This window comes from Roseinatronobacter domitianus, assembly GCF_023336755.1.
GTDB lineage: Bacteria > Pseudomonadota > Alphaproteobacteria > Rhodobacterales > Rhodobacteraceae > Roseinatronobacter > Roseinatronobacter domitianus.
In genome coordinates, this window is the sequence record NZ_JALZWP010000004.1 from 55,995 (window position 1) to 111,190 (window position 55,196).

The 55,196-nt window shown below is 62.1% G+C and carries 62 protein-coding genes (2 of these 62 cut by a window edge); 21 read left to right on the forward strand and 41 right to left on the reverse strand.

The features are described from left to right. From M3N55_RS05670 to iscR, 9 genes are all read right to left on the reverse strand, one after another. Positions 1–1,204, reverse strand: the 5' portion of a protein-coding gene (locus M3N55_RS05670; protein ID WP_249057263.1) for a cysteine desulfurase. 17 nt of this gene lie to the left of the window's left edge; 1,204 of the gene's 1,221 nt are visible here — the first part of the coding sequence; the start codon lies at positions 1,202–1,204; its stop codon lies beyond the left edge, outside the window. 2 nt (positions 1,205–1,206) lie between these two features. Next, positions 1,207–1,779 carry a YIP1 family protein gene (locus M3N55_RS05675; protein ID WP_249057265.1) on the reverse strand — a complete coding sequence of 191 codons (573 nt, stop codon included), beginning with the start codon at positions 1,777–1,779 and terminating at the stop codon, positions 1,207–1,209. Between the two features lie 9 nt (positions 1,780–1,788). Then, positions 1,789–2,286: a YIP1 family protein gene (locus tag M3N55_RS05680; RefSeq protein WP_249057268.1), complete on the reverse strand. Its 498-nt coding sequence runs from the start codon at positions 2,284–2,286 to the stop codon at positions 1,789–1,791. 90 nt (positions 2,287–2,376) lie between these two features. After that, positions 2,377–3,666, reverse strand: a complete 1,290-nt coding sequence (locus tag M3N55_RS05685) for a SufB/SufD family protein (protein WP_249057577.1) — start codon at positions 3,664–3,666, stop codon at positions 2,377–2,379. Continuing rightward, positions 3,666–4,427: a Fe-S cluster assembly ATPase SufC gene (gene sufC, locus M3N55_RS05690; protein WP_249057270.1), complete on the reverse strand. Its 762-nt coding sequence runs from the start codon at positions 4,425–4,427 to the stop codon at positions 3,666–3,668. Before sufC ends, M3N55_RS05685 begins: the two co-directional genes overlap by 1 nt. A gap of 34 nt (positions 4,428–4,461) precedes the next feature. Then, positions 4,462–5,232, reverse strand: a complete 771-nt coding sequence (locus M3N55_RS05695) for an LEM-3-like GIY-YIG domain-containing protein (RefSeq protein WP_249057272.1) — start codon at positions 5,230–5,232, stop codon at positions 4,462–4,464. Between the two features lie 2 nt (positions 5,233–5,234). After that, on the reverse strand, positions 5,235–6,743 hold the full coding sequence (gene sufB / locus M3N55_RS05700; protein WP_249057273.1) for a Fe-S cluster assembly protein SufB: 1,509 nt from the start codon (positions 6,741–6,743) through the stop codon (positions 5,235–5,237). A 26-nt stretch (positions 6,744–6,769) separates the two neighbouring features. Next, positions 6,770–7,816 (reverse strand): cysteine desulfurase family protein, encoded by a 1,047-nt coding sequence (locus tag M3N55_RS05705; protein ID WP_249057276.1) that lies wholly within the window; start codon positions 7,814–7,816, stop codon positions 6,770–6,772. Positions 7,817–7,889: 73 nt separating this feature from the next. After that, positions 7,890–8,348, reverse strand: a complete 459-nt coding sequence (gene iscR / locus M3N55_RS05710; protein WP_249057277.1) for a Fe-S cluster assembly transcriptional regulator IscR — start codon at positions 8,346–8,348, stop codon at positions 7,890–7,892. A 270-nt stretch (positions 8,349–8,618) separates the two neighbouring features. Between iscR and M3N55_RS05715 the strand changes: the two genes are divergently transcribed. The 4 genes from M3N55_RS05715 (at position 8,619) to typA (ending at position 12,110) form a co-directional block, all read left to right on the forward strand. After that, positions 8,619–9,278 carry an alpha/beta hydrolase gene (locus M3N55_RS05715; RefSeq protein WP_249057278.1) on the forward strand — a complete coding sequence of 220 codons (660 nt, stop codon included), beginning with the start codon at positions 8,619–8,621 and terminating at the stop codon, positions 9,276–9,278. Between the two features lie 6 nt (positions 9,279–9,284). Beyond that, positions 9,285–9,608, forward strand: coding sequence for a DMT family transporter (locus M3N55_RS05720; RefSeq protein WP_249057280.1), 324 nt, complete (start codon positions 9,285–9,287; stop codon positions 9,606–9,608). Positions 9,609–9,611: 3 nt separating this feature from the next. Further along, positions 9,612–10,214 (forward strand): YitT family protein, encoded by a 603-nt coding sequence (locus M3N55_RS05725; RefSeq protein ID WP_249057281.1) that lies wholly within the window; start codon positions 9,612–9,614, stop codon positions 10,212–10,214. Positions 10,215–10,289: 75 nt separating this feature from the next. Continuing rightward, positions 10,290–12,110 (forward strand): translational GTPase TypA, encoded by a 1,821-nt coding sequence (gene typA, locus M3N55_RS05730; protein WP_249057283.1) that lies wholly within the window; start codon positions 10,290–10,292, stop codon positions 12,108–12,110. Between the two features lie 181 nt (positions 12,111–12,291). Here typA and M3N55_RS05735 read toward each other — a convergent pair whose 3' ends face one another. From M3N55_RS05735 to M3N55_RS05750, 4 genes are read right to left on the reverse strand one after another with little or no spacing between them, the layout of a single operon-like run. Beyond that, complete coding sequence (locus tag M3N55_RS05735) at positions 12,292–13,131, reverse strand: RibD family protein (RefSeq protein ID WP_249057285.1); 840 nt, start codon at positions 13,129–13,131, stop codon at positions 12,292–12,294. Next, complete coding sequence (locus M3N55_RS05740) at positions 13,124–13,897, reverse strand: class I SAM-dependent methyltransferase (RefSeq protein ID WP_249057287.1); 774 nt, start codon at positions 13,895–13,897, stop codon at positions 13,124–13,126. The genes M3N55_RS05735 and M3N55_RS05740 overlap by 8 nt, the downstream gene beginning before the upstream one ends. A 3-nt stretch (positions 13,898–13,900) precedes the next feature. Further along, positions 13,901–14,296: a 6-pyruvoyl trahydropterin synthase family protein gene (locus tag M3N55_RS05745; RefSeq protein ID WP_249057289.1), complete on the reverse strand. Its 396-nt coding sequence runs from the start codon at positions 14,294–14,296 to the stop codon at positions 13,901–13,903. Positions 14,297–14,315: 19 nt separating this feature from the next. Beyond that, on the reverse strand, positions 14,316–15,287 hold the full coding sequence (locus M3N55_RS05750; RefSeq protein WP_249057291.1) for a zinc-dependent alcohol dehydrogenase: 972 nt from the start codon (positions 15,285–15,287) through the stop codon (positions 14,316–14,318). A 142-nt stretch (positions 15,288–15,429) separates the two neighbouring features. Between M3N55_RS05750 and M3N55_RS05755 the strand changes: the two genes are divergently transcribed. Beyond that, complete coding sequence (locus tag M3N55_RS05755; RefSeq protein WP_249057292.1) at positions 15,430–16,167, forward strand: FkbM family methyltransferase; 738 nt, start codon at positions 15,430–15,432, stop codon at positions 16,165–16,167. Between the two features lie 4 nt (positions 16,168–16,171). Here M3N55_RS05755 and M3N55_RS05760 read toward each other — a convergent pair whose 3' ends face one another. From M3N55_RS05760 to M3N55_RS05775, 4 genes are read right to left on the reverse strand one after another with little or no spacing between them, the layout of a single operon-like run. Further along, the gene (locus M3N55_RS05760) at positions 16,172–16,966 is read right to left on the reverse strand and encodes an inositol monophosphatase family protein (RefSeq protein ID WP_249057294.1); all 795 of its coding nucleotides are present in this window, start codon (positions 16,964–16,966) and stop codon (positions 16,172–16,174) included. Beyond that, a complete protein-coding gene (locus tag M3N55_RS05765) occupies positions 16,963–17,841 on the reverse strand; it encodes a lysylphosphatidylglycerol synthase transmembrane domain-containing protein (RefSeq protein ID WP_249057296.1) in 879 nt (292 codons plus the stop codon). The genes M3N55_RS05760 and M3N55_RS05765 overlap by 4 nt, the downstream gene beginning before the upstream one ends. Then, positions 17,838–19,445, reverse strand: a complete 1,608-nt coding sequence (locus M3N55_RS05770) for a sulfatase-like hydrolase/transferase (protein WP_249057297.1) — start codon at positions 19,443–19,445, stop codon at positions 17,838–17,840. Before M3N55_RS05770 ends, M3N55_RS05765 begins: the two co-directional genes overlap by 4 nt. After that, positions 19,442–20,272: a CDP-alcohol phosphatidyltransferase family protein gene (locus tag M3N55_RS05775; protein WP_249057299.1), complete on the reverse strand. Its 831-nt coding sequence runs from the start codon at positions 20,270–20,272 to the stop codon at positions 19,442–19,444. Before M3N55_RS05775 ends, M3N55_RS05770 begins: the two co-directional genes overlap by 4 nt. A gap of 75 nt (positions 20,273–20,347) precedes the next feature. Between M3N55_RS05775 and M3N55_RS05780 the strand changes: the two genes are divergently transcribed. From M3N55_RS05780 to M3N55_RS05795, 4 genes are read left to right on the forward strand one after another with little or no spacing between them, the layout of a single operon-like run. Continuing rightward, complete coding sequence (locus M3N55_RS05780) at positions 20,348–20,911, forward strand: cytochrome b (RefSeq protein WP_249057300.1); 564 nt, start codon at positions 20,348–20,350, stop codon at positions 20,909–20,911. Next, a complete protein-coding gene (mdoH, locus tag M3N55_RS05785) occupies positions 20,908–23,322 on the forward strand; it encodes a glucans biosynthesis glucosyltransferase MdoH (RefSeq protein WP_249057301.1) in 2,415 nt (804 codons plus the stop codon). The genes M3N55_RS05780 and mdoH overlap by 4 nt, the downstream gene beginning before the upstream one ends. Beyond that, positions 23,319–24,845 carry a glucan biosynthesis protein gene (locus tag M3N55_RS05790; RefSeq protein WP_249057303.1) on the forward strand — a complete coding sequence of 509 codons (1,527 nt, stop codon included), beginning with the start codon at positions 23,319–23,321 and terminating at the stop codon, positions 24,843–24,845. Before mdoH ends, M3N55_RS05790 begins: the two co-directional genes overlap by 4 nt. Next, a complete protein-coding gene (locus tag M3N55_RS05795; protein WP_249057306.1) occupies positions 24,845–25,888 on the forward strand; it encodes a glycosyltransferase family 4 protein in 1,044 nt (347 codons plus the stop codon). The genes M3N55_RS05790 and M3N55_RS05795 overlap by 1 nt, the downstream gene beginning before the upstream one ends. On the opposite strand, the gene M3N55_RS05800 is transcribed toward M3N55_RS05795, so the two are convergent. Beyond that, the gene (locus tag M3N55_RS05800; RefSeq protein ID WP_249057308.1) at positions 25,845–26,810 is read right to left on the reverse strand and encodes a hypothetical protein; all 966 of its coding nucleotides are present in this window, start codon (positions 26,808–26,810) and stop codon (positions 25,845–25,847) included. The two genes, M3N55_RS05795 and M3N55_RS05800, sit on opposite strands and share 44 nt — an antisense overlap. A gap of 131 nt (positions 26,811–26,941) precedes the next feature. Continuing rightward, positions 26,942–27,976 (reverse strand): NAD(P)/FAD-dependent oxidoreductase, encoded by a 1,035-nt coding sequence (locus tag M3N55_RS05805; protein ID WP_249057310.1) that lies wholly within the window; start codon positions 27,974–27,976, stop codon positions 26,942–26,944. Between the two features lie 53 nt (positions 27,977–28,029). Here M3N55_RS05805 and mnmC2 point away from each other — a divergent pair, with 53 nt between their 5' ends. Next, positions 28,030–28,683, forward strand: coding sequence for a tRNA (5-methylaminomethyl-2-thiouridine)(34)-methyltransferase MnmC2 (gene mnmC2, locus M3N55_RS05810; protein ID WP_249057312.1), 654 nt, complete (start codon positions 28,030–28,032; stop codon positions 28,681–28,683). Then, entirely contained in the window at positions 28,680–29,552 is an 873-nt protein-coding gene (locus M3N55_RS05815) for a DMT family transporter (RefSeq protein WP_249057314.1), read from the forward strand. Before mnmC2 ends, M3N55_RS05815 begins: the two co-directional genes overlap by 4 nt. A gap of 154 nt (positions 29,553–29,706) precedes the next feature. Here M3N55_RS05815 and msrB read toward each other — a convergent pair whose 3' ends face one another. Next, positions 29,707–30,150 (reverse strand): peptide-methionine (R)-S-oxide reductase MsrB, encoded by a 444-nt coding sequence (gene msrB / locus M3N55_RS05820; protein ID WP_249057316.1) that lies wholly within the window; start codon positions 30,148–30,150, stop codon positions 29,707–29,709. A gap of 114 nt (positions 30,151–30,264) precedes the next feature. Here msrB and M3N55_RS05825 point away from each other — a divergent pair, with 114 nt between their 5' ends. Next, positions 30,265–30,639: an NADH:ubiquinone oxidoreductase subunit NDUFA12 gene (locus M3N55_RS05825; protein ID WP_249057319.1), complete on the forward strand. Its 375-nt coding sequence runs from the start codon at positions 30,265–30,267 to the stop codon at positions 30,637–30,639. Between the two features lie 5 nt (positions 30,640–30,644). Further along, on the forward strand, positions 30,645–31,031 hold the full coding sequence (locus tag M3N55_RS05830) for a DUF2155 domain-containing protein (RefSeq protein WP_249057320.1): 387 nt from the start codon (positions 30,645–30,647) through the stop codon (positions 31,029–31,031). Here the strand turns inward: M3N55_RS05830 and aat are convergent. Genes aat through ribB form a run of 4 tightly spaced genes read right to left on the reverse strand, consistent with a single transcriptional unit; the run spans position 30,995 to position 33,776 of the window. Beyond that, positions 30,995–31,633 carry a leucyl/phenylalanyl-tRNA--protein transferase gene (aat, locus tag M3N55_RS05835; RefSeq protein ID WP_249057322.1) on the reverse strand — a complete coding sequence of 213 codons (639 nt, stop codon included), beginning with the start codon at positions 31,631–31,633 and terminating at the stop codon, positions 30,995–30,997. The two genes, M3N55_RS05830 and aat, sit on opposite strands and share 37 nt — an antisense overlap. A gap of 7 nt (positions 31,634–31,640) precedes the next feature. Beyond that, positions 31,641–32,108, reverse strand: a complete 468-nt coding sequence (gene nusB, locus M3N55_RS05840) for a transcription antitermination factor NusB (protein WP_249057324.1) — start codon at positions 32,106–32,108, stop codon at positions 31,641–31,643. Next, positions 32,105–32,647, reverse strand: a complete 543-nt coding sequence (locus M3N55_RS05845) for a 6,7-dimethyl-8-ribityllumazine synthase (RefSeq protein WP_249057326.1) — start codon at positions 32,645–32,647, stop codon at positions 32,105–32,107. The genes nusB and M3N55_RS05845 overlap by 4 nt, the downstream gene beginning before the upstream one ends. 1 nt (position 32,648) lies before the next feature. Beyond that, the gene (gene ribB, locus M3N55_RS05850; RefSeq protein WP_249057328.1) at positions 32,649–33,776 is read right to left on the reverse strand and encodes a 3,4-dihydroxy-2-butanone-4-phosphate synthase; all 1,128 of its coding nucleotides are present in this window, start codon (positions 33,774–33,776) and stop codon (positions 32,649–32,651) included. Positions 33,777–33,959: 183 nt separating this feature from the next. On the opposite strand from ribB, the gene M3N55_RS05855 reads away from it, so the two are divergent. Beyond that, a complete protein-coding gene (locus tag M3N55_RS05855) occupies positions 33,960–34,559 on the forward strand; it encodes a holin-associated N-acetylmuramidase (protein ID WP_249057331.1) in 600 nt (199 codons plus the stop codon). Further along, the gene (locus M3N55_RS05860; protein ID WP_428982616.1) at positions 34,559–35,053 is read left to right on the forward strand and encodes a holin family protein; all 495 of its coding nucleotides are present in this window, start codon (positions 34,559–34,561) and stop codon (positions 35,051–35,053) included. Before M3N55_RS05855 ends, M3N55_RS05860 begins: the two co-directional genes overlap by 1 nt. Here the strand turns inward: M3N55_RS05860 and M3N55_RS05865 are convergent. Beyond that, positions 35,041–35,370 carry a DUF3775 domain-containing protein gene (locus M3N55_RS05865; RefSeq protein WP_249057335.1) on the reverse strand — a complete coding sequence of 110 codons (330 nt, stop codon included), beginning with the start codon at positions 35,368–35,370 and terminating at the stop codon, positions 35,041–35,043. The two genes, M3N55_RS05860 and M3N55_RS05865, sit on opposite strands and share 13 nt — an antisense overlap. A gap of 194 nt (positions 35,371–35,564) precedes the next feature. Here M3N55_RS05865 and M3N55_RS05870 point away from each other — a divergent pair, with 194 nt between their 5' ends. Next, positions 35,565–35,738 (forward strand): hypothetical protein, encoded by a 174-nt coding sequence (locus tag M3N55_RS05870; protein WP_249057337.1) that lies wholly within the window; start codon positions 35,565–35,567, stop codon positions 35,736–35,738. An 80-nt stretch (positions 35,739–35,818) separates the two neighbouring features. Here the strand turns inward: M3N55_RS05870 and acpS are convergent, their stop codons facing one another. The 6 genes from acpS to folK all read right to left on the reverse strand — a co-directional run bounded on the left by acpS (position 35,819) and on the right by folK (position 40,918). Next, entirely contained in the window at positions 35,819–36,217 is a 399-nt protein-coding gene (gene acpS / locus M3N55_RS05875; protein WP_249057339.1) for a holo-ACP synthase, read from the reverse strand. A 7-nt stretch (positions 36,218–36,224) separates the two neighbouring features. Next, positions 36,225–36,983: a pyridoxine 5'-phosphate synthase gene (locus M3N55_RS05880; protein WP_249057341.1), complete on the reverse strand. Its 759-nt coding sequence runs from the start codon at positions 36,981–36,983 to the stop codon at positions 36,225–36,227. Between the two features lie 63 nt (positions 36,984–37,046). Then, positions 37,047–37,688, reverse strand: a complete 642-nt coding sequence (locus tag M3N55_RS05885) for a DUF2062 domain-containing protein (RefSeq protein WP_249057343.1) — start codon at positions 37,686–37,688, stop codon at positions 37,047–37,049. A 37-nt stretch (positions 37,689–37,725) separates the two neighbouring features. Beyond that, positions 37,726–39,843 (reverse strand): RelA/SpoT family protein, encoded by a 2,118-nt coding sequence (locus tag M3N55_RS05890; RefSeq protein ID WP_249057345.1) that lies wholly within the window; start codon positions 39,841–39,843, stop codon positions 37,726–37,728. 58 nt (positions 39,844–39,901) lie between these two features. Beyond that, the gene (gene rpoZ / locus M3N55_RS05895) at positions 39,902–40,264 is read right to left on the reverse strand and encodes a DNA-directed RNA polymerase subunit omega (protein ID WP_249057347.1); all 363 of its coding nucleotides are present in this window, start codon (positions 40,262–40,264) and stop codon (positions 39,902–39,904) included. A 72-nt stretch (positions 40,265–40,336) separates the two neighbouring features. After that, positions 40,337–40,918, reverse strand: coding sequence for a 2-amino-4-hydroxy-6-hydroxymethyldihydropteridine diphosphokinase (folK, locus tag M3N55_RS05900; protein ID WP_249057349.1), 582 nt, complete (start codon positions 40,916–40,918; stop codon positions 40,337–40,339). Positions 40,919–41,025: 107 nt separating this feature from the next. Between folK and M3N55_RS05905 the strand changes: the two genes are divergently transcribed. Beyond that, on the forward strand, positions 41,026–41,598 hold the full coding sequence (locus M3N55_RS05905; RefSeq protein ID WP_249057352.1) for a LabA-like NYN domain-containing protein: 573 nt from the start codon (positions 41,026–41,028) through the stop codon (positions 41,596–41,598). A gap of 115 nt (positions 41,599–41,713) precedes the next feature. Here the strand turns inward: M3N55_RS05905 and M3N55_RS05910 are convergent, their stop codons facing one another. Continuing rightward, positions 41,714–42,487 carry a sulfite exporter TauE/SafE family protein gene (locus tag M3N55_RS05910; RefSeq protein ID WP_249057355.1) on the reverse strand — a complete coding sequence of 258 codons (774 nt, stop codon included), beginning with the start codon at positions 42,485–42,487 and terminating at the stop codon, positions 41,714–41,716. 186 nt (positions 42,488–42,673) lie between these two features. Between M3N55_RS05910 and M3N55_RS05915 the strand changes: the two genes are divergently transcribed. After that, positions 42,674–44,350, forward strand: coding sequence for an acyl-CoA dehydrogenase family protein (locus tag M3N55_RS05915; protein WP_249057357.1), 1,677 nt, complete (start codon positions 42,674–42,676; stop codon positions 44,348–44,350). Between the two features lie 80 nt (positions 44,351–44,430). On the opposite strand, the gene M3N55_RS05920 is transcribed toward M3N55_RS05915, so the two are convergent. The 4 genes from M3N55_RS05920 to M3N55_RS05935 are packed head-to-tail and all read right to left on the reverse strand — an operon-like array spanning position 44,431 to position 48,356. Next, the gene (locus M3N55_RS05920) at positions 44,431–45,150 is read right to left on the reverse strand and encodes a proteasome-type protease (protein ID WP_249057579.1); all 720 of its coding nucleotides are present in this window, start codon (positions 45,148–45,150) and stop codon (positions 44,431–44,433) included. Between the two features lie 33 nt (positions 45,151–45,183). Continuing rightward, entirely contained in the window at positions 45,184–45,981 is a 798-nt protein-coding gene (locus M3N55_RS05925) for a transglutaminase family protein (RefSeq protein WP_249057359.1), read from the reverse strand. A gap of 4 nt (positions 45,982–45,985) precedes the next feature. After that, the gene (locus M3N55_RS05930; protein ID WP_249057361.1) at positions 45,986–46,927 is read right to left on the reverse strand and encodes an alpha-E domain-containing protein; all 942 of its coding nucleotides are present in this window, start codon (positions 46,925–46,927) and stop codon (positions 45,986–45,988) included. Positions 46,928–46,931: 4 nt separating this feature from the next. Further along, entirely contained in the window at positions 46,932–48,356 is a 1,425-nt protein-coding gene (locus M3N55_RS05935) for a circularly permuted type 2 ATP-grasp protein (RefSeq protein WP_249057363.1), read from the reverse strand. Positions 48,357–48,738: 382 nt separating this feature from the next. On the opposite strand from M3N55_RS05935, the gene M3N55_RS05940 reads away from it, so the two are divergent. The 3 genes from M3N55_RS05940 to phoB all read left to right on the forward strand — a co-directional run bounded on the left by M3N55_RS05940 (position 48,739) and on the right by phoB (position 51,238). Then, positions 48,739–49,770, forward strand: a complete 1,032-nt coding sequence (locus M3N55_RS05940; RefSeq protein ID WP_249057365.1) for an ATP-binding protein — start codon at positions 48,739–48,741, stop codon at positions 49,768–49,770. A 62-nt stretch (positions 49,771–49,832) separates the two neighbouring features. Continuing rightward, the gene (gene phoU, locus M3N55_RS05945; RefSeq protein WP_249057367.1) at positions 49,833–50,540 is read left to right on the forward strand and encodes a phosphate signaling complex protein PhoU; all 708 of its coding nucleotides are present in this window, start codon (positions 49,833–49,835) and stop codon (positions 50,538–50,540) included. A gap of 5 nt (positions 50,541–50,545) precedes the next feature. Beyond that, complete coding sequence (phoB, locus tag M3N55_RS05950) at positions 50,546–51,238, forward strand: phosphate regulon transcriptional regulator PhoB (RefSeq protein ID WP_249057370.1); 693 nt, start codon at positions 50,546–50,548, stop codon at positions 51,236–51,238. Between the two features lie 26 nt (positions 51,239–51,264). Here phoB and M3N55_RS05955 read toward each other — a convergent pair whose 3' ends face one another. The 5 genes from M3N55_RS05955 to M3N55_RS05975 all read right to left on the reverse strand — a co-directional run. Beyond that, the gene (locus M3N55_RS05955) at positions 51,265–51,867 is read right to left on the reverse strand and encodes a DedA family protein (RefSeq protein WP_249057372.1); all 603 of its coding nucleotides are present in this window, start codon (positions 51,865–51,867) and stop codon (positions 51,265–51,267) included. After that, the gene (locus tag M3N55_RS05960) at positions 51,864–52,238 is read right to left on the reverse strand and encodes a hypothetical protein (protein ID WP_249057373.1); all 375 of its coding nucleotides are present in this window, start codon (positions 52,236–52,238) and stop codon (positions 51,864–51,866) included. Before M3N55_RS05960 ends, M3N55_RS05955 begins: the two co-directional genes overlap by 4 nt. Continuing rightward, complete coding sequence (gene selD, locus M3N55_RS05965) at positions 52,235–54,385, reverse strand: selenide, water dikinase SelD (RefSeq protein ID WP_249057375.1); 2,151 nt, start codon at positions 54,383–54,385, stop codon at positions 52,235–52,237. Before selD ends, M3N55_RS05960 begins: the two co-directional genes overlap by 4 nt. Before the next feature lie 173 nt (positions 54,386–54,558). Beyond that, a complete protein-coding gene (locus M3N55_RS05970; protein WP_249057377.1) occupies positions 54,559–55,098 on the reverse strand; it encodes a hypothetical protein in 540 nt (179 codons plus the stop codon). Then, a protein-coding gene (locus tag M3N55_RS05975; RefSeq protein WP_249057379.1) for a DUF4062 domain-containing protein crosses the window boundary here: on the reverse strand, positions 55,071–55,196 show its 3' end. The gene runs 228 nt beyond the window's last position; 126 of the gene's 354 nt are visible here — the last part of the coding sequence; its start codon lies beyond the right edge, outside the window; it ends in the stop codon at positions 55,071–55,073. The genes M3N55_RS05970 and M3N55_RS05975 overlap by 28 nt, the downstream gene beginning before the upstream one ends.

Below are 55,196 nucleotides of genomic sequence, written 5' to 3' on the forward strand. Positions count from 1 at the left end.
GACACAGTTCCAGCCCGTCGATCAGCGCATCCACTTCCTCGTGGGTGTTGTACATGGCAAAGGACGCGCGGCAGGTCGCGGTCAGGTCCAGATGCTCCATCAACGGGCCGCAGCAATGTTGCCCGGCGCGCACGGCGATGCCTTTCTGGTCCAGCACGGTAGAGATGTCATGCGCATGGGCCGCGCCGTCCAGCACAAAGCTGAAAATAGCGCCCTTGCCCGGCGCGTGGCCCTGCACACTGATCCAGTTCAGCCCCGCCAGCCGGGTTTGCGCATAATCGCGCAACGCGGCTTCATGCGCTGCAATATTATCCAGCCCGATGCCCATCATATAGTCGATCGCCACGCCCAGCCCGATCTGCTGGACAATGCCAGGAGTGCCGGCCTCGAACTTGTGGGGCGGGTCGTTATAGACAACGCCCTCGCGCGTGACCTCACGGATCATGTCACCGCCGCCCATGAAGGGGCGCATCTCGGCCTGTCGGTCGCGGCTGATATAGATTGCCCCCGATGCCGACGGTCCATACAGCTTATGCCCCGTCACAGCGTAGAAATCGCAGCCTATCGCCTGAACATCGACCGGCATATGCACGGCGGCTTGTGAGCCATCCACAAGCACCGGCACGCCCTTGGCGCGCGCGCCTGTGCAGATAGCAGACACATCTACCACGGTGCCCAACACGTTCGACATATGGGTGACCGCAACCAGTTTGGTGCGCGGGCCGATTGCGTCGATCACCGCTTGCGGGTCCAGGCTGCCATCGGCCTCGGTGTCGACCCATTTGATGACCACGCCCTGCCGCTCGCGCAGGAAATGCCACGGCACGATATTGGCGTGATGCTCCATGATCGACAGCACGATCTCATCGCCCGACTCTAGCTGCGGCATGCCCCAGCCATAGGCCACAAGGTTAATCCCCATGGTCGTGCCGGTGGTATAAAGGATCTCATCCTCATGCGCCGCATTCAGGAACCGTTGCAGCTTGCCGCGCACGCCCTCGTATTTGTCGGTCGCAAGGTTCGACAGATAATGCAGCCCACGGTGCACATTGGCGTATTCTTCGGCATAGCCACGCGTGACCGCGTCAATTACCGCACGCGGTTTCTGTGCCGACGCACCATTGTCCAGATAGACCAACGGCTTGCCGTTCACCTCGCGCGACAGGATCGGGAAATCGGCGCGTATCTTGCCTACGTCCAGCATTGTCACACTCCTTGCGGGCCAAGGCCCAAGATAGCCAGCACGATAGCCAACACCACGGCCAGGCCAAAAAACGCGAACACAATCCCCACCGTGACCTTCAACGCCGACGTAAACCCGTGCAGCGCCATGGTAAAGTTAACCAGCAACCACATGAAAATCGCCAGCGACGCCATGGTGACAAAACCGAATAGCGGCGGAACCAGAAGCAGAACCAGAATCTGCACGATCTGGACCGCGATCATCACGAATTGCAACCACGCCAGCAGCAGCAGCGTGTCAGGAAAGGTGCCACTGCCTCCGGCAAGCCGGCCTATGCCCTGCACCGCCACGACCAAGCCCAACAAGACCATGGTCTGGAACACAGCCATAAAGATCAGGCTGCCACCGAAAGCACTTTCGCCCAGCACCAGAATAGAGGCCTGCCCCACCAGCACCGACAGAACCACAACAATGACAAAGCCAAGCCAGCGCGCATCATCGGGCGGGTCCAACGCCAGCAACCGTGCCGCAGTTTCGCGCGGTGCAGTTAGTGTGGAGCGCAGCAGAGCCGCGACAGTCGCAAGTGTCAAATCCATACTCGTCTCCTAGCCCGGCGCCTGCGCGACCGCGCGCACCGCAGATACGCTTTTGACCAATATGTAAAGGAACACCAGCAACACCACAAACCCCAAGCCCTGCGACACCGGTCCTGACCCAAGAAATGCAGACACTCCGCCCTGAAACAACATCAGCGGCGTGACCACCAACAGCGACCAGAACAGCGCCAGCCGCGTCAAGATGCCGGGCACCACATGGCCTGCCACCCGCAAACCCAGTTTCAACAGCGCCGCGCAGCCATACAAGATCAAGGGTAGCAGGAACATGATCCCAAACATTGCGCCGCCCATGCGTTGCTCGAACGTGACCGATGGGTCAATGGTTGCCGCCCGCGACAGTCCGGGCCATTGCGCCACAAAAATCAGCGCGCAGGCCAAAAGCGCAAAAAACATCACTTGCGGTTCGCGCAAGTCGCCTTGCGCCAACCCCCGGACAACCCGGTCCGGCTCGCGGTAGCTGCGCAATATGTTCAGCGTCAAGGACATTGCGCCGCGCACTCCTGCTTCATCTTGCCAAAAATACTCCGGGGGAGTCCGGCCATAGGCCGGGCGGGGCAGCGCCCCCCTTTCCCTGTGTCACTTATGGCGCTGAAGCCACGCTTCAAGACGGTCGCGAAGATCGCCTGCAAGTTCGGTATCTGCAATCTCGTCCAATGCTTCCGCCAGAAACGCCAGAACCAGCAACATCTTGGCTTCGGCGTCCGGGATACCCCGCGCGCGCAGATAGTAAAGCTGCGTCGAGTCAATCTCGCCAGAGGTTGACCCGTGACTGCATTTCACGTCATCGGCATAGATTTCCAGTTCCGGCTTGGCCAGAAACTGCGCATCTTCGTCCAGCAAAAGCGCCTGACTGATCTGGTAGCCATCGGTTTTCTGGGCCAGCCGATCGACCAGAATTTTCCCCTGGAACACCCCGACCGCGCCGTGGCGCAGCACTTTCTTATAGACCTGACGGCTTTCGCAACCCGGCGCGTTATGCGCGACAAACACCGTGTCATCCGCATGGAAGGCACCATCGCCCACGCTGGCCCCGGCCAGATGCGCCGAGCCATCGGCCCCGTCCAGCCAAACCTGCGCCTCGTTACGGGTCAATGCACCGTTCACCGTCAGTGTAAAGCTTTTCAACTGCGCGCCTGCGCTCAGCCGCACGAAAATATGGGCCGCACTCAACCGTGCGTGATCGCGCCCCTGGCTGCGAATATGGTGCAGCGTCGCGCCCTCGCCGATCTCGGCTTCGATCACCGTATTAGAGCGTGCGGCCAGCGGGCCGTTTTCCAACAGCGTCACCTCTGCCCCGGCTTCGACCCGGATGACATGGTGCAACATCGCATCCGCATCTTCGGCGCTGCGGCGGTAGATCAGCGAGATGGGCTTGGCGGGCGTGCCCGTGACCCGGATCAACACACCTTGCGTGGCATAAGCGGTGTTGAAGCTGGCAAGTGGCCGCTCCACCGGGCTTTGCGCCCGCGCTTCCAATGTGCCGAACACCTCGCGCGCCCAGTGCAGGTCGGCCTTGGTGGCGTCAGCCAACAGTTCAAGCTCTACCCCGTCCAGCGCCAGCGCGTCAGAGGCCGCTGCGTCGAACACGCCATCGACAAAGACCAGCTTCACCCGGTCGAACGCGTCGAACACAGGGGCTTCGCTGCCGGTATCCAGCAGGTCCGCTTGCAGGCTCTCCTCTGCGATCAAGGCGCGCGGATCGGTGTATTTCCAGTATTCATCGCGCTTCAACGGCGCGCCCATATCGGACCAGCGCGCCAAGGCGGCGTCCCGCGCGCGTGTGACCCACGCCCCACCCTCTGGCAGTGGCTGGACAAGCTCTGCCGCGCGCGTCTGTTTTTGCGCTTTCAGCTTCGCTTTGGGCATCATGCGTTTGCCTCCGCCAGCAGGTCGGCATAGCCGTTATGTTCGACTTCCAGCGCCAGTTCGGGGCCGCCCGTCTTGATGATCCGGCCTTCGGACATGATATGCACGACATCGGGTTTGATATGGTCCAGCAAGCGTTGGTAATGCGTGATGACCAAGAAAGACCGGCCCGCATCGCGCAGCGCGTTCACACCGTCGCTCACCAGTTTCATCGCATCCACGTCCAGACCAGAGTCGGTTTCGTCCAAGATGCACATCTTTGGTTCCAGCATCGCCATTTGCAGGATCTCGTTGCGCTTCTTCTCACCGCCCGAAAAGCCCACATTGACCGGGCGTTTCAGCATGTCGGCGTCAATCTGCAAGTCCTTGGCCTTGGCGCGAATGATCTTCAGGAACTCACCTGCCGACAATTCCTCTTCGCCACGCGCCTTGCGCTGTGCGTTCACCGCGGTGCGCAGGAAGGTCATATTGCCCACGCCCGGAATTTCGACCGGATACTGGAATGCCAGAAACAGGCCCGCCGCCGCGCGCTCTTCGGGGTCCATGTCCAGCAGGTCCGCACCTTCCAGCGTCGCGCTGCCTTCGGTCACCTCATACCCATCGCGGCCCGACAGCACATAAGACAGGGTGGATTTGCCCGACCCGTTCGGCCCCATGATGGCATGCACCTCGCCGGGGTTGATGGTCAGCGAAAGACCCTTGAGGATTTTCACCTCTGAGTCGTCTTCAAGTTCGGCGTGCAGGTTTTCGATCTTCAGCATGTTTGTTCCTCGTTCTTATATCGGCGTTTTGGGACTAAACAGACGCTTTAGGATAATACCAACGCACCGGCGCTTGGGCGCCCCGTTGGTAAACGTCATTTACATGAGTCCCTTTATAATGGCTCAATTCATCAGCAACTGCGCCAGTAAATGCCACTCTCTTGTTCTTGTCAGGCTCACTCCAGCTTTCGATCCTGTAAACTTCGCGTATCAATCCAAAAGCTACAGCGGCGATATATTTCACCCGAGTGTGCCGTTTTGGGTTAACGACCCAATGACCACGAACCATTTCGTACATTTGGTCAAGGCTGGGCTGTTTCCCATTATTAGTTTCGTTTTTATGATGCTCGACCCACTTCCGGTTTATCTTAATCAAGGCTATCGGGCGATCCAGTTCAGCAGCCAGAGCAGCATACTGATGATTAATTGCTTCAACAGACTTTTTACCGAGTTCGCGTGCTTTATATCCTTTGATCTTATTTGTTTTTTCTTCTGCATCGACTTTTGCGTCATCATTGATGAAGTCAATAAGCGACGACTCTACCAATGATGCCTCAGCCTCAGTCAGCCCATGCCTATGGACTATCAACGAAACATCATTTCCACTCGCCCAGATTGCACGAATTTTGTTTGTTTTCCTGGATTCCGTACTGGTTTCAGCCTCGCTCAAATGCTCGAAGATTCTGTTGCCTACACCCCTGCCCACATAAAATGTATTACCTGAAACAGGATCAACCAAGCGATAGACATAACAACCTAACTCACCATGGACGCCTGCTCGAAAAGCACGTGTCAGATTTCGCATAACTACCCCACCGACCCCTCAAGCGAAATCGCCACCAGTGCCTGCGCTTCCATGGCGAATTCCATCGGCAGTTCTTGCAGCACTTCCTTGCAGAACCCGTTTACCACAAGCGCAACCGCCTCTTCCTCGTCCATACCGCGCTGGCGGCAGTAGAAAAGTTGGTCGTCATCCACCTTGGACGTGGTCGCCTCATGCTCCACGCGGGATGAGGCATTCTTCACCTCGATATACGGCACCGTATGCGCGCCGCACAAATCGCCGATCAGCAAGCTGTCGCATTGCGTATAGTTGCGGCTGTCGCGCGCCTTGGGGTGCATCGACACCAGCCCGCGATAGGTGTTCTGTGCGTGCCCTGCCGAAATGCCCTTGGACACAATGCGCGACTTCGTGCGCTTGCCCAGATGCACCATCTTGGTGCCCGTGTCGGCCTGCTGCCAATTGTTGGCGATAGCGATGGAGTAGAACTCGCCCTGCGTGTCGTCGCCGCGCAGAATGCAGGACGGGTATTTCCATGTAATCGCGGACCCGGTTTCAACCTGTGTCCACATCACCTTGGCGCGGTCCTCGCGACAATCGGCGCGCTTGGTCACGAAGTTGTAAATGCCGCCCTTGCCGTCCTCATCACCGGGGAACCAGTTCTGCACGGTGGAATATTTCACCTCGGCATCTTCCAGCACGACAATTTCCACCACCGCCGCATGCAACTGCGCGGTGTCACGCTTGGGCGCGGTGCAGCCTTCCAGATAGCTGACATGGCTGCCCTTTTCGGCCACGATCAACGTGCGCTCGAACTGGCCGGTGTTTTCGGCATTGATGCGGAAATAGGTCGAAAGCTCCATCGGGCATTTCACGCCTGCGGGGATGTAGACGAAGCTGCCATCGCTGAACACGGCGGAATTGAGTGCTGCGAAATAGTTGTCATTCTGCGGCACAACGCTTCCCAGATATTTCTTCACCAGTTCGGGATGGTCCTGCACCGCTTCCGAGATCGAGCAAAAGATCACGCCCGCCGCCGCCAGTTCCTTCTTGAAAGTCGTCCCGACGCTGACGGAATCAAACACCGCATCCACGGCCACCTTGCGCGGCTCATCCGCACCTTCGACGCCGGCCAGAAGCATCTGTTCTTTCAGCGGGATACCCAGCTTGGCGTAGGTTTCCAACAGCTTGGGGTCCACCTCGTCCAAGGATTTCGGCTTGTCGATCATCGACTTGGGCTTGGCGTAATAATACTGCTCCTGGTAGTCGATCCCCGGCACATTCAGCATCGCCCAATCGGGGCTTTCCATGGTCAGCCAGCGGCGATACGCCTCCAGCCGCCAGTCCAGCAGCCATTCGGGCTCACCGTTCTTCTCGGAAATCAGCCGCACGATGTCTTCATTCAGACCCTTCGGCGCGAATTCCATCTCAATATCGGTATTCCAGCCGTGCTTATAGGTGCCGGCCATGGATTGCACAGTCTCGACCGTCTCGCGGTCCACGCCATCACGCACTTCGGTATCCAATGCAGCCATGTCTTTCCCCTTTTCCTTTCGCGCTGTCAGGCCGCGCGCGCCTTGAACCGCCGATAATCTTTCAGCCACGCCTCGGCAAAACGCAGCACATGGTCTTCTGTTACACCCGGCCCAAGCGAGACGCGGATCGCGCCCTGTGCCGTGGCGATGTCGAACCCCATCGCGCCCAATACGTCCGACCGCTTGGCCTTGCCCGACGAGCAGGCCGAGCCGGCCGAAATCGCAAAGCCTGCAAGGTCCATCTGCATGACCTGCGTCTCGCCCTTCCAGCCCGGCGTTGCCAAGCACAGCGTGTTGGGCAGGCGCGCAACACCTTTCCCGACAGAAATAGTCATATCAGCGGCAGCGTCCAGAGTTTTTTCTAGAATATTTCTAATTTCAGAAACCTGCTCCCAGACACCAGCGGTCAAATCGCGCTGCGCGGCCTCTGCCGCAGCACCGAATCCGGCAATCCCGATCAGGTTTTCGGTGCCGGCACGGCGACCCATTTCCTGCCCGCCACCCCGAATTTGAGCGGCAAGCTCGGTGCCGCGCCGCAGGATCAGCGCCCCGATGCCCTTCGGCCCGCCCAGCTTATGGGCAGACACAAACCCCATCTCGACCCCCAACCAGTTAAACGCGAAGGGGATCTTGCCGAAACCCTGCGTCAGATCGCTGACCGCCAGCCCCTCTGGCAAATCCTGCACAATGCCGGTTTCGGAATTGGCCAGTTGCAGCGTGCTCTGGCCCGGGTCCGGGACCATCACGCGGCCCGCGCCGTCCACCGCCAACGCCCCGTCAGTCCAGGCACGCACGGCGTCATGCTCCACCAGCGCACCCGACAACCCGCGCCCTGCCAATGCCAGCGCGGCCGCTTCGGTCGCCCCAGAGGTAAAGACAATATCTGCGCCTTCGGCCCCCAAAGCCGCGGCCAGTTGCGCGCGCGCCCGCTCCACCAGCGCCCGCGCCGCGCGCCCCTCGGCATGCACCGAAGACGGGTTGCCAACCACATCCATCGCCGCGGCCATCGCCGCCCGCGCCTCGGCGCGTAAGGGAGTCGTCGCATTCCAATCCAGATAGACGCGTTCTCTCAAACCCTCGTCTCCATTCATCCTTGCCCAAATATCCCGGGGGAGTCGCGCGTCAGCGCGGCGGGGGCAGCGCCCCCTATTCGTCCACCACCTGGAACAGGTTGGGCACCGCCGGGCATGGCGTCATCGCGTTGCCTGCCACATCCGACAGCCGCGCCTGATGCAGGAACACATAGACATGCGCCGACAACCCCTCCCAAAGCCGGTTGGTCAGCGATTGCGCGCGCGAACCGGTCACGGCGCCCCTTGCACCCGCGCCCTTGTCCATCGCACTCACGGTTTCCTCTACGGCTTCCAGAATATCGGATACGCGGATCGAATCTGCCCCACGCGCAAGACGATACCCGCCGCCCGGACCGCGGACAGAGGCCACAAGCCCCGCGCGCCGCAATTTCACAAAAAGCTGTTCCAGATAGGCCAGAGACACGTTTTGCCGCTCTGCAATCTCACCCAGCGACACAAGCCGTCCTTCGGGGGCCAGTGCAAGGTCGACCAGCGCGATCATTGCATAACGGCCTTTTGTCGAGAGTTTCATCGCAAATATCTCCGTGACGCGCCGAAAACCCTGCGCGAATGCCAATCCGGTTGACCTTTGACACCCCCCGCCCTAAAGCTGCAAGCTGCCGCAGTCCTGCCTGTCAGGCCAAAATACGGCCAGCGTCAGTTTAGAATGGCTCTAAAATACCTGAATATGAAAGTCAAGAATACCCCTGCATGGTTCATCCGCTGTCCCGGTGCCGTTTTTGACCCGGCCCTGACCGGCCCTGTCCTGCAAAATCCCGTTATCCTCGCATAAGGCTTCCCCATGCCAGAGATCATCTTCGCCGGCCCCGAAGGCCGCCTGGAAGGCCGCTTCCATCCGCAACGCAAGGTCGATGCACCTATTGCCATCGTGCTCCATCCGCACCCGCAGTTCGGCGGCACCATGAACAACAAGGTGGTCTACAACCTGCATTACGCGTTCTACAAAATGGGCTTTTCGGTGTTGCGCTTCAATTTCCGGGGTGTTGGCCGCAGCCAGGGCGAATACGATCAGGGCGTGGGCGAATTGTCCGATGCGGCTGCCGCACTCGACTATGTGCAGGCACAAAGCCAGAACGCCCGGCATTGCTGGGTTGCAGGGTTCAGCTTTGGCGCGTGGATCGGGATGCAGTTGCTGATGCGTCGCCCCGACATCACCGGTTTTGTGTCGGTCGCGCCGCCGGCCAACCTTTATGATTTCAGCTTCCTTGCGCCCTGCCCTGCATCGGGTCTTATTATCAATGGCACCGCCGACCGTGTGGCACCTCCGCGCGATACGCGGACGCTGGTGGGCAAGCTCAAAGAGCAGCGCGGCATCACCATCACGCATGAAGAAGTCGAGGGCGCGGATCATTTCTTCCAGAATGAAGACCAGCATATGCAGCCCATGCTCACGACGGTGACGGATTATGTCACGCGTCGCCTGACCGAAGGCACCCGGTAGGCGCGCATGCACTGGGTGTTCCTGGGCATTGCCATCTTCTTCGAGACCTTGGGCACCACGCTTCTCAAGGCCAGCGACGGGATGACGCGCGCGGCCCCCGGCATCGCGGCCTTTGCCGCCTATGCGCTGTCCTTTTGGCTGCTGTCGCTGGCGTTGCGCATCATCCCGGTGGGCGTAGCCTATGCCATCTGGGCGGGGCTTGGAATTTGCCTGATCGCGGCGATTGGCTGGGTGTTGTTCGGCCAGAAGCTGGATTGGGCCGCGCTGCTGGGCATGGCGCTGATCCTGTCGGGTATCTTGGTCATCAATCTGTTCAGCGCCAAGGTCTGACCCGTGCATGATCGCCCCACCCATACGCTGTTTGAAGACGCGCAAGGCTTGCTGGTCGGAACCGGCCTATGCGGCTTTGGCCTGTCGATGCTGACCAGCGCAGGGCTTGTGACCGGGCAGACCGCAGGGCTGGCTGTGCTGTTATCCTATGTCACCGGCTTTGGCTTCGGGGTGTTGTTCTTTGTCATCAACCTGCCCTTCTACTGGCTGGCCCATCGCCATTTGGGACGCGATTTCACGCTCAAGACCTTTATCGCCGTTGCACTTGTCTCTGCCTTTGCGGAACTCGCCGACCGGTTGGTGAACACGCAAGCCGCGCACCCGGCTGTTGCGGCGGTTCTCTTCGGTATGATCGCGGGTGCCGGGCTGCTGGCGATTTTCCGCCACCGCGCCAGCTTGGGTGGCGTGGGTATCCTGGCCTATTACCTGCAAGAGCGGATGGGCTGGCGCGCAGGCTGGGTGCAACTGGGCTTTGATCTGGCTCTGTTTGGTGCCGCACTTCTGGTCATGGCCCCCGATCTGGTGCTCTGGTCGTTGCTGGGCGCGGCCATTCTGAACGTGATTATCGGGGTCAATCATCGGCGCGATCGCTACATCGCGACCTGATACGACATTACAGGGCTGGCCAGACGCCCTTCAATCGGCTAATGCGGCGGCGCAGCACAAAAAGGCACTTCTGTTATGGACCTTCGCAATATTGCGATTATCGCACATGTTGACCACGGCAAGACGACGTTGGTGGACGAACTTCTGAAGCAATCGGGCACCTATCGTGACAATCAGGCCACGACGGAACGCGCGATGGACAGCAACGATCTGGAACGCGAACGCGGGATCACCATCCTTGCGAAAGCCACCTCGGTCGAGTGGAAGGACATGCGCATCAACATCGTGGACACGCCCGGCCACGCCGATTTCGGCGGCGAGGTCGAGCGCATCCTGTCGATGGTCGATGGCGTGGTGCTGTTGGTGGATGCCGCCGAAGGTCCGATGCCGCAAACCAAATTCGTGACCTCGAAAGCGCTGGCGCTGGGGCTGCGCCCCATCGTGCTGCTCAACAAGGTCGATAAGCCCGCCGCCGATGCCGACAACGCACTGGACCTTGTGTTCGACCTGTTCGCCAATCTGGGCGCGAGTGACGAACAGCTTGATTTCCCTGTGCTTTACGCATCTGGTATCAATGGTTGGGCCGATGCAGAACTGGACGGGCCGCGCAAAGATATGTCGGCTTTGTTCGATCTGGTCGTCAAGCATGTGCCCGCACCCAAGCAGGTCGAAGATCGTGCTGCATCATTCCGGATGCTGGCGACCACACTGTCGGCCGACCCCTATCTGGGCCGGATCCTGACCGGGCGCGTCGAAGCAGGCACGCTGAAACCGGGAGAGACGATCAAGGCGCTGTCGCGCGACGGCACCAAGATCGAGCAGTTCCGCTGCACCAAGGTTCTGGCGTTTCGCGGGCTTGGCCAGCAGCCGATTGACGCCGCTGAAGCGGGCGATATCGTCACCATCGCGGGCATGACCAAGGCCACCGTGGCCGATACGCTCTGCGCGCTGGACGTGGATACCGCGCTTCCGGCACAACCCATCGACCCGCCGACCATCTCTGTCACGTTCGGGATCAATGATTCGCCGCTGGCGGGTCGTGACGGGTCCAAGGTGCAATCGCGCGTGATCCGCGAACGCCTGATGCGCGAAGCCGAAGTCAACGTGGCCATCAAAGTCAGCGACACGCCGGGCGGCGACGCCTTCGACGTGGCGGGCCGTGGCGAATTGCAGATGGGCGTGCTGATCGAGAACATGCGCCGCGAGGGGTTCGAGCTGTCCATCTCGCGCCCGCGCGTTCTGATGCGCGACGAGGGAGGGCAGCGCCTTGAACCGGTCGAGGAAGTCACCATCGATGTGGATGACGAATATACCGGCACCGTGATCGAGAAACTGACCGGCACACGCCGCGGCGATCTGGCTGAAATGAAACCTGCTGGCGCTGGCAAAACGCGGATCATCGCGCATGTGCCGTCACGCGGGCTGATCGGCTACCACGGCGAGTTCCTGACCGATACGCGCGGCACCGGGGTTCTGAACCGTGTGTTCCACGAATGGGCCCCCTACAAGGGTCCGATTCCGGGCCGCCGTCAGGGTGTGCTGATTTCGATGGAAGATGGCACCGCCGTTGCTTTTGCGCTGTGGAATCTGGAAGATCGCGGCAAGATGTTCATCAACCCGCAAGACCCGGTCTATCAGGGCATGGTCATTGGCGAACATAGCCGCGACAACGATCTGGAAGTAAACCCGCTGAAGGGCAAGAAGCTGACCAACGTGCGGGCCTCTGGCACCGATGACGCGGTCAAGCTGACCCCGCCGACCATCATGTCGCTGGAACAGGCGATTGCCTATATCGACGACGATGAGCTGGTCGAAGTGACGCCCAACGCAATCCGCCTGCGCAAGCGTTTCCTTGACCCGCATGAGCGCAAACGCCAATCACGCGCCAGCGCTTAAGCGCCAGAGGTCTGACCCAAGAAAATTGCCCGCGTGCGCCCGTTTCCGGGGCCACGCGGGCTTTTTTGTAGTCGAAGGGATGTTCTGTGCGTTGCGGGCATTCGCAGTCGCCAGCCCCACATTTACTGTTTTTTGTAAGTCATAACGCTCGCAAACGGCGCCCACGGCCAAGCGACATGTTCTAGGACTGCCTGAATGCCCACTCAGCGCCAGCGGTGGAATGCCAGTTCTCAGAACGGTGACGGGCGGCTTCGGTCAGCGTGCAGTTGAACAGAATATCCGACCCAATGTCGCAGACCTGCGTTTCAGGGCGGGGCGCATCGGCAAGGCTGCCGATCTGCGTGATCCGGTTAAACCCTTGCGGTCCACCACCGATCAGCAACGGGGCCACCGCGACATGCAGGTGCGACAGCAGCCCCGCCTCAAAAAAGCGCGACACCGTAATCCCCCCACCCTCGACCAGAATATTGTGCAGGCCAAGCTCGTGCAGGCCAGCAAGAATCTGGCGCGGCGCAAGCGTGCCATCTGTCAGGCTGGGCAGGCGCACCACTTCTACGCCAGCGGGGCGGTCGCGCGCCACGGTTTGCACCACAATCCTGCGGGTGCCATCATCGCGCAGCGCCGGAGCATCGTCGGTCAGGCGACCACGCGGGTCAATGATAACCCGCGCCGGGTTCTGACCCGCACACAACCGCACGGTCAGGCGGGGGGTATCATGAAGCGCTGTGCGCACTCCAATGACCACGGCATCTGCAATTGCGCGCAGCCGATGCAAATGGCGCAACCCATCCGGCCCGGAAATATCGCGCGCGTCGCCGGACGCGGTGGCCACACGCCCATCCAGCGATTGGCCGATCTGCCCGATCGCCATCGGCCCCATATCGCGCCGCGCCAACGGGGCGTAGATGTTCAGCGCCGACCGCTCGCCCGCTGTCCAGTCACCGCAACAGGGGCAGCCCTGCCCCGCGCGAATGTCGAGAATACGCTGCCAGACTCGCGGCGTGACATCGGCCTTATCCATGCGCTCTCCTTTCCGGTGGCACAGCCAGCAAATCCTTGTGCCCGATCCGCACTTCAGCATGATCCAGCGCCGCACGCCGCGTGGCCAGCCAAAGCTCTGTTCCGTTGTGCCCGGCGCGCGCGGCAGCCGTGGCAATACCATCCAGCAATTCCGCCTGAAGGGTCTGATCGGTCGGCCCAAGACGCCACGGACTATCGGCCAGTTCAACCGTGTAGCCGGCGTTCCTGAACAGCGTGGCAGCCCGCGTGGCACTTTCTGCCCCCAGCGCGGGACCGAACCCTTTGTCGCTGCGCTGATCGGCATTGAACGCGCGTGTCACGGCCGCATCTTCGTCATGTTCTGGGGTCCACGACATTTCCCCATCATAGCTGAGCGCAGCGTAAAACGGTAGCCCGGCCCGGACCAGCCGCGCCACCAACCCTTCAAGCCATGCCTCTGACACAAGGTCCAGCAGCGCCGAGGCGGTGACAAGCGTCGCGCCGTCAAGCGGCAGCGCATCCAGTTCGGTCAGGTCAGCCTGAACCCCTGTCACCCGCCCCCCAAGGCGCGGGGCCAGCGCCAGCAAGCCGGGGTCATTGTCGACCAATGTCCAGCGCATGCCTGTCGGCACCACGTCAGACATTGCCCGCACGGTCGCGCCGGTGCCTGCGCCCAGATCGACGATCCGTTCCCCTGCACGTGCCCCGGCCATTGCCAGCAAGCGCGCGTCGCGCGCAGCGCGGTCGGCAGGCGCGCGCAGGCTCAACCAATCGGGCGCAAATCCCATTGGCTACACCTGCCCTTCATACCAAGCGCGGGCCATGTGGCTTTCATGCAGCAGAATGCGCAGCTTTTTCACCCGGCCATCGTCTTTCAGATCACCCGCCGCAATCCGCGCTTTCATGGTATCGAAGATATGCTTGCACAGGAATTCGGTGGTGGTGAATTTGCCTTCAAATTCAGGCACCTCGTCTAGGTTCTTGTAGCGCAGCGGGGCCAGCGTATCGGCCAGGGCCTCTGTCGCAAGGCCGATATCCACGACCAAGCCATGCGCGTCGATATCCTCGGTGTAAAAGGCGGCATCGACGGTAAAGGTGGCCCCGTGCATACCCTGCGCCGGTCCGAAAACCGGTGATGGCAGCGAATGGGCGACCATGATGTGATCGCGAACTTCGACAGCGAACATGATATGTCCTTTCAAAGGGTCAGGTGTAACGGATGCGGTGGCACAGCGTGGCCGGGTCCGCAAGAATGGTCGCGTAGTCACGCGGCATATCGGCGAAATCGCTTTCGCCAGAGATCAGCACATCCAAGCGTGGGTCGGTCAACATACCCAGCGCCTTGGCCAGACGGCGGCGATAATCCCAGCGCGGCAGACGCTCTGGCGGCAAGGCGCCAACCTGCGAACTTATCAGCCGCAAACGCTGGCTGTGGAACCGCCCGCCCAAAGGCAAGGCAACGGGCGTGGTGCCGTGCCAGCTGGCCTCTACCACGGTGGCGCCCGGCCCGGCATGCTCCAGCGCAAGCGCCAGACCGGCAGCGGATGCCGAAGCATTCACAATAACGTCATAGTCGCCGGAGAGCCCGTCGGGGGCCGCAAAATCGCATCCCAGACGCGCGGCCAAAGCACCGCGCGCCGGGTCCAGATCGCAGAGCGTGACCTCTGTTCCCGGCATTGCAGCGGCCAGATATCCGACCAATGCCCCGACAACCCCCGCGCCGACAACCGCCACGCGGTCGCCTGCGGAAACGGCACTGTCCCAGACCACGTTCAGCGCGGTTTCCATATTGGCGGCCAGAACCGCGCGCGCGGGCGGCACACCCGGCGGCAGCGGAATGGGGGTGTCGGGGGGCAAGCGAAACATGTCCTGATGCGGGTAAAGGGCAAAGACCATTTCCCCGACATTTGGCCCTTCTGCACGCTCTGCAACGGCACAATAACCGTATTTCACGGGAAAGCTGAACGCGCCTTCCTGAAAGGGCGCACGCATGTTGTCCTGTTCACGGGTCGGCACGTTGCCCGACAGCACCAACCGCTCCGTTCCGCGGCTGATGGCGCTGTAGCGCATCTGCAAAAGTTCGCCCGACCCGATATCTGCGGGCAACAGGCGTGCCTCTCCGGGCGCGCATATCCAGAGGGCGCGGGGGGTCACGGTGTCTTGCGTCTTATGCGGCATGGCGATCTCTTGTTTCGTTGCAGAAGGTAGCGCATGACCCTGCCCTGCCAAGGCAAGAGGGCGCGCAAAAAACAACGGTATGTTGGCTGGACATATGCGCGGCTGACCTAGTTAACCCATATATTGCAGAAGGAAACGCGTTTTGCGGCTGGGCAGTATTCTGGGCGTTTTGCGGTCGGTGATGATCTATTACAACCCGGCGCTGATGCGGCGGAACCGGCAGCTATATCAGACATTGATCGTGCCGGGCGACCTGACATTCGACATAGGCGCGCATGTGGGCACACGCGCGCGCGCGCTGCGGCATTGCGGGGCGCGGGTGGTCGCGTTTGAACCGCAACCGGTTTTCGCCAGTTTCCTGCGGTGGACCTTGCCGCGTGATATCATTTTGGTCGCAGCCGCGCTTGGCAAAACAGAGACACGCGCGCAGATGGCCGTATCGCAGCGTCATCCGACAGTGTCATCGCTGCGCGACAGCCTGCCGGACGAAGCACGCACCATGCCCGGTTTCGAACATGTGCGCTGGGACAGCCGCGCCGAAGTGACGGTAACGACACTTGATGCCATGATCGCGGCGCACGGCGTTCCCCGCTACATCAAGATCGACGTGGAAGGCTATGAGGCCGAAGTGCTGGCGGGCCTGAGCCGCCCTGTTAGTCTGGTGTCCTTCGAATACCTGCCGGGCCTGCCGCAAGCCAGCGCAGGAGTGTTGGCGCGCCTGGCAGAGCTTGGCAGTTACGAATTCAACGTCGTGCGCGGTGAGAATGCCGGGTTCGACTGGCCCGACTGGCGCGACATGGCAAGCCTGCGCAACTGGCTGGGCCAGCAGGCGCCTGATAGCGGGTCTGGCGACATTTATGCGCGGCTGATCGCTGCCTAGTTCCTTAGGCGGCGCGCAGCACCTGCGCAAATTGCGCAAAAACAGAGGGCGTTGCCGTTAGCACCGTGCCGCTGATTTCTGGTGGCAAACCGGGGGTCAGCCCGTTCACCTCTGCCCCTGCCTCGCGCAGCAGGACCAGCCCGGCGGCAATGTCCCAAGGCTGCAAGCGGCGCTCCCAGAACCCGTCCAGCCGACCGCAGGCCACATAAGCAAGGTCCAGCGCCGCAGCCCCCATACGCCTTACCCCGGCACAATGCGGGGCAAGTCGGGCGATATCGGCAGCGTGGTCGTCGATATGATCCATGCTGCCAAAGGGAATGCCGGTGCCAAACAGCGCGGCGCTCAGGCTATCCGTATCTGCCACGCGCATCGGTGCACCATTCAGCCACGCGCCCTGACCTTTGACCGCCGCAAAGATTTCGTCGCGCAGCGGGTCATAGATAACCCCAAGCGTTCGACTGCCCTTCACCTCCAGCGCGATCGACACCGCCCAATGCCCTATGCCGCGCAAATAATTGGTCGTGCCATCCAGCGGGTCCACGATCCAGACATTGGACGCGTCCTGCGGCGGCGTGCCGGTTTCCTCACCCAGCCAATGATCCTGCGGCCCGCAAAGACGCGCACGCAACAGCGCCTCGGCGCGCAAGTCGGCCTCGGAGACGAAATCTCCGGCCCGCTTCGAACGTGGTGCAAGCCTCTCTTGCCCCTGCCGCAGTTTGACCAACACTCCACCGGCCTCGCGGGCGGCGGCAATGGCTGTGTCAAGCGCAGGGTGCTTGGGAAAGGCGGCTGCGGTCATGGCTGCACCCGATCGCGCCGCGCGCCCATCAGGCGCAGCGCCAGAGGCACAAGGCCGCTCAGGGCCGCGACAATGGCGGACAGACCGAATGCGACACTTGCCGCCACAGCTTCTGTCGCGGTTACACCGACGAGCGGCCACACTCCGGCAGCCAGCCCTTCGCGCACCCCCCAGCCATTGACTGTCAGGGGCACCAGCATGGCCAGCAAGGTCAGCGGAATGACGAAAAGCGCATCCACAGGGTCAAGCACCACGCCGACCGCCCGCGCCGCGGCCCAAACGCCCAGCAGGTTACAGGCCAGCACCGCCGCGCTTAGCCCGACTTGCACCGTCATCTGCGCGCCCCATGCCCGATAGGCCAGCGCACGCCAGCGCCGGGGCGTGAACCGCACCAGCATGACAGAACATGCCGCGCTGCCAAAGCCGATGGCCAGGCCCACGGGCATGCCATGACGCACGCCAAGCCACCAGCACAGCCCCGCAAGCCCGGCCAGCAGCAGGGCGATCTGCCCGGCCAGCCGTTCCAGAACCACTGATGCTGCCGCAGGCCGCCAACCGCCCATCGCCCCACGCGCCCGCGCGGCACGGCCAAGATCGCCCAGCACGCCGCCCGGCAACAGCGTGTTGCCCAAAACCGACAGGTGGTATTCGGCCACGGCCCAACCAAGCGGGACGGGCGTTCCCAGCGCCTGCGCCGTCACCTGCCACCGCAGCGCCGACAGCCATATCTGCAAGACAAGCAGCAGCCCGGCCAGCGCGATCCACCCGATCTGGGCGGTGGCCAGCCGTTCCAGCAACAGCGTTGGGCCAGCCAGCCAGATAACCGCTGTCAGCACAGCGAGCGTGGCAATCATACGCCAGAGCCATGCTCTCATGGGGCTGCATCCGTGCTCAGGCGAGTCAGCAGCAGGTCGCGCAGCGCGTCCATTGCCAAGCTGGGCGTGGCCGGATCGGGCAACATGCCTTGGACCCAGCCCAACCCGTCGAACAGTGCCAGCAAATCGGGCGGGCCAATGACATGCAAGGGCACGTCAAACCCGTCCACGCCGGACACAAAGCGCGCCGGTTCATGATCGCCCATGACCACGATCAGGGGCGCTGTATCACCCTGTCGCGCGGCCCAGTCCCCAACCGTTTCAAGGCTGTAGTCGGTGGCCTGCCGGAACTGGTCGCGCACCCGGTCATGATCGCGCCAGACCACCTCTGGCGGGTCGCCCGACAAGGCCCATGGGTCAAAGATGCGCCCGTCGCCAAGTGCATCCCACGGCAAAAGCTGCGGCACCGGCACCCAAGGCGCATGGGACGACACAAGCGCGATCTGCGCGACCAGCGGCGCACGGTCCGGGCGTGATTGCTCCAGCCGCTCGAATGCGGTCAGTGTAAACTGATCCGGCATCGTCACCCAGTTGAACGGTTGCCCCCGATAGCCCAGATCATCGGCGTTATAGATCGCATCGAACCCGAAATAGCGTCCTTCCGGCCACGGCAGCACATGCGCCGGCATGATTGCCACGGTGCGGCGCCCGGCCTGCGCGGCAAAGTGAAACAAGGTGCGGCGCGGGCTGGCCAAAAGCGCGCGGTAGCGCGATTGCGTGTCCAGCCACAGGCCCGACGCGACGGACCCATGCGTCAGCCAGCTTTGCCCGCCCACCATGGGCGCGCGCGCCCAGCCAGAGCGGATGGCCAACCCGGCTTGGCCGATCTTGGCTTCGGCGCGGCGCAGGGTCGCGCGATGGGTCGGGGCATAGAGCGGGTTCTCATGGCTGGAACGGCCGTAACTCTCGACAAAAATCAGGACCATGTCGCGCGTGCCAAGGCGTTCTAGGCCTGGCTCAATCTGCACCATCGGATCGTTTTGCGAGGCGGTCACAAAACGCGCAAGATCGCGCCGCGCGACAATGGCGTGCTCGACACGTTCCAGACCGACCCGCGCGGTAAAGGCGGCACCCGGCGGGCGCAGCTCTTGGGGCAAGGTCCATGCGCCGCGCGCGGCGCCGATCTCTGCGACAGCAACAATAGCGGTCACGGGCACCAGGGCACCGGCCAGCACGCGCGCAGGCTTGGGCATTTGCACGCGGGCCAGCACACCCGTCGCCCACCACAACAGCCAGCCCAGCGCGCCCAGGCCCAGCACAATCGCCACAAGAGCCAGCCATGACAGAAAACCCCCAAGGCTGCCTTGGGCCAACATCCATGCGGCAGGCAGCAGGTGGTAATCGACCACCAGATTGAAGCCCCTGTTGAACGCCGTAAAGGTCGCAAAATCGGCCAGTTTCAGCACCGCGATTGTCCAGATCGCGGCAACCAACAGGATGCGCAGCGCAATCCCTGCCCTACCCGGACCAAAGGCCAGTAGCGCCGCCACGATCACCGGTAATTCCAAAGGGAAAACCGCCAAAGCGCCCCATGTCATCGCTTGCGGATGGTTGGGCTGGATCAGAACCAAAAACAGGATGGCCAGGGCGGCAACGCGTGTCATCCCGGCGCATCCGCCTGCGCGCGAAGTGCCCGGATGTCATACAGGAACGAGGCCAGCACGACACACAAGATCGTCAAGCCCACGCCCTGCGCCAAAGCGCCTTCCAGCATTGGCATAAGCAGACAGACCTGCCCCCCCATCTGAACCCCGGCCACCACGCGGCGGCGCTGCGAGGGGCCCAATGGGGCGTGCATCCACGGCCAGATATGCCCGGCCAACAGGAATGCCGGGCGCATCAGGCCCAACACCAGAAACCACGGGCCGACCTTGCCCAATGCAACCGCCAGCGCCGCCATCACAAGCGCAAAGGCCACATCGGTTTCCACATCCAGCCGCGCCCCGAAGCGCGATGAAAGCCCGGCGCGGCGCGCGGCCCATCCGTCGACCCCGTCAAGTGCAAGGACACAGGCCGCCAGTCCGGCCAGCAGGTATCCCAGCACGGTCAGCGTTTCGGGGACAATCAGCAACCCGGCCAGCGCCGCAATCGCCGCGCCGCGCAGCAGCGTGACGATATTGCACAAACCCAGGCGAGAATGCGGGTAGGACAGCCGCCGCAAGCCGTGCAGCGCCAACCCGCCCGCAAGCACCATCATAAAGCCCGCCAGCAACGCCGCCGCCATGGCGTGTTCTGCACCGGCATGGCTGGCAAGCCCGAAGGCGCCGACACCGGCAAGCGGCAAGCTTGCGCCAACCACAACCCACGCCTGCCGCATGGCTTGCGGGGCAACGGGCGGTGCTAATGGTGTGTCGCTGTGCATCATGTCCCCAAGAGTTAGCACGCCATCGCAAGGTTCAATCCCGATCTTGCGTGGTTTTTGCCTGCTCACGCGAGTTTGCTTTTACCGGGTGCGCTCTAACTTCTACCGTTAGCTGCGTCCAACCCGGCATTGCAAAGGGCATGTATGACCTCTTCAACCACCAAACCGACCCGATATGCCGCCACAACCCGCGCCTTGCATTGGATCGTGGCGCTGATGGTGCTGGCCACCATTCCGGTCGGGGTTATCATGCTGCAAGACGGCCTGTCGCGCGATCTGCGCAACACGCTGTTCATCCTGCATAAAAATGGTGGGGTCATTATATTGCTGCTGGTGGTCCTGCGGCTGGGTTGGCGCGCGCGCAACCCCGCGCCGCCCTTGCCCGACAGCGTGCCGCCGCTGCAAGCGCGCATCGCCCATCTGGCGCATGGCGCGCTTTATGCGCTGCTGCTGGTTATGGCACTCAGTGGGTATGTCCGCGTCCGTGCTGGGGGCTTTCCGGTTGAAATGCTCGATGCTATCGGAATGCCGGGCTTGGTGCCGCGCTCGGATTCCTTGGCGGAAACGGCGAAATGGGTTCACGCCACGGCGCGCTTTGCGCTGGTGGCGCTGATCCTGGCGCATATCGCGGCAGGGCTGAACCATCTGCGCAAACGGGATGGCGTTTTCGAGCGGATCTGGCCACCTTTCGGGCGTGGCCGGGTATGAGCCGCACCTTCTGGCCGGTTGCCATTGCGTTGGCCCTCGCCTCTGGCCTGTCTGCACTGTTCTGGACGGGAATCGACCATCCCACCACAGCGCCCGCGCTGGCCGCAGCGGTGCTGGTCCTGTTCTCTGTCAACGCGCTTGCGCTTGCTGCGGCGGCGGTGACAGCCGTTATGGGCGTGCCTCGACCTGCCGCGCCGACAGGGCATAGCGCCATCCCAAGGGACCGCTGCGCTATTCTTTGGCTGATATGCGGCGAACCCCCAGAGCCTTTGGCAGTGCGCGCCAGAGAATTGGTAAAAGCCTTGAAAGACCGCCCCGAAGGCGCGAACACGCAGGTTTTCATCCTGTCAGACACGACCGATGCCGACGCAGTCGCCAACGAGCAGGCGCTATTCGCCGCATTACCGGGCGTTATCTACCGCAACCGCACTGCGCCCGACGGTCGCAAACCGGGCAATCTGCGCAACTGGCTGGAGCATTACGGCGCAGAGTTCGACACGATGCTGGTGCTGGACGCCGATAGCAGCTTTACCGCCGAGCGCTTGGCCCAGATGCGCCAGACCATGGCGCAAGAGCCGCGCTTGGCGCTGCTGCAAGCCGGTATCGCGCTGCGCCCCGGTTCCAGCCGACTTGCGCGGTTGCAACGTCTGTCGGTGCGGATGACGGGACCGGTCTTTACCAGCGGGCTGGCACGGCTCAGCGGAGCCTGCGGCAATTATTGGGGGCATAACGCGCTGCTGAGGGTAGAGGCCTTTCGCGCTGTGGCCGACCTGCCCGCCTTGCCGGGACGTCCCCCATTCGGCGGGCCGATCCTGAGCCATGACTTCATCGAAGCCGCCTATCTGCGTGCCGCTGGCTGGGACTTGCGCATCTGCCCCGCCATGCTTGGCAGTGCCGAAGATGCGCCGACGACCACAGCCGCCTATACCCGTCGCGACCGCCGCTGGGCGCAAGGCAACCTGCAACATCTGCGATTGATCGGCGCGCGGGGGCTGCATCCGGGAAGTCGCCTGCATCTGTTGGCCGGAATTCAATCCTACATCTCTGCCCCGATCTGGCTGGCTTTGGTGCTGTTGCTTGGGTCCGGCGCGGTCCATGCACGGCCCGAGGCCTGGGTCGCATTGGCCGCAACGCTCACTGTGTTGCTGGTGCCAAAACTGGCCGGGCTGGCGCGGTTGCGCCGCCAGATCGCGCGCCGCCCCGGCCCGGTGTTGCGGGGCTTTGGGGCAGAACTGGTGCTTTCCACCGTCATCGCCCCCATCTGGATGCTGCGGCGCGCCGGTCATGTGCTGTCGGTGCTGGCCGGGCGCGATGGCGGTTGGCAACCCTCTGGGGCGGCACTTGCGCCCAGTGGCAAGGCCGGTCGCGGCGCGCAAATTGCAGGGCTGGCAATTCTGCTCGCGGTGATCTTTCCGCAAGCGCTGCTGGCATCTGCCGCCAGTGCGGTCTTGTCGGCGGCGATGGTGCTGCCCGTGGTAGGACCGCTGCTTGCCGCGCCATGGCTTCTGGCGTGGCTCGATGATCTGGCACGACCCAACCATGTCGCAGCCTATTACGATGCCAGCACGAAGCGCTTTCTGGCCGTGGGTGGCAGCGGCGGGGCGCTGGCCATTCATCGCCCGCTTTGGGCAGATGGAGTGGGCACCTCGGAACAGGCTGCGGCCCATGTCAACACGCTGATCGCCGAGGCCACAGAGCGGATGCTGGGGCACCCGCCGGAACACTTGTGCGACCTTGGCTGCGGCGTGGGCGGCACCGTGTTCCACCTGGCGCACCTGTGGCCAGAGGCGCGGTTCTCTGGCCTGACGCTAAGTGCGGAACAGGTGCGGCTGGCCCGAAGCCATGCCCGCGCACAGGGGCTGTCCGATCGCTGCCATTTCCTGCAAGCCGATTTCACACTTCATGCCAGCCTGCACAAGGCAGAGGTGGCCATCGCCGTCGAAAGCCATGTCCACGCGCCCAGCGCAAAAGCCTTTTTAACCGCCGCGCTTGACCATCTGGCGCCCGGTGGCGTGCTGGTGCTGGTTGACGATATGCTGGCCGAAGAGCGCACCTTGCCGCCCCGCCACGCGCGGCTGATCGACAGCTTTCGCAAGGGCTGGCGCTTGGGCCATGTCAGCGCGCGCGGTCAGATCGCCGCGCAAGCCGAAGCGCTGGGCTATGCCGTGCTTGCCGAGCGCGATCTGAGTGCATTTCTGCATTTGACACGCTGGCGGGACCGCGCCTTGCGCGTGGTCGGGCCGATGGCAGAGCGGTTCGGGCTGCACCATCGACCGCTTTTCGCCAATATGATCGGTGGCAATGCGCTGACCGAAGCCTATCGCCACGGGCTGATGCGCTACACGCTGCTGGTGCTGCGCGCCCCACACGCCGCGCGCCTGCCGGATGATCGTTCGGAAACTGCGGCATGAAGCGGCGCGGCTTCCTCTGGGGGGGTGCAGCCTGCCTTGCGCTGCCCCCACATCTGGCCCTTGGACAGGGCCAAGACCCGGAACGCAGCCTGATAGAGACCGCACGCAAGGCCGCGACGCGGCCCTACCGCCCTGACAGGACGCCCCTCTCCGCGCCCTTCGACGGGGCCAGCTATGACAGTTATCGCGGCATTCGCACGCGACCGGGCCTGAGTGGCGATCTGGCGCTCGGACCCGAGTTTCGCGCCGATATGCTGCCGCAGGGCTGGTTGTTTCGCGAACCCGTGACGATAGACTTGCCGGGCCATGACACGCGTTTTTCGCCCTCGCTGTATGATTTTGACAACCGGTATTTCGGTGCGGATGCCGCTGGGCAAGATGCCGGCTCAATGGGCTTTTCCGGCCTGCGCCTGCGGCACCGGCTGAACGCGCCCGATACGTGGGACGACGTGCTGGTTCTGCAAGGCGCAAGCTATTTCCGCGCCCTGGCCAAAGATACCGTCTACGGGTTATCGGCCCGCGCTTTGTCGCTGGGAACAGGTGGCCCGACCCCGGAAGAATTTCCGCGCTTCACCCGGATCGTCGTATTCGGCACGCAAGACGGGCTGCGCTTTGGCTGCCTTGTGGACAGCCCGCGCGCCAGCGCCGCACTGATCGCCACGCTGCACCCCGGCCCGCGCACGGTGCTGGACTGCGCGTTGCATCTGTTCCCGCGCGTGCCGCTGGAGGATGTGGGAATCGCGCCGCTGACCTCTATGTTCCAGCACAATGACATCGGCCCGGCCCGGATAGATGATTTTCGCCCTGCGGTGCATGACAGCGATGTTCTGGTGGTCGATAATGGCGCGGGAGAACGGCTGTGGCGCCCGCTCGCGAACCCCGCCAACGTGCAAATGTCGGCCTTTGCGGATCGCGGCCCGCGCGGCTTCGGGCTGGTGCAAACCCCGACCGATTTCGCCCGGTTCCGCGATCAGGAAGGCGCCTACCACCGCCGCCCTTCGGCTTGGGTTGCGCCCAAGGGCGATTGGGGCGCAGGCGCGGTCATGTTGCTGGAAATCCCCACCGAAAACGAATTCGCCGATAATATCGTGGCCTTCTGGCGACCGCGTGACAGGCTGGAGCCCGGCGCGCATCGCTTCGACTACAGGCTGGACGTGACAGCCCCCGGCCCCGACCCTCTGCCGCCCCGGCCCGAACCCTTCTGGCCTGCCCGGTCGGCATCTGGGGTTGAGCCGAACACAGGCAACGCGCGGCTATTCGTCATAGACTTTCACACAAGCGGCCCCTTGCCTGATATGATCGGCGCAGATCTGGATATTGGTGCGTCGCAGGGCACGGTCAGCGGGCAAGCGCTTTACCCGTTGGAGGCGCGACCGGGCACATGGCGGGCCAGCTTCCTCTTCACGCCCAAGGCCGGGCAAGAGGTCGCGGAATTGCGCTTGCGCCTGCGCGGTCAGGATGGCACGCCGCTGGCTCCGGTCTGGCTGCATCGCTGGACCCGAACGGCGCAAGGAGGTGTCTGATGCAACTGGTTTTTGCCATTCCCGGCGACCTTGACGCACGCACGGGCGGCACGCTCTATGATCGCAAGGTGGTCGATGCGTTGCGCCGCGCCGGGCATGATGTGACGCTGCTGGCCCTGCCGGGCGACTGGCCCGACCAAAGCCATGCGCAAGAAACCGAAGCCTTGGCGCGTCTGAACGCTTTGCCCGATAACTGCCCCGTCGTTATTGACGGGCTGGCCTATGGCGCGCTCTCTGCGGCGGTCATTCGCAATCCCTTGGTCGCGATGGTGCATCACCCGCTCGCGCTGGAACCGGGCCTGACACCGGACGCCGCCGCGCGGCTGCATGCGCGCGAACAGGCGAACTTGGCCAAAGCCGCACAAGTCGTCGTGCCCTCGGCGCATGTGGGCGGACTGTTAAGCACACATTTCGACATGGACGCCGCGCGCGTCCATGTCGCGCATCCCGGTTTCGACGCGGCACACCCCGCGCCCGGAACCGTAACTGAGGGTCCGCCCCTTATCTTGTCGGTCGGGCTGGTCTGCCACCGCAAAGGCCATGATGTGCTGTTGCGCGCTTTGGGCGCAATCACCGATCTGGACTGGCGCGCGGTCATTGTCGGGCGGCTTCATGAACCCGGTCATGTCGCCGAGTTGCACAAACTGCATGACATACTTGGGCTTGCGGAACGGGTGACATTGGCCGGAGAATTGGACGCCGCGGAGCTGTCGGCACTTTATGCACAAGCCAGCCTGTTTGCGCTTGCCACACGCTATGAGGGCTACGGCATGGTCCTGTCCGAAGCGCAGCAACACGGCCTGCCAGTTATCTCTTGCGACACAGGCGCGGTGCCGGAAGCGTTGGACGGCAGCGGCCTGCTGGCCCCGCCCGATGACGCGCCCGCATTTGCCGCGCATCTGCGCGCGGTGCTGCGCGACGCGGACCTGCGCGCGCGCCTGCGCGCCCAAAGCCGGGCGCGCGCGGCCCGTCTGCCAACATGGGACGATGCGGCACGGGTCATGGCGCAGGCGGTGGCGGCTGCACAGCCTGTCCAGGGGTAACGTCAAACCCGTGCGCGTCAGGCACCCGGAACCGCTTCAGCAGCGCAACCGCGCCCAAAACCAGAAAAACCGGAAGCACGACCATTCGTAAAATGAAGACCCCGATAATGGTCATAGACGCGCTCAGGATGGTATCGGCCTGATCAAGAATGCTCCATCCGGCGGTCAAATACTTGGCGCTGTCGGCAAATACAGAGCCTGCACCATCGCGCGCCTCACCGAGCCATGTCCGCACGCCTAAAAAGAAGCCAGAGTTCTCTGCCTCATCGCTCTTGTTATCCAAATTTTGCGGATCATCCGAGACAACAGAGGCTTCGGCTTGTTGCGCCACAGCTCTTAATTGCGCCGTTGCTTCATCCATTCGGTCTTGGGTGGCACGCTCACCAACCCAGACACCGACTGAAAAAAACAGCGGAATGAGGAATGCGACCACGATTCCGAAAGACACCCCGGTGCTGCAAGCCGGGCCCGCAATCAGGGCGAACCGAACACTATGTGCGCTAATCGACATACCGATTAGCCCAAGCCCAAGCACGACCAACCCGATGGACACGACTGGCCCCATCGCAACAGCCGCCAGTGCACTGGCCGCCGCCACCAGAAAAATGGCATCAGCCACGCGTTCGATTGTATCATCGACGGGTTCCAGCACCTTCAGAGGCTGGATGCTGGCCTGACCGACCATAGACGCGCCAAGCTCGACCTCTTGGGCCGTGGACAGAAACGCATTGATAACCCTGAGCGACACATAGACACCTGTCGAAGCGACGGCGATCTGTTCGGCGGCACGTTCAGCCGTCGAAACCACAGGGTTCGCGTCTTGTTTTACAAACACACCCGCCACAAGACACAGCAGGCCCGCGATGAGGACCAGCCATGATCTGGAGCGGCGTTTCTGGGGCATGTCGGGCGCATGGGTCATTTACAAATTATCCTGTTTCAAAACTGGCACGCAAATGAACCCTACATGCCGCATCCTGTATTGCACGCGGTAATTGCCAACGACCGGAATGTGCAAAGCGCCCTGTGTCCCGGATTGCCGCCCGCCAACGGCTAGGGTGTCAGCGCAAACCCTTCTGGCACATGGTCGCGCCCTTCCAGCACAAGGTCGGCCATGATCTGCGCCAGCGCAGGTGCCATGGCAAAGCCGATCTTGAAGCCGCCGTTGAACACGAAATGCCCGGCGCGATCTGGCCACGCGCCCATCAGCGGTGCACGGGATTGCGCGCGCGGGCGCACCCCGGCCCAACGCGCTATGACCGGCGCATTGGCCAGTTGCGGGCAGGCCGCAATCGCGCTTGCATGAAGTGCGTCGCAGAGTGCATCGGTCGTGTCGGGCGCGTCGAATTCGCGCTCGCTGGTCGATCCGATGGCGATGGTCCCATCGGCATGCGGCACAATATGCAGCCCATCGGCAAAGACCTGCGGGCAGTCCGGCGCGGCATGGGCCAGAAGCAGGGATTGCCCCTTCACGCCTCCGCCCATCTTGCGGCCCAGCGCCTGTGACAGCTCCGCCAGCCCTTCATAACCCGTGGCCCAGATGACCCTGCCGCCCTCTGGCTGATCTCCCTGTTCTACCGTCACCCCCTGCGCCGCCAGCGCCGCGACCAAGGCCGCCCCGGCGCGGCGCGGGTGCAGGCGTGCGGTCAGCGTGTCATGGACCACAAAGCCCGAAGGCGCGTCCACCGCCAGCCCCGGCGCGTCGGCCACGGGCAGCACGCGCCATTCGGCAAAGCCCTGCCACAACTCGCGGGCTTGGCGCTCACGCGTCCGGGCGAGCGCTACCGCCGCTTCGGCCAAGGGCTGCACCCGGCCCGTGCGCGCATAGCCCGGATCAACCCCGCCGCGCGCCGCCACATCCGCCCAGTAGCGTTCGGCCATGCGCAGCGCGTCGAATTGCATGGCTTTCTTGGGGTTCCAGTTTTCCGGCACATGCGGGGCCAGCGCGCCGACAATGCCACCGCTCGACCCGGCACCGGGATGGCGCTTCTCGAATACCCGCACCTTTGCGCCCCGGTCGGCGCAGGCCAGCGCCACGGTCAGGCCAAACACGCCCGCCCCCATGATCGTCACATCGGCCATTGTCATTTCTTCCGGTCCCCGCCATGACTTGCTGAACATGTGACATAAAGCAGACACCGATGCAGGACCAGACCGCAGAGCTGGATTGGCGGGACGGACAAATCCCCGTGGCACGCCGGTTCAATGACCCGTATTTTTCCCTGGCCGATGGGCTGGCGGAAACCCGGCACGTGTTCTTGGCGGGCAATGAGTTGCCAGCCTGCGCCCGGCCCGGTTTTTCCATTGCGGAACTGGGCTTCGGGACCGGGTTGAACCTGCTGGCGACGATCACGGCGATGCCCGGCATCCCAATCCGCTACACCAGTTTCGAAGCCTTCCCCATGACCGCGCCCGATATGGCGCGCGCCTTGGCGGCATTCCCGGAACTGGACGCGCGCGGCTTGCTGGACGTCTGGGCAAGCGGCGCGCGGGCCTTCACCTTGGGCGCGGCACAGGTCGAGGTCATCATCGGTGACATCGCCACCACCCTGCCCAGATGGCAAGACCGCGCCGATGCGTGGTATCTGGACGGGTTCGCCCCCGCCAAGAACCCCGACATGTGGGCACCAGAGGTCATGGCAGAGGTCGCGCGCCACACAAACCCCGGCGGCACATTTGCCACCTACACGGCAGCCGGAGCGGTTCGGCGCGCCTTGGCAGAGGGCGGCTTTGACGTGCAGCGCGTTCCGGGCCACGGACGCAAGCGACATATGAGCATCGGGCGCATGCCATGACCGAGCAGGATACCACCAAGGGCATCTGGCTGATGGTCGCCGTCGCGCTGATCTTCGCGCTGCAAGACGCGTTCTCGCGGCATCTGGCGGGCGAATACAACGTGCTGATGATTATCATGATCCGCTACTGGTTCTTCGGGGCCTTCGTGATCGCGGTTGCTGCGCGCAAGGCTGGCGGGCTGCGCAAGGCAGCGGCCACGAAACAACCCTTTGTCCAGGCGTTGCGTGGGCTGATCTTGGCCGCAGAAGTCTGCGTCATGGTCACGGCCTTCGTGCTTTTGGGCCTGACAGAGGCCCATGCCGTCTTTGCCGTCTACCCCTTGCTGATTGCCGCGCTCTCCGGCCCGATTCTTGGCGAAAAGGTCGGCTGGCGGCGTTGGGCCGCGATCGGCATCGGGTTCGTGGGCGTGCTGATTATTCTGCAACCGGGCTATGGCGTGTTCCAGATCGAAGCGCTGGTGCCGCTTCTGGCCGCAACCATGTTCGCGCTTTACGGGTTGCTGACGCGCTATGTCGGGCGGCAAGACCCGGCGGCGGTCAGCTTCTTCTGGACCGGCACGGGGGGCGCGGTGGCCATGACGGTGGTCGGTATCTGGTTCTGGGAACCCATGGCGCCGGCCGACTGGGTCTGGATGGGCGCGCTGTGTGTCAGTTCCGCCTTCAGCCATTTCCTGCTGATCCGCGCCTATGAAATAGCCGAAGCCAGCGCGGTGCAGCCTTTCGCCTATTTGCAACTGCCTTTTGCGACGGGGCTGGGGATTATGCTGTTCAACGAGTCCTTGCGGCTGAACGTGGCGCTGGGCGCAGCGGTGGTGGTCAGTGCGGGGCTGTTTACATTGTGGCGGGCGCGGCAGGTGGGCAAAGCGTAGCGCCATCGGTGGGCCGGGGACTGCCGATACAGCCGCCAATTCTATCGTGGTTTATGGTAGCGCAATCCGAATGATGCCGGAACGATGCTCTGCACCAACCAATCGGCAGGCCGCGGGACGGCCCGCCGATGGCGCGGCGGCGCGTGCCGCGCCCTTACCCTTCGACCTGATCCAGATAAGCGCCGTAACCTTCGGCCTCCATATCCTCTTGTGGAATGAACCGCAGCGAGGCCGAGTTGATGCAATACCGCAAGCCCCCCCGGTCGCGCGGCCCGTCGTTGAACACATGGCCCAGATGGCTGTCGCCGTGCTTGGAGCGCACCTCGACCCGGCGCATTCCAAGGCTGTCATCGGCCAGCTCGGTGACATGGTCATGCACCAAGGGCTTGGTGAAGCTGGGCCAGCCGCACCCCGATTCGAATTTATCGGAGGATGCGAATAAAGGTTCCCCCGACACGATATCGACATAAATGCCGACGCGTTTTTCGTCGTTATAGACCCCGGTCCAAGGGCGTTCCGTGCCGTTTTCCTGCGTGATGTGATATTGCTCGGGCGTCAAAGCGTCGATCACTTCGGGGCGGCGTTCGTATTTGGGCATAGCTCTCTCCATGTGTTACCCAAGATTTAGCCTCAACCTGCCCGCGCGCAAGGGTCTGGATTTCCGCTTCCCGCTGGTGCATAAGCGGGCAAACTTGACCTGAACAGGTGGCTCATGAAATTCCTGCTGCGCTTGCTGACATGGTGGAACACCTCCACGCTGAACACCGCGTTTTTCACATGGCGCAAGGGCGTGAAAGTGGGCGAGGATGACCAGGGCAACATCTTCTATCAGAACCGTGAGAAGACAAAGCGCTGGGTCATCTATAACGGCGAATCCGAAGCAAGCCGCGTCTCGCCGGATTGGCATGGCTGGCTGCACCACACATGGGATGAGCCGCCGACCGACAAGCCCCTGCCCCGCAAGGCTTGGGAAAAACCGCATCAGGAAAACCTGACCGGCACCGTGCTGGCCTATGCGCCCGCCGGGTCCATTCGGCGCGCGCAACCCACCGAACGGCGCGACTACGAGGCCTGGAGCCCGGAATAACCGCCATGCGCGTTATGTCACTTATATTGGCCTGCATCATCGGCCCTGCCATCGTGAATGCACAGGACATCGCCATTCCCGGCCAGCCAGAGCAAGTGCTCTCGGCCGATGGTGCAGTGCTGCGGGGCTTGGACAAGGTCGCGGGCACAAGCCGCGATATTCGTCTGATGAGCGGCGAAAGCGACATGATCGGGCATTTGCAGGTCACGATGTCGGACTGCCGTTACCCCGAAGACAACCCGATGGGCGAGGCCTATGCGTGGATTGAGGTGCAGGACACGCGGGCAAATGCGCAGTTATTCGCGGGTTGGATGATTGCGTCCAGCCCGGCACTCAGCGCGCTGGACCATGCGCGCTACGATCTTTGGGTTCTAAGCTGCATCACCTCTTGAACGCTGGGCAGCTTTAGGGCGGTGATATCGGCCTTGACCTTCAAAGCGTCTGCCAGCCGTTTGCGATAATCCATACGCGGAATTTCGACCCCACCAAGCCGAGCCAGATGGTCGTTCAAATATTGCGTGTCGAACAGGGTAAAACCGCTACGCCGCAGATGCGTGACAAGCCACGCCATCGCCACCTTAGAGGCATTGGTGCGCTGCGAGAACATACTCTCACCGCAGAACACCCCGCCAATCGCCAGACCGTAAATGCCGCCGATCAGGTCATCCCCGTCCCAGACTTCCAGTGAATGAGCGTGCCCTGCCCGATGCAGCGCGGTAAACAGATCGGTAATCTCGGCATTGATCCATGTGGTGTCGCGCGCGGCGCAGCCTTCGATCACGCCATCAAAATCGGTGTTCAACGTCACACGCCACGACATGTCGCGGATATGTCGCGCCAGCGAGCGTGACAGGTGGAACCCATCCAGCGGGATGATGCCACGCTGCACCGGGTCGAACCAATAGAGTGTCCGACCCTCCCGGCTTTCGGCCATGGGGAACGTGCCCAACCGATACGCTTCCAGCAAAATCCGGGGGGTTAGCCGCAGGTCCATGGGCCGCCTAGAACTCGTCCGGGCGCAACTCATGCGCCATATGGTCCAGCACGGCATTGACGAATTTCTGCTCGCGCGAGTCGGGGAAGAAATCTCCCGCCAGACCGACATATTCGCTGAGGATGATGCGCGCGTCGCGCTCTGTCGTCAGCAGTTCCGCGCCCGCCGCGCGAAACAGCGCGCGCAAGGTCGGATCAATCCGGGCGATGGGCCATTTTGCAACCAAGGCACGGTCGGTGACCTGGTCAATGGCGGCCTGCCGGTCGACTGCGGCTTCCACCACACGGCGAAAGAAGTTGATGTCGGCTTCAGCCCATGCTTCGCCCTCGACCTCTATTCCGATGCGGTGATCCTCGAACTCACGCAACACAGTGCCGATGGGGCTGTCAGAGGCTTCCATCTGAAACAGCGCCTGCACGGCGTAGAAACGCGCAGCACTGCGCAGGGCCCGTCTGGCTTTGGAATCTAGCTTCATGCTTTGGTCCCGCCCGTGGCGATCTGGAATTCATCAGCTTTGGGCATGAAGCCCACGCTGCGCTTGACCCCGCCCCAACGCCGCGAGAGCGCAATCAGATGCAAAGCCGCCGCCGCGGCCCCGCCGCCCTTGTTCTGCCCCGCCGCTTCGGCACGCACATCGGCCTGCGCCCGGTTTTCCACGGTCAGGATACCATTGCCGATACACGCCCCTTGCAACCCCAGTAGCGTGATCGCGCGCGAGCTGTCATTGCAGACCGTGTCGTAATGCGTCGTCTCGCCTCGGATAACGCAGCCAAGCGCCACAAAGCCGTCGAAATCGGACATGCGGAACGCTTGCCCGATGGCGGTCGGCACTTCCAACGCACCGGGCACTTCGATCAGGTCATGGCTGCCGCCAACGGCCTCTATCTCGGCCCGCGCGCCAGCCACCAACTGATCGGCGATATCCTTGTAATAAGGCGCAACCACGATCAGCAGTTTCGGCGCACGGTCAAAGGAAGGGCGCGGCAAGCTGTAATGGGATTCGTTCGCGGCCATATCAGGCGCCTTTCCGGGATGGGATCTTGCGGGTGCCAACGATCGACAGCCCATAGCCTTCCAGCCCCACAACGCGCGGGGTCTTGGAATTGGTCAGAAGCACCAGTTCGTGCAGCCCCAAAGATGAGAGGATCTGCGCGCCCAAACCATATTGCCGCAAGGTCTGCGGCGAGGCGTCGGACATGGCCATCTTCATATGCGTGTCACGCAACAGCACCAGCACGCCACGCCCTTCATCAGCGATCAGCGCCATCGCGTCGGAAAACTCGTTCGCGCGGCCCGGACCGCCGGTGCCAACCATGTCCAGCAGCGGGTCGAATGCATGCATCCGCACCAGCACCGGGTCAGCCGTGGAGATATTGCCCTTTATAAGCACGACATGCTCTGCACCTTGGGTCGTGTCGGAATAGACCCGCATCTGCCATTCGCCGCCAAATTCCGACGTGATGATCTGTTCGGACATGCTGCGCACAAGATTGTCATGACGGCGGCGATAGGCGATCAGGTCGGCAATCGTGCCGATCTTGATGCCATGCTTTTGCGCGAAGGCCACAAGGTCGGGAAGACGGGCCATGTCGCCATCTTCTTTCATGATCTCGCAGATCACGCCGGACGGGTTCAGCCCCGCCAGCCGCGAAATATCGACCGCCGCTTCGGTATGGCCTGCGCGCACCAGCACACCGCCGTCGCGCGCACGCAACGGAAAGACATGCCCCGGTGTGGCGATATCTGCGGCCCCTTTGGACCCGTCAATCGCCACCGCCACGGTGCGTGCGCGGTCATAGGCCGAAATGCCGGTAGACACGCCTTCGCGCGCCTCTATCGACACGGTGAAGGCCGTTTCATGGCGCGAAGAATTACTGGACGCCATAAGTGGCAGGCCCAGTTGGTCGATGCGCTCTCCCGGCAGGGTCAGGCAGATCAGACCTTTGCCATGCGTGGCCATGAAGTTGATCGCTTCCGGCGTTGCCATCTGCGCGGGGATGACAAGGTCGCCCTCATTCTCGCGGTCCTCATGGTCCACAAGAATGAACATGCGGCCCTTGCGCGCTTCCTCGATGATCTCTTCGGTGGAAGAAATGGCATCGCGCCAGCTTTCTTCGACTTCGCCGGGCTTTTCATACTGCATCTTGCGCGCTTCCTTATCTGTCTTGCCTGCCAGATAGCCCAAAGCCCGGCTTTGGAAAAGGGGCCAATCCGGGCAATTCGGCACAGACAATGTGCGGAGTTAACCGCGCGTGCGGCCAGTTCAGCCGGCATTTGCCCGATACTGGCACAAATGGGCCACGCCGCCATGCAGGAGCCCGCCATCATGAACCATGTCGAACAGCTTGCCACCCAGATCGTCGCCCGCGAGGGTGGCTTCGTCAATGACCCGGATGATCCCGGCGGGGCGACCAATTTCGGCGTCACCATCCACACCCTGCGCCGCTTGCGCCCCGGCGCGCGCATAGATGTCGAGGATGTCCACGCCCTGACCCGCACAGACGCGGTGAATATCTACCTCGAACACTACTTTCAGCGACCACGCATTGGCGAGTTGCCGCAGCCGCTTTGGGCGACAGTGTTCGACATGTATGTGAACGCGGGAGCTAATGCCGTGCGCATCCTGCAACGGCTGCTGAATGAGATGGGGCAGGATGTGGCGGTGGACGGGGCCATCGGACCGCAAACAATTGCCGCCACGCACCGCGCCTATGGCATGGCCCCGAACCATATGGTCGACGCTTACGGCATCGCCCGGCGCGATTTTTACTACCGACTGGCCGACCAACGCCCCGCAAGCCGCAAATTCGCGCGCCGGCGCGATGGCGGCAAAGGCGGCTGGATCAGCCGCGCAGAGGAATTCATCAGCCCGCGCTACCACCTGACCGACGCGCAACACCGCGCCCGCACCGGGGCCTGGGCATGATCCGCGCCTTGGGACGGGCTTTGTTCGGCGGCGGCGCGCGCGCTTTGGGCGACAGCGTCACCAAGGTGGCCGAAGTGTTTACGCCCAACGCCACGCGCGCGCTGGAACTGGGCGCGGACGCCTATGCCGCCGCACATGCCAGCCATCTGGCGGAATTCCAGCATGCGCGCCCCGGCAGGTTCGATGCCTTCGTCAACGGGCTGAACCGACTGCCGCGGCCCATGCTGGCCTTGGGCACGCTGGCGCTGTTCGTTTATGCCATGGCCGACCCGGTGGAATTCGCGCGCCGTATGCAGGCGCTGGCCACGGTGCCCGAACCCTTGTGGTGGCTTCTGGGCGCGGTGGTCGCGTTCTATTTCGGTGCCCGAGAGGCGCATCATTCGCGTCTGGGCAAATTCACCCCATCAGCGGTGCCACCATCACCCCCAAAACCAATGCCAGATCCGGCCCCAAACCCAGCCTTGTCAGACTGGAAAGCAGATCAGGACCCCTGACGCAGGAAATCCTCTTCCTCTCCGGCCGGGTCCAGCCCCAGTTCTTCCAAACCGTTTTCAAGGTTCTCGGCCAGATGTGGCATGCCCAGAAGATAATCGGCGGTGGGGGTTGTCGCCTCTGACATGGCGGTGGCGACGGCTTCGGCGTAATCCTCTGGCTCAAACGCGCCGCGCCCAATCCAGGCAACGGCGGTCATGCTGGCCTTTTCATCATCATTCAACGCGTCGATGAACGCATGCGCCTCACCCTCCCCGACCGCACCTTCGCGCGCAAGGTAGATGATATGAACAATCTTGCGCAGGCTGATTGCAAGCATGGCATCCTCCGTCATCCATAGGGGCAGCGTGGCTCATTCACGCGCTGCATGCAATCTTAATCCGAGCATCGGCATAGGCACTAACCCTAATCAACCTGCCGCGCATTTTCCTTGTCCGTGCCTTATCCGCGCCGGATTCCACCGCGATACAGGCCAAGTAGCAAGAGCACAGCAACTGAAGGAGCGCTTGGAACATGCCCTATGATACGCATAATCGCTGGGTTCACGGCGTTCTGGCAGAGGCCGCCAAAACTCTGCCCGATCTCCCATGGTCGCGCCGGGCCAAACATGCGCGGCGCAGCGCGGCGTCCGGCGGATTTCATCTTGCGCTTTCCCCGGCGACCGGGATCATGGATTTTAACGAGTGATTTGACGTCAAATTTAGAGTGCGAATACCAGAAGCGCCCCGTTTGCGGGGCGCTTCTGTCGTCACGGCGCTTTTATAGGGTCAAGCCGGGCGCGCTTCGATGACGACAAAGGCCTGCGCCCAAGGGTGGTCATCCGTGATCGTGACATGAATGAATGCGCTATGGCCCGGCGGGGTCATCTGGCGCAAACGCTGCTCGGCCCAGCCGGTCACATGCATGACCGGTTGGCCGCTGCCAAGGTTTGTCACCCACATACTACGCCAGGCGATCCCCATGGACAGGCCGGTGCCCAGCGCCTTGGAACAGGCTTCCTTGGCAGCCCAGCGCTTGGCATAGACAGCCGCCGAATCGCCTTGGCGTGCGGCGCGGGCCAGTTCTGCCTCTGTGAACACGCGGTGGCGAAACCGGTCCCCAAACCGTGCCAGCGTGCCCGCGATACGGTCTATATTGGCAAGGTCGCTGCCGATCCCAAGGATCATGGCTGCATCATTCCCGCGCGAGGTTCATCAAGCGGCGCATCTCGGCCAAGGCGGCGTCCAGACCGATAAATACGGCTTCCCCGATCAGGAAATGACCGATGTTCAGCTCTACCAGTTCGGGAATCGCCGCAATCGGGCCGACATTGTCGAAATTCAGGCCGTGGCCGGCATGCACTTCCAGCCCCAACTCGTCCGCAAGCGCCGCGCAGACGAACAGGCGGCGCAATTCGGCGTCACGCGCGTCGGTATCCCCGGCCTCGACATGCTCGCAATAAGCGCCGGTGTGCAGTTCCACCACTTGAGCGCCGACACGGGCGGCAGCCTCTATCTGAGCCTCGTCCGGGGCCACGAACAACGACACCCGGCTACCGGCGGCGCGGAGTGGCGCGATAAACTCGAGCAGACGCGCCTCATCGCCCGCCACTTCCAGCCCGCCCTCTGTGGTGCGTTCTTCGCGCCGCTCGGGCACAATGCAAATAGCTTCGGGTTTGAGAGACAGGGCAATGCGGCTCATCTCGGCAGTTGCGGCCATTTCCAGATTGATCGGAATATTAACAGCAGCCTGCACCGCGGGCACATCGGCATCGCGAATATGGCGACGATCTTCGCGCAGATGCAGGGTTATCCCGTCCGCACCGGCGGCCTGCGCCAGTTGCGCGGCACGGACCGGGTCGGGCACACGCCCGCCGCGTGCATTTCGCAATGTCGCCACATGGTCGATATTGACGCCAAGGCGCAACAGATCACTGGAGGTGGAATCGGTCATCGTGGTCCCCGCTCTTATTGCCGGTAACATACGCCCCGGCGCGGTAAACTCAATGGCCCTGCATCAATTGCGCTGGTCCGTCTTCCGGCTGGCAGCCCGCGCGCGTTCGAACCGCTTTTGCAATTTGCGCGCCCGCCGAATGCGATAGGCTCGGATAATCGGCAAAGACACGAAATACATGGCCACCGCAACAACGCTCCCGACAAGGCTTCCGCCCAGCATATATGGCAGGAACACTTCGCCGAAGAAAAGTTTGGTCTGGTCCCATATAATCGGGTCCGGCGTGAAGATGGCGTAGGCGTTCTGCCCGACTTCCTGCCACATGCCCTTGATGCTGCCAACCACCCCGCGTGGACTGAGCATGTGCCCCTTCCCAAGGATAAGGCTGCCGGTTTCCATAGCGCTGACCAAAATCAGCGGAAACGTGAAAGGATTGCCAAAAAATGTGCCCAGCAGCGCCGCAAGGACATTCCCGCGCAACACCCAAGCTATGCTGGCGGCGGCAACGAAGTGAAAGCCGAACAAGGGGGTAAAGCTGATAAACACACCCGCCGCGATTCCCTTTGCAATCCGCTCGGGGCTGTCGGGAAGGCGACGCAGCCGGTGCCATACATAGCTACCAGCGCGCTGCCAGCCCCCGTCCGGGTAAGCCAGGTTCTTCAGCCACTGAAGAAGAGAGCGAGGGCTGCGTCGTCTGAAAACCACCGGAATACCTTGGAAGCACGTCTTATGCGCGAGCGCGTTACGGACGTTGCGAAGGATCGCGCACTCTGGCGATTTGCGCAACCGCCGTTTCCGCCTCTAACGCGGTCATGACCTGATGCAAATGCGAAACACCCCGCAATTGGACCATCACGCGCAACAGGAAGAAATCGGGTTTGCGGTCCAGAAACCGCAGGTCAGAGATATTTGCCTTATGCTCTCCGATCAAGCTACAGGCGCGCCCCAGCACCCCGGCATCGTTGGAAATCGTGAGTTCCAGCATGACCTCATAGACCGGGGGGTGGGTGCCGTCCTGCCAGCGCAACTCGATCCAGCGGTCGGGCTGCTCATCGAATTCAGCCAGCGCCTCGCAATCCATGCTGTGGGCGACCACGCCCTTGCCACGATAGGTGATACCCACGATCCGCTCGCCCGGCAGCGGCTGACAACAGGCGGCGCGGCGAAAAGACTGGTCTGCCGCCAAGCCCATGACCGGGCGCGTGGCGTCCACTTCGGGTTCGACCGGCACGCCTTCGGGATAGAGCGCGCCAACAACCTTGCGCGCGCTGATCTCTGCCGCCCCGACCTGCGCGCGCAATTCGTTTTCCGAACCGATCCCCAGCATACGCGCAGCGGTGGCAATGGCCTTGGCGCTCATCTCGCGCCCGATGGCGGCGAAAGCGGCACGCAACAGTTCGGTGCCGAGGCGCACGAACCGCTCGCGATCCTCGTCACGCAACGATCTGCGGATCGCGGATTTCGCCCGTCCCGTCACCACAAGGTCGATCCAGCTTGCCTGCGGGCGCTGCCCTTCGGCGGTAATAATGACCACCGATTGCCCGTTGCGCAGCCGGGTCCACAGCGGCACGCGCAACCCGTCCACCTTGGCAGATACGCATTTATCCCCGATGCGCGTATGGATCGCATAGGCAAAATCCAGCGGCGTCGCCCCGCGCGGCAGTTGGATCACATCGCCCTTGGGTGAAAAACAGAAGACCTGGTCCGAATACATCTCCAGCTTGACATGTTCAAGGAAGGCGCCGTGGTCTTCCTCGTTCTGCAAGCCTTCGGTCAGTGTGGCAACCCAGCGGGCCGGATCGACCGCGAAGGGGTTTTCCGAACGCGCACCATCACGGTAGGCCCAATGCGCGGCAACGCCCGCTTCGGCCACTTCGTGCATCTCGCGCGTGCGGATCTGGATTTCAACACGTTTGCCATCCCGCCCTGACACGGTGGTGTGAATAGAGCGGTAGCCGTTCGATTTCGGCTGGCTGATATAGTCCTTGAACCGCCCCGGAACCGCGCGCCAGCGTTGGTGCATGATCCCAAGCACCTTGTAGCATTCGGCCACGTCACCGGTGATGATGCGAAACCCGTAAATATCTGACAGCCGCGAGAAGGCGAGATCCTTCTCCTGCATCTTGCGCCAGATTGAATAGGGTTTCTTGGCGCGGCCATAGACATCGGCCTCGACAGCCGCGCGGTCCAGTTCCGAACGGATGTCGTTGCTGATGCGGTGGACCACATCGCCCGCTTCGCGTTGCAAGGTGATGAAACGGCGCAGAATGGAATTGCGGGCCTCTGGGTTCAGCACGCGGAAAGACAGGTCTTCCAGCTCCTCGCGCATCCATTGCATGCCCATGCGGCCTGCGAGCGGTGCGTAGATGTCCATCGTCTCGCGCGCTTTCTGGGCCTGCTTTTCCGGACGCATGGACCGGATGGTGCGCATATTGTGCAACCGGTCGGCCAGTTTGACCAGAATCACCCGCAAATCGCGCGACATGGCGATCAGCAATTTGCGGAAGTTCTCGGCTTGCTTGGCCTCGGAAGAGGACAGCTGAAGGTTGGTCAGCTTGGTGACACCGTCGACCAGTTCCACGATTTCCGTGCCGAACAGACGTTCCACCTCTGAATAGGTGGATTTGGTGTCTTCGATCGTGTCGTGCAGCAGCGCCGTGACCAGAGTGGCGTCATCCAGCCGCATTTCGGTCAGGATGGCAGCGACCGCAACGGGATGGGTGAAATACGGCTCGCCCGAATGACGGAACTGGCCTTCATGCATCGCCTCGCCATAGGCCCAGGCCCGGCGCACAAGGTCTTGATTACAGCCAGGATTGTAGTTGTGGATCAGGGCGATCAGGTCATCAACTGCGATCACCGGCACCTCTTGAGGCAGGCCCGAAACGGTGGGGCATAACAGGCAAGGCGCGCGCGCCTTACCCGTTCTGTTGGCTGTGCACTTCCATAAGCGCGCGCAGCATCTGCTCTTCGCTCATGTCACCCTCGGACGGCTTATCATCCGAAGAGGCACCCATCAGAAGCGACATATCGTCGTCTTCCGGCAAATCGACCTCGATCTGGGTCTGAAGGCTTTCGATCAACCGCTCGCGCAGATCATCGGCCCCTTGGGTTTCTTCCTCGATCTCGCGCAGGGCGACGACCGGGTTCTTGTCGTTGTCGCGGTCCACGGACAGGGCAGCGCCAGCGGCAATTTCGCGCGCACGATGCGCGGCAAGGGCCACCAGTTCGAAGCGGTTCGGAACCTTGTCAACGCAATCTTCGACGGTTACGCGTGCCATCGGTGCACTCCATATCAATCAGGGCAAGAGCCGGCCTTCTACTGCTGTAGCACACATAATACAAGGCCCGAATCAATCGACCAGCCGGTGGATTTCTTCCAACTCGGCCGGGTCGAGCGCGGCGTGCATCTGGCGCACGCTCTGGCCCAGAACGGGATGCACCCAGTCCGGCGCGATATCCATCAACGGCACCAGCACGAAAGCGCGCTCATGCAGGCGGGGATGCGGCAAGATCAATTCCTTCGGGGCAAGGCTTGACTGCGCGGCAGCGTCCAGCCCGGCCCATTGCTCATAGCCCGCGCGGTCAGGCAAAACCCGCGCGCCATAGCCCAGAAGGTCCATGTCGATCACGCGCGCGCCCCAACGCGTCTGGCGCCGTCGGCCCATCTGGTCCTCGATCTTATGCAGCCTGTCCAGCGCCGCTTTCGGGGAAAGCGCGGTGCGGCACAAGACCGCCGCATTCACGAAATCCGGCCCTGCCCCACGCGGAAAACAAGCTGTGCTATACAGATGGCTTCGTGATATGATATGAAGATCATGGTCCGCCAGCTGGGCGGCTGCCGCAACAACCTGTCCTTTCGGGCTATCCATTTGCCCCGACAGGTTGGCCCCAATTGCCACCAAGACAGAATTGCATTCCGCCACGTTCGTCACGATAATCTCCCTATGAATGTGCCCGACGACAAATTGTAACACCCGGTTGAGTCGTGCATGCAGTTTGCAGGCACGGGTTTCGGCACGCCACCCTTAAGGAAGTAAACATGTTTTACAAGGACGAGCGTCTTGCGCTCTTTATAGACGGTTCAAACCTCTATGCCGCCGGTAAGGCGCTGGGGTTCGATATCGACTACAAACTGCTGCGGCAGGAATTCATGCGTCGCGGAAAATTGCTGCGCGCCTTTTACTATACCGCGTTGTTGGAAAACGACGAATATTCTCCGATCCGCCCGCTGGTCGATTGGCTGCATTACAACGGCTACAGCATGGTGACGAAAGCTGCCAAGGAATACACAGACTCCATGGGTCGCCGGAAAGTCAAAGGCAACATGGATATCGAGCTGGCCGTAGACGCGATGGAACTCGCGCCCCGGCTGGACCATGCTGTGCTGTTCTCTGGCGATGGGGATTTCCGCCCATTGGTCGAGTCGCTGCAACGCCAAGGCGTTCGCGTCTCGGTCGTGTCCACGATCCGCAGCCAACCGCCAATGATCGCGGATGAATTGCGGCGTCAGGCTGACAATTTCATCGAACTTGATGAACTGCGCGATGTGATCGGCCGCCCCCCGCGTGAGCCGCGTTTTGAACCCAACGCAGAACGGGTCGAAGCAGACTGAATACGACAAAGGGCGCTCGCAACCATGCGGGCGCCTTTTCGCCAGACAGCAATAGCATCGTTAAAACGTGTCGCGCAAACATGTGAACCGGTTCTGCGCGGGCACGCCGGACACGCTAAACCCCAAAAGCACGGCGCAACAGATTCAGACCCAGAAACACCATCATCACAAGGGTCCAACGCCGGAAGCGCGCTGCATCCAACCGGTCTTGCACACGGTAGCCCAGCGCAAGCCCCAAGACCGCAGGCACAACGAGCAGCGCCGAAAAGGTCACGCTGCGCGCGGTCAGGATGCCCGATGCCGCATGGCCGGCCACCATGGCGACCGCACCGACCAGAAACACCACACCCAAAATGCGCACCATGTCACGTTTCACGGTATCGACCGCGATCAGATAGGCAATCACCGGCGGCCCCCAGACACCCGACACTCCACCATAAAGCCCGCCAATAGCGCCGCTAAGCCACTGCCCGCGCCGACGTCTGGCAACAGGAACGACCCATGTCTTTCCGGCCAGCTGCGACAGCGCAAAGGCGCAGATCGGGCCGCCCAACAGCGCCAACAGCAGTGGCTCTGAGACGAAGGGCACCAGTTGCGCGCTGGCCAGCAGGCACAGGACCAACGCCGCCAACATCCGCCAATGGGCAAGCACAGACCCCCAGGCCGCGGGCCACCCTTGCCGCAATGCTTGCGACAGATTGGTGACAAGCGTGGGCAGGATCAGCCCGGCCAAGGCCAGATCAACCGGCATCAGGCTGCCAAGACCAGAGATCATAATCATCGGCAGCGCAAAACCCAGCGCGCCCTTTACCAAGCCCGCAGCGAAGGCGATGAGCATGGCACCCAGCAGCAAAGCAGGCGTCAGGGCTTCGGGTAGAAAAGCAGACATGAAACGTGTTTCCCGTTTTTGGGTATGCTATACAGGTGAACTATTCCGGCTGCACGCCCGAAACGCGGTGCGACATTTTCGGCAAGCTTTGTCGTCCTTATTGAATTTTTCTTGCTCTGGCGTTGCAGAGGCTCTATGTCATGCTGCAACTGCAAATATTGTTCCGACCAAACGCGGAGAGCGACGATGCCCCATGATGGACAGATGATGCCAACCACCCTGCTGCCCGACCTGCTGGCACTGACACGTTCGGCCATCACCCCGGCTGAGACCGTTCTGAACAAGGTCACCGCAGCCGTGCGCGGCCGAGTCGCACCTGCGGGCAAGGTAGACGGTGCCCTTTTGGAAGCCGATCAACATGCCGCACATGGCTTGGCATGGCTGGCCACCTATGTCGAAAGCCTGCGCCAGATGCAGGCCTGGGCCGACAAGCTGGACGGCGAGGGCCGCTTCGGAGAGATGGAAGCCCTGATTCACCAGATCGCCTTCGGGGAATACCTGCAACAGATCGCAGGCGGCATCCCGATGAACCAAACCGAAATCGTGCGCATGGCTGATATGGGGCTGGATTGGGCTGACCTGTCCGAGTTCCAGACCGAAGCCGTGCGCAGCTTGCGTGAAAGCGGAAATACCGATGCCGCGCGGATGCGTCTGGTTGAGTTGATGCGCGAAAACCATGGCCGCGCGACCTTTGGCGCAACCGGGCTGGATGAAGAACTGGAAATGATCCGCGACCAGTTCCGCCGCTATTCGGACGAACAGATCGCGCCCCACGCGCATGAATGGCACCTGAAGGACGAATTGATCCCGATGGACGTGATCGAGCAACTGGCCGAAATGGGCGTATTCGGTCTGACCATCCCGGAAGAGTTCGGCGGTTTGGGCATGCCGAAATCTTCGATGGTTGTTGTGTCGGAAGAATTGTCGCGTGGCTATATCGGCGTGGGCAGCCTTGGCACCCGCACCGAGATTGCCGCCGAGTTGGTCATCTGCGGCGGCACCCAAGAGCAAAAAGAGCACTGGCTGCCCAAGCTGTCCTCGGGTGAGATTTTGCCGACCGCCGTGTTCACCGAACCCAACACCGGGTCGGATCTTGGCGCGTTGCGCACCCGCGCGGTCAAGACGGGCGACGACTGGGAAATCACCGGTAACAAGACCTGGATCACCCACGCCACGCGCACGCATGTCATGACCGTTCTGGCGCGCACCGTGCCTGACACGACAGATTATCGCGGCTTGTCGATGTTCCTGGCCGAAAAGACGCCGGGCACCGACGAACACCCCTTCCCCACCCCCGGCATGACCGGCGGAGAGATCGAGGTGCTAGGCTATCGCGGCATGAAAGAATACGAACTGGCCTTTGATGGTTTCAAGGTTGACGGCGCGAACCTGCTGGGCGGTGTCGAGGGCCAAGGCTTCAAGCAGTTGATGCAGACTTTCGAATCCGCGCGCATCCAGACCGCGGCACGCGCAATTGGCGTGGCGCAAAACGCGCTGGAAGTGTCGATGCAATATGCCGAAGATCGCAAGCAATTCGGCAAGTCACTGATCGAATTTCCCCGCGTCGCAGCCAAGCTGGCGATGATGGCAGTAGAAATCATGGTCGCGCGCCAGTTGACCTATTACAGCGCCAACGAGAAAGACGCCGAGCGCCGCTGCGACGTTGAAGCAGGCATGGCGAAACTGCTGGGCGCCCGCGTGGCCTGGGCTTGCGCAGATAACGGCTTGCAAATTCATGGTGGCAACGGTTTCGCGCTGGAATACCAGATCAGCCGCATCCTGTGCGACGCGCGCATCCTGAACATCTTTGAAGGAGCTGCCGAAATTCAGGCGCAGGTCATCGCCCGCCGTCTACTGGGCTAAGGCAGGCGACACGTTTCCTGAAAACCCCTCGCAATCGCTTGCGGGGGGTTTTTCTTTGCGCCCGGAACGCGCTCTCCGCGTCACATGTCGAAACTGTAATCCGGCAGGCTGTCGAGCGCGGCTTTCAGCTTGTCGCCCCAATCTTGCGAAACCGATTGGAAATACGGATCATCCAAGGCAATGCGCCCGGTGCGCCCGGTGCTGAAACTGTCTGCGGCATAGAAATGGTAGTCAAAGGGCGCGCCGACGCTCAGATTGGCCTTCACGGTCGAATCGAAGCTGACCAGAAGCAGCTTCATTACCTCTTCAAAACTCATGCCCGCATCGAAGGCGCGCACGAGGATGGGACGGCCATATTTCGTCTCTCCAATCTGGAAAAACGGGGTGTCGGCGCTGGCTTCGATGAAATTGCCTTCTGGATACACCATGAACAGACGCGGCGCGCTGCCCTTGACCTGTCCGCCCACTAACAAGGTTGCCTTGAACGCGGATTCCGATTGCAGGCCACCGCTGCTATGCTGGCCGATCACCTCGCGCAGAGTCTCTGCCACCATGCGCACGGCCTGGAACATGGACGGCACGCCCAGAAGCGCAGGGGTGCGCTCATCCGGCGATTTGGCGCGTTCTTCCAACAAGCTGACCACCGCCTGCGTGGTGGCCAGATTGCCCGCCGACATCAGCGTGATGACGCATTCGCCAGGGTTTTCCCAGATCGTCATCTTGCGGAAGGTCGAGATGTTATCCAACCCCGCGTTGGTCCGCGTGTCGGACATAAAGACCAGACCGCGCTCCAGCACCATTCCCACACAATAGGTCACGGTTGCTATCCTTTGTTATTGTTGGGCAACATCTATGCGAACCGATAACGACTCGCCCATGCCACCCGCATAGCGCCCAGATACAGGTGCGGCCTCGCGGTAGTCCAGCCCTGTTGCGATTCGAACATAGCGGGTGTCGGGCGATTGGCCGTTGGACACATCGAAACCGACCCAGCCCAAGCCCTCGACATACGCCTCGGCCCAAGCATGCATGGCGTCTTGCGCGGTTTGCTGGTCCAGCATCAGGTAGCCCGAAACGTAACGCGCAGGCACGCCCAACCGCCGCGCGCAGGCGATGAACACATGCGTGTGGTCCTGGCACACGCCGCGCCCGGCTTCGATGGCGTCCTCGGCGCTCCAACTTGGCTCGGATGCCCCGATCTCGAAGGTAATGCGCTCGCGGATGCCAGCGGACAGGTCGTGCAACCCCGCAAGGTCGGGACCAGCCCCGATGTCGCGCGTCAAAGCCCGGACGCCACTGCGTGCCAGTGTGCGCGGGGTTTCACGCAGGTAGAGCCATAGAGGCACTGGCCCTCTATGCGGACCGACAATGCCGGAATCGTCCGACAACTCCACCTCGCCTCGGCTGGTTACAGACAGCTTTCGCGTGCCGGGTTCAAAACTAAGCAGCTCGACGACATTGTGGTGATGATCTTCGAAACTCAGTTCCTTGACCCCGCCATCCACCACGGTCTGCCAATGCAACACGTGCTGGAACCGCACCGATTTCGGCGTTTTACGCAGTTGTTGCAGACCATAGCTGATCGGGGTCTCGAAAGAATAGATCGTCTGGTGTTCGATTTTCAGGCGCATGAGCTTACTCGTAGAAGCGGAAATCTATCTCGACCTGCCGAGCGATCCGGCTCAGTTGACCAAGGATTTCCTCTATGAATTGATGCAAGCCGCATTCGAACACGGCAGCGATGTCATGGCTCAGATATTGCCGTTCCAGATGGTCCACCATCGCAAGCGAGGGCAACTGCCCGTCTATACCCTTGTGCAAATAGTGAAGGTTCGAGCGCAACTTGTCCACGCAGAAGGCCAGCGATCGCGGCATCCGCTTGTTCAGCACCAGAAACTCCGTGATCTCTGCCGGGCCACCGCCCGCGCCATATTCCATGCGAAAGCCCCCGCGCGCAGACACCGCGCGCAGGATCGTCTCCCATTGCACGTTGTCCAGCGAGGTGCCCACGGCACTGACAGAGGGCAACAACACATAGTATTTCACATCTAGAATCCGGGCGGTGTTGTCGGCGCGCTCCAGAAATGTTCCAAGGCGCACGAAATCATAGATTTCGTTGCGCAGCATGGTGCCATGCGTCATGCCACGTACCAAAGACGTATGTTGCCGGATCTCGCGCAACACATCGGGCAGATCGCGCTCAGAGACCTTGCGCGCCAGATTCTCGCGGATGCGCATATAGGCGGCGTTGGTTGCGGCCCAGACCTCTCCGGTCAGTGCGGTGCGCACCAGCCGCGCGTTGTGCCGGGCGGATTCGATGCAGGACAGCACCGAAGACGGGTTTGCGCGCGACCGTAGCATCCAGTCCACCGCCGCGTCGCGCGTGACGGTATCGTTTTCGCGGTCGAATGCCCCTTTCACCCCGGCTGATTGCAAGATGGATGTCCATTCCGCATCGCCGGCTTCCAACCGGGTCAGGGCAATGCGCTGGCCTGCTTCGATCAGGCGGGCAGTGTTTTCGGCGCGTTCCAGATAGCGATACATCCAGAACAGGCCACCGGCGGTTTTCCCAAGCATCGCGTTACTCCTCCAGCACCCAAGTGTCCTTGGTGCCCCCGCCTTGGCTGGAATTGACCACCAAAGACCCTTTTTTCAGCGCCACCCGTGTCAGCCCGCCCGGCGTAATCTTCACCCCGTTCGGATTGACCAGCACGAAGGGGCGCAGATCGACATGGCGCGGCGCAAGCCCGGACCGCGCGAAGATCGGCACGGTCGACAGGCTAAGCGTGGGCTGCGCGATGTAATTGCCGGGCCGCGCTTTCAGCTTGCGGCGGAATTCGGAAATCTCTTTCTTGCTGGCGGTCGGCCCAATCAACATGCCGTAGCCACCAGAGCCGTGCACTTCTTTCACCACCAGATCGGCCAGATTGTCCAGCACATAGGCCAGATCATCGGGCTGCGAACAGCGCCATGTCGGCACATTTTGCAACAGGGGCCGCTCGCCTGTGTAGAATTCGACAATATCGGGCATGTAGCTGTAGATCGCCTTGTCGTCGGATATGCCGGTGCCCGGCGCATTGGCAATGGTAATGCCGCCTGCGCGATACACATCCATAATGCCGGGAATGCCCAGCGCGCTGTCGGGGTTGAAATTGAGCGGGTCAAGGAAATCGTCATCCACCCGACGATACAGAACATCAACCGGCGTATAGCCGCGCGTGGTGCGCATGGCGACACGGCCATCGACGACGCGCAGATCATGGCCCTCGACCAGTTCGACCCCCATCTGATCGGCCAAGAAGGCGTGCTCGTAATAGGCAGAATTGAAAATACCCGGCGTCAGCACCGCGACCACGGGCTTGCCAGATGTGCCCCCCGGCGCGCAGGCCGCAAGCGAGCGGCGCAAATCCAGCGGGTAATTCTGCACTGGGCGCACACGGTTTTGCGAGAAAAGCTCCGGGAACATCTGCAACATCGTTTCGCGGTTTTCCAGCATGTAGCTGACACCGGACGGCGTCCGCGCGTTATCCTCCAGCACGAAAAATTCGCCCGGCCCGGTGCGCACAAGGTCGATACCGACAATATGCGTATAAACCCCGCCCGGCGGCTGCACGCCGATCATTTGCGGCAGATAGGCCTCATTTCCGGCGATCATAGATTCGGGCAAGCGGCCAGCTTTCACGATCTCGCGGTTATGATAAATGTCGTGAAGAAAGGCATTTATGGCGCGAACCCGCTGCTCGATCCCGCGCGACAACTTGCTCCACTCATGCCCGGAAATGATACGCGGAATAATGTCAAAGGGGATCAGGCGTTCTTCGGCCTCTGCCCGGCCATAGACATTGAAGGTAATGCCGGTCAGCCGGAAAATCTCTTCGGCCTCGCGCTGCTTGGCGCGCAGCCTTGCGGGGTCTTCTTCGGCGAACCAATCGTGAAAGCCGCGATATGGATCGCGCAGCGTCGCGTCATGGCCCCACATCTCATCGAATGTCGCCCCATCGCTCATGAACCAACCCCTCTGTCCGAAACATGCGGGTCGGCAGCGACACCCCCCGCAACTTGCAGTGTTTAATACTGCTATCATGTTGTAAATGCCGATGCGCGGTGTTTTCCATCCGCGCGAGAAAACAGCACCACGCGCCTGAAATTGAGGCATCTGGCACGCTGCCCGCGACCAGACCCGCACCTTACACGCCACGCCCCCCGCAGGGACAAACGCTTCGGCAAGGCCACCATTCGCAAGGTTTGTCATGATTTTGTTACAAACATTCACCAAACAGTTGCATATCTCGCAAAGCTCACGCCCGGTTGCCGCCCGGACACCTTGTCAGGGCATTCTTTCGTCGCTCCGCGTGCCTGCTTAGGCCGCGCCCAAGAAGATCGCAGTCATGTCGCCAACAGCCTTCACCGCCCTGCTAGAAGCCTTTAGCGAACCGGTTTTGGTGGTTCGGCGCGATGGCACTGTCGAAAATGCAAATACCGCTGCGGTGGAGCTGCTCGGCAAGCGGATCATGGGGGCGCAGCTTCGCGCCTTGCTGCGCCAACCGGACGTGACCGCCATGCTGGAACGCATGATTGCGGGCGCAGAAGAAGGGGCGGCCGCCTATGCCACCTCTGACGCCAGTGCCGAGCGCAACTGGAAAGTGACCGCCCGGCGCATGGATGCCGAAACCTTCGTCGTCAGCATACGCGACACGTCCGAACTGGAAGCGGCCGAAGCGCAGCGCCGCGATTTTGTGGCCAATGTCAGCCACGAGCTACGCTCGCCCCTGACAGTTCTGGCCGGTTTTCTTGAAACGTTACAAGGGGCTGCGGCGGATGACCCGCAGGCCCGCACCGAGTTTCTGTCGATCATGCAGGCCGAAACCGAACGTATGACCGGGCTGGTGGCCGACCTGCTGTCGCTGTCGCGGGTCGAAGCAAGCGCCCGCATCCGCCCGCGCGACCCGGTCGCCATTGACATGGTCCTGCATGCCACCCTTGCGGCTTTGCGTCCGCAGATCGAACAGGCCGGGCTGCGCGTGACCTGTGACCTTCCAGACAATCTGCCTCCGGTGCCGGGTGATTACGATCAGCTTGTGCAAGTCTATCACAACCTGGTCGAAAACGCCCTGAAATATGGGGCCGATGGCGGCGCAATAGAGATCACCGGCGTGATCGTGCCACGCCTGCCGGGGCTGGATGGCCCTGCCCTGCGCCTTGGTATCCGCGACCATGGCGAGGGAATTGACCCCATTCATATTCCCCGCCTGACCGAACGCTTCTACCGCGCAGACCGCGCCCGCTCGCGTCAAAGCGGCGGCACGGGGCTGGGGCTGGCCATCGTCAAACACATTCTGGGGCGCCATCGCGGACGGCTGATAATTCGCAGCCGTCCCGGCGAAGGCTCTACATTCGAGACCATTCTGCCGCTAAGCTGACACCTGTCACGCAAACGTCATATCAAGGCGTTACAGCAGCACCACGCAAAAGGACACTTTACATGGAACCGCATATCGCCTCTGCCTTCGACAAGGATCTCGAAACCATCAACCTGAGCGTCTTGCAAATGGGCGGTCAGGTCGAAGCTGCGATCCTTGACGCCGCCCGCGCGCTGGAAAGCCGCGACGAGGAATTGGCCCAAGTCGTGGTGGATGGCGACAAGGCGATCGACGCCGCCGAGGAAGAGATCAACAATCAGGTTGTGCGCCTTTTGGCCCTGCGCCAGCCGCAAGCGGGCGATTTGCGCACGGCGGTCGCCGTGATGAAAACGGCGGGTGATCTGGAACGGTTGGGCGACTACGCCAAGAACATGGCCAAGCGCGTGCCGGTTCTGGCCGCCAGCCCGATGATCGAAGGGGCCGCAGGTGCGCTACGCCGCCAAGCCCGGCTGGTCGGACAGATGCTGACCGATATGCTGGACGCCTTCGCGCGCGGCGATGCCGATCTCGCCCGCGATGTCATCACCCGCGACATAGAAGTTGACGACATGACCAACGCGCTGTTCCGCGAATTCATCACCCATATGATGGAAGACCCGCGCAATATCACGCCCTGCCTGCATTACGTGTTCATTGCCAAGAACATAGAACGCATGGGCGATCTGGTCACGCATGGCGCGGAAAACATCATTTTCGTGACCGAAGGCAAAACCGGCATAAAGCGCGACAAGGGACATTCCACCGCGACGATTGCCGCACCCAGGGACTGACATAAATGGCCGACGCAGACACGCCGCTGGTGCTGATCGTTGATGACGAACTGGCACAGCTTGCCCTTCTTAGCTACAACCTGAAGGCGGCCGGGTTCCGGGTCGCAACCGCCAAGGATGGGGACGAAGCGCTTCTTGCGGTGGCCGAACAGGGGCCGGACATCGTGTTGCTGGACTGGATGCTGCCGCGCTTGTCGGGGCTGGAAGTCTGCCGCCAGTTGAAAGCGACGGCGGCGGGGCGGGATGCCGCGATAATTATGGTATCAGCCCGGTCAGAAGAAGCCGACCGCGTGCGGGGGCTGGAAACCGGGGCGGATGATTACATCGTGAAACCCTATTCGGTGGCCGAACTGATTGCTCGGGTGCGCGCCAATCTGCGCAGGCTGCGCCCGACCTCTGCGGGCCAGGCGCTGGAAGTGGGCGATATCCGGCTGGACCCGGACAGCTACCGGGTTACGCGCGGCGAGCAGGTGCTGCACCTTGGCCCGACCGAGTTTCGCCTGCTGGGCGCGCTGATGGAGCGGCCCGGCAAGGTCTGGACGCGCGAGGCGCTGCTGGACCGCGTCTGGGGGCGCGACATCTATATCGACACACGCACGGTCGATGTGCATGTCGGCCGCCTGCGAAAGACGCTGCTGTCCCAAGGCGGCGAAGACCCGATCCGCACCGTGCGCGGTGCGGGCTACGCGATGGGCTGACCGGCCTTGCGCGCGCAAGGCGATCTTTACTGCGTGGGGTAACGCCGCCGTATCCGCTGCACCAACACCGCCGCCGTGCCCAGACCCAGGCCCAGCGCGAAGACCAGCCCTGACCATTCCGCGACAATCTTGGTCAAGGCGTCAAGCCGCGCGGCAAAAGCATAGCCCAGCCCGACATAGATCACGACCCAGATCGCTTCGCCCAAAGCGTCCCAAAACGTAAAGCGTCCGCGCGGCAAGCGCGCCGCCCCGGCAATCAGGTTCACCCAAGGACCAAGCGGCGCGAGCAGCCATGTCGACAGGAACACACCAATACTGCCATGCTGGCGCACTGTGGCCCGTGCCCGCGCGATCAGCCGCGCGCGCGAAGAGCTGCGCGACAATCGCTCCAGCAAAAGCGGCCCGCCCCAGCGCCCGATCTGGAACCCGGTCTGGTCGCCCAGCACCGCCGCGCCCCAAGCGATGGCCAGCACATGCCACAACACGAAATCGCCCGAGGCGGCAAAAGCACCGGCCCCAAGCATGACCGCCGAGGTCGGGATCGGCAGCGCAAGGCAAGACAAGAAGGCCGAGGCCGCGACCACCCACAGCCCGTAGCTGGACACGAGCGCGAACAGCGTTTCCGTCACGGCCCGAGCCCTTCCCGATGCGCGTCAATCCTGGCCTGCAAATGATCCAACAACACGGGAAGCGGTGTGCTGCGCGTCTGCGCCAAGTCGTCCAGCGTCATACGGCGGCCCGATCCATCCGACGCCAGCGCCAAAGCCTGCAAGACGACGGTTGGCGGCACGTCCCAAGAATGCGCCACAAAACGCGGGGTCATCCAGCCCGCCAGTTCCGGATCGGTGGGCGCAGCGTTCCAGTGCCAGACCGCAAGCGACAGGCGCAAAGCAAAGATCAGCACCAGCAAAGCCGCGCCCCCGGTGACAAGCGTCAGCACTGGTGCGCGCTGCCACAGGCGTTTAACCCAACCACCTGCGCTGGCTTTGCGGCGCGTCATGCTGGATCACCTTCAACCCGCCCTATGATGCTGGCCGGAATGCCCGCCGCGCGTAGGTCTGCTAAGGTGGCGTCTGCTTGGGCGGGGGACACCGCCGCCAGCAACCCGCCGCAGGTTTGCGGGTCGACCAGCAGATCTTCGCGCGGCCCGTGCCATTCGGGGCGCAAGGCAGCGCGGTTCGCAGGCGCAAGGGTCGAGGCCACGCCCTGCCCCGCCAGCCCCTCGGCGCCATCGAGCACCGGCAGCGCGGCATGGTCCAGCGTGGCGGTCAGCCCCTCGCCCAGCATTTCGCACAAGTGCCCGGCCAGCCCAAAGCCCGTAACATCGCTCATGGCACGCGCAACCGGGGTCAAGATCGCGGCATCAGCCACCATGGGGCGCGCCATGCTGGCAAGACAATCGCGCCAGATCGGCCCAAGCAAGCCAGATCTGGGGCGGATCATCTGCATCTCGGCGGCAAGGATAATCCCGGTGCCCAAGGGCTTGGTCAGGATCAGCACATCCCCCTCCCGCGCCCCGCGTTTCGGCACGGGCTGCGCGCAGGTTCCGGTCACGGTAAAGCCCACGACCATCTCTGCGCCATATGTCGTATGCCCGCCGCCCAACGTGGCCCCTGCCGGGCCGAACACCGATTGCGCACCGTCCAGAATATCGGCCAGAAAGCGTTCGCCCACAACATCAGAGGCGCGCGGCAGAATGATCTGCGCCAGCGCCAGTTGCGGAACCGCCCCCATCGCCCAGACATCGCCCAAGCTATGAATGGCAGCCAGTTGCCCCATTAACCACGGATCGCTGACAAAACCGCGCAAATGGTCCGTTGACAGAACCTGCGCGCCATCTGGCCCGCGCAAGATGGCTGCGTCATCACCGGGGGTTTTGTCAGGGTCGGCACCGGGCAAAACGGCCAGCGCCCGCCCTAGCGCGCCCGAGGGCAGCTTGGACCCGCAACCGCCACACATCGGCTTTGCGCCCATCACCGCCCCCAGATCGCGCGGGCGCAGTTCCGGCAGTTTGGGTGCGGACATGGCGGGGTAATCCCGGAACTTCGCCATGAAGCGTTCGTCAATATTGTCTTTCAACCACCACAACCACGCGCCCCCGCTGCGCAGCCCGAACTTCTCGGCCAAGGCGCGCTTGTCGCCCAAAGACGCCAATTTCAAGTAATCGCGCTGCGGTTGGTAGCGGCGCAAGGGCGCGCCTGCCGCCCGTGCGCGCAGGTTGTGGAACAGATAGGGCGCCTCACGCACCGCGTAGACGCCGGATTTCGGGCGCGGCGCATGGCTGAGATGCGCGCAATCGCCGACCGCAAAGATATCGCGGGCGGAGGATTCGAGCGTTGGCCCGACCGTGATGAACCCCTGATGCAGGTCCAGCCCGGTATCTTGCAGCCAGTCTTGCGGGCGCGATCCGGCCACCGACAGCGTGAAATCCGAGGGCAGGCGCGTGCCGTCGCTCAATTCGACCGCATCGGCCAATATCCGCACCGGGTGCGCGTTCAGATGCAGGTCCACGCCGTAGCGGCGCATGGCGTCCACCATCCCCGCGCGCGCCTTTGGTCCCATATTGCCCAAGGGCTGCGCGTTGCGGTCCACGACCGTTATGGTGGGGCGGCGTCCGGTCTGCTGCATGCGGTAGGCCTGCGCGAGCGCCAGTTCCACCCCGCCCACGCCGCCGCCGATGATGACAAGGTTGGGCGCTTCGGGCGCGGTTTGCAGGAACGCCTCCCACTTTGCGGCGTAACCTCCCAGCGGCTTGGCGCTGACGCCGTGGTCGGTGAAGCCTTCGGTCTGCGGCAGGTCGGAGGTGATGCCGATATCTATGGACGCGATATCGAAGGCCACACTACGCCCAGAGGCCAGCGCAACGGTTTTCGCCACGGGGTCGAGGCCCACGGCGCGGTCCAGGATCACCTCTGCCCCCGCGAAGCGACACAGGCGAACTAGGTCGATCATGATTTGGTCGATGGTGTAATGGCCCGCGATGGCCCCGGGGAGCATGCCGGTATAAGGCGCGATGGGGCTGGGGTTGATAACCCGCAGACGCACGCCCGCCATGGGTTTCATGCCCCATTGCCGCAGGACCAGCGCATGGCAATGACCGCCGCCGATTAGCAGAATGTCGCGGGTGATCGGGAAGTCTGGCTGCATCTGTGGCCCCTTGTCTTTGCCCCTGCTTACGCGGATGGGGGGACATATGCGAGGGGCGGAATGTCACAAGATGGGGATTTTTCTGCCTAAAAAAGTTACCTGCCCTGCATTGGAAATACAAAATACAGAAGCTAATTTTCTAGAATAACCAACATTCAAACGTATTGAGCTATTCAAGGCAATGCCTGAAGCAGTCGGTCTACCACATCATAACCCTTAGAGGTAATTTCAAACATTTCATTTTTATAGCCACGAGCGATAACTAATCCTTCTTCTACGGCTTGATCAAGGGCAGCTTCCCAACGAGCTGCTGATCTTCGGTCGCTTGACTCGATGAAGTTTATGCCATTGGTTTGTATAGCTTGCCCACCGAGAAACCGTATGCTCATTATTGTCCCGCTTGGATCTTTTGCGGCTTCAATTAACAGCCTTTTCGCCTCCTCCGACAACCTGTTCTCAACTGGATCGTAAGAATCTGGTAAAGTCAGTAAGGAACTAATATCTAGTCTCAAAAAATCGCCATTAGAGTTTCCTATCTGATCCCTGACCCTTATTTGGAATTGCCGTCTGAATTTTTCTGCAAAATCTTGAATGTTGTCGTAAGCTTCAACCAACCCCTCCCCGTAACACCACTCCTTAAATTTTTTAACAGATTGATACTGATTTGGATCCAAGCTCTCCGGAGCTACAGGAGCTGTGGAAAAATAGACCATCGCGGGCTTGCCATCAGATATATGACGTTGATCTCCTCGACAGTTCCACTTTCAAATTCACCAGTTGGAGTTCCCAAGCGGGTCCAAAAAACACCAAT

Coding starts and splice junctions, on each gene's coding strand:
- M3N55_RS05935 (WP_249057363.1), bottom strand. CDS start 48,356: ATGAGCGATGGGGCGACATTCGATGAGATGTGGGGCCATGACGCGACG.
- aat (WP_249057322.1), bottom strand. CDS start 31,633: ATGGACCTGCGGCTAACCCCCCGGATTTTGCTGGAAGCGTATCGGTTG.
- rpoZ (WP_249057347.1), bottom strand. CDS start 40,264: ATGGCACGCGTAACCGTCGAAGATTGCGTTGACAAGGTTCCGAACCGC.
- M3N55_RS05915 (WP_249057357.1), top strand. CDS start 42,674: ATGCCCCATGATGGACAGATGATGCCAACCACCCTGCTGCCCGACCTG.
- M3N55_RS05880 (WP_249057341.1), bottom strand. CDS start 36,983: ATGACCGATTCCACCTCCAGTGATCTGTTGCGCCTTGGCGTCAATATC.
- M3N55_RS05865 (WP_249057335.1), bottom strand. CDS start 35,370: ATGCTTGCAATCAGCCTGCGCAAGATTGTTCATATCATCTACCTTGCG.
- M3N55_RS05925 (WP_249057359.1), bottom strand. CDS start 45,981: ATGCGCCTGAAAATCGAACACCAGACGATCTATTCTTTCGAGACCCCG.
- M3N55_RS05680 (WP_249057268.1), bottom strand. CDS start 2,286: ATGTCCTTGACGCTGAACATATTGCGCAGCTACCGCGAGCCGGACCGG.
- M3N55_RS05780 (WP_249057300.1), top strand. CDS start 20,348: ATGACCTCTTCAACCACCAAACCGACCCGATATGCCGCCACAACCCGC.
- M3N55_RS05910 (WP_249057355.1), bottom strand. CDS start 42,487: ATGTCTGCTTTTCTACCCGAAGCCCTGACGCCTGCTTTGCTGCTGGGT.
- phoB (WP_249057370.1), top strand. CDS start 50,546: ATGGCCGACGCAGACACGCCGCTGGTGCTGATCGTTGATGACGAACTG.
- M3N55_RS05715 (WP_249057278.1), top strand. CDS start 8,619: ATGCCAGAGATCATCTTCGCCGGCCCCGAAGGCCGCCTGGAAGGCCGC.
- M3N55_RS05920 (WP_249057579.1), bottom strand. CDS start 45,150: ATGGTGCTGGAGCGCGGTCTGGTCTTTATGTCCGACACGCGGACCAAC.
- phoU (WP_249057367.1), top strand. CDS start 49,833: ATGGAACCGCATATCGCCTCTGCCTTCGACAAGGATCTCGAAACCATC.
- typA (WP_249057283.1), top strand. CDS start 10,290: ATGGACCTTCGCAATATTGCGATTATCGCACATGTTGACCACGGCAAG.
- M3N55_RS05790 (WP_249057303.1), top strand. CDS start 23,319: ATGAAGCGGCGCGGCTTCCTCTGGGGGGGTGCAGCCTGCCTTGCGCTG.
- M3N55_RS05830 (WP_249057320.1), top strand. CDS start 30,645: ATGCGCGTTATGTCACTTATATTGGCCTGCATCATCGGCCCTGCCATC.
- M3N55_RS05760 (WP_249057294.1), bottom strand. CDS start 16,966: ATGACCGCAGCCGCCTTTCCCAAGCACCCTGCGCTTGACACAGCCATT.
- msrB (WP_249057316.1), bottom strand. CDS start 30,150: ATGCCCAAATACGAACGCCGCCCCGAAGTGATCGACGCTTTGACGCCC.
- mdoH (WP_249057301.1), top strand. CDS start 20,908: ATGAGCCGCACCTTCTGGCCGGTTGCCATTGCGTTGGCCCTCGCCTCT.
- acpS (WP_249057339.1), bottom strand. CDS start 36,217: ATGATCCTTGGGATCGGCAGCGACCTTGCCAATATAGACCGTATCGCG.
- M3N55_RS05795 (WP_249057306.1), top strand. CDS start 24,845: ATGCAACTGGTTTTTGCCATTCCCGGCGACCTTGACGCACGCACGGGC.
- M3N55_RS05930 (WP_249057361.1), bottom strand. CDS start 46,927: ATGCTTGGGAAAACCGCCGGTGGCCTGTTCTGGATGTATCGCTATCTG.
- M3N55_RS05740 (WP_249057287.1), bottom strand. CDS start 13,897: ATGGGATTTGCGCCCGATTGGTTGAGCCTGCGCGCGCCTGCCGACCGC.
- M3N55_RS05750 (WP_249057291.1), bottom strand. CDS start 15,287: ATGCCGCATAAGACGCAAGACACCGTGACCCCCCGCGCCCTCTGGATA.
- M3N55_RS05815 (WP_249057314.1), top strand. CDS start 28,680: ATGACCGAGCAGGATACCACCAAGGGCATCTGGCTGATGGTCGCCGTC.
- M3N55_RS05905 (WP_249057352.1), top strand. CDS start 41,026: ATGTTTTACAAGGACGAGCGTCTTGCGCTCTTTATAGACGGTTCAAAC.
- M3N55_RS05675 (WP_249057265.1), bottom strand. CDS start 1,779: ATGGATTTGACACTTGCGACTGTCGCGGCTCTGCTGCGCTCCACACTA.
- M3N55_RS05940 (WP_249057365.1), top strand. CDS start 48,739: ATGTCGCCAACAGCCTTCACCGCCCTGCTAGAAGCCTTTAGCGAACCG.
- M3N55_RS05805 (WP_249057310.1), bottom strand. CDS start 27,976: ATGACAATGGCCGATGTGACGATCATGGGGGCGGGCGTGTTTGGCCTG.
- sufC (WP_249057270.1), bottom strand. CDS start 4,427: ATGCTGAAGATCGAAAACCTGCACGCCGAACTTGAAGACGACTCAGAG.
- M3N55_RS05845 (WP_249057326.1), bottom strand. CDS start 32,647: ATGGCCGCGAACGAATCCCATTACAGCTTGCCGCGCCCTTCCTTTGAC.
- M3N55_RS05745 (WP_249057289.1), bottom strand. CDS start 14,296: ATGTTCGCTGTCGAAGTTCGCGATCACATCATGGTCGCCCATTCGCTG.
- M3N55_RS05855 (WP_249057331.1), top strand. CDS start 33,960: ATGAACCATGTCGAACAGCTTGCCACCCAGATCGTCGCCCGCGAGGGT.
- M3N55_RS05735 (WP_249057285.1), bottom strand. CDS start 13,131: ATGGATAAGGCCGATGTCACGCCGCGAGTCTGGCAGCGTATTCTCGAC.
- selD (WP_249057375.1), bottom strand. CDS start 54,385: ATGCAGCCAGACTTCCCGATCACCCGCGACATTCTGCTAATCGGCGGC.
- M3N55_RS05800 (WP_249057308.1), bottom strand. CDS start 26,810: ATGACCCATGCGCCCGACATGCCCCAGAAACGCCGCTCCAGATCATGG.
- M3N55_RS05960 (WP_249057373.1), bottom strand. CDS start 52,238: ATGACGCGCCGCAAAGCCAGCGCAGGTGGTTGGGTTAAACGCCTGTGG.
- M3N55_RS05720 (WP_249057280.1), top strand. CDS start 9,285: ATGCACTGGGTGTTCCTGGGCATTGCCATCTTCTTCGAGACCTTGGGC.
- M3N55_RS05685 (WP_249057577.1), bottom strand. CDS start 3,666: ATGCCCAAAGCGAAGCTGAAAGCGCAAAAACAGACGCGCGCGGCAGAG.
- M3N55_RS05825 (WP_249057319.1), top strand. CDS start 30,265: ATGAAATTCCTGCTGCGCTTGCTGACATGGTGGAACACCTCCACGCTG.
- M3N55_RS05695 (WP_249057272.1), bottom strand. CDS start 5,232: ATGCGAAATCTGACACGTGCTTTTCGAGCAGGCGTCCATGGTGAGTTA.
- ribB (WP_249057328.1), bottom strand. CDS start 33,776: ATGCAGTATGAAAAGCCCGGCGAAGTCGAAGAAAGCTGGCGCGATGCC.
- mnmC2 (WP_249057312.1), top strand. CDS start 28,030: ATGCAGGACCAGACCGCAGAGCTGGATTGGCGGGACGGACAAATCCCC.
- M3N55_RS05970 (WP_249057377.1), bottom strand. CDS start 55,098: ATGGTCTATTTTTCCACAGCTCCTGTAGCTCCGGAGAGCTTGGATCCA.
- M3N55_RS05770 (WP_249057297.1), bottom strand. CDS start 19,445: ATGACACGCGTTGCCGCCCTGGCCATCCTGTTTTTGGTTCTGATCCAG.
- iscR (WP_249057277.1), bottom strand. CDS start 8,348: ATGAAACTCTCGACAAAAGGCCGTTATGCAATGATCGCGCTGGTCGAC.
- M3N55_RS05765 (WP_249057296.1), bottom strand. CDS start 17,841: ATGAGAGCATGGCTCTGGCGTATGATTGCCACGCTCGCTGTGCTGACA.
- M3N55_RS05870 (WP_249057337.1), top strand. CDS start 35,565: ATGCCCTATGATACGCATAATCGCTGGGTTCACGGCGTTCTGGCAGAG.
- nusB (WP_249057324.1), bottom strand. CDS start 32,108: ATGAAGCTAGATTCCAAAGCCAGACGGGCCCTGCGCAGTGCTGCGCGT.
- sufB (WP_249057273.1), bottom strand. CDS start 6,743: ATGGCTGCATTGGATACCGAAGTGCGTGATGGCGTGGACCGCGAGACG.